Below are 57,671 nucleotides of genomic sequence, written 5' to 3' on the forward strand. Positions count from 1 at the left end.
CCCTCCAGCGCCGATGGTACTTGGACCGAAGGGTCCTGGGAGAGTAGGACGCCGCCAAGCACAGAGACCACTGTTGATTTAATCAGCAGTGGTCTTTTGTTTATGCTACGCTTCGCTAATACTAGGAATGGAAAGAACTCAAGGGGAGACTATTAATGATCATATGGATTAATGGGGCGTTTGGATCGGGAAAGACGGAAACGGCTTATGCACTAAACCGCAGAATACCACAATCTTTTGTGTTCGATCCGGAGAATGCAGGATATTACATCCGAGAGAGCATTCCGCACGAGATTTCCCAAGGTGATTTTCAGGATCATCCTCTTTGGCGCGAAATAAACTATTCTATGCTAAAATACATAGAATCTCAGTACAGTGGAACTATTATTGTGCCTATGACCGTTACGGATTCCGGCTACTTTATGGAGATTGTTGGAAGATTAAGGCAAGAAGGTGTGGAGGTTCATCATTTCACCTTATGTGCTTCCCAGGAGACGCTGCTTAGAAGATTGAATAGCCGGGGTGACTCCAATAACTCTTGGCCCGCCCAACAGATTGAGCGATGTCTCAAGGGCCTTGCACAGGAGATATTTCAATGCCACCTGAATAATGACCAGTTGACAGTTGAAGAAGTAGTAGAGGCTATAGCGTTACAACTGGGTATCACCCTGTTACCTGCATAACTTCAGCTCTAATTATTGCAGATTAGCTAGCTTAAGATCTTACTGAAAGAAATAAATTATAAAATCCTTATAAACTATTGCTATATAGGCTTATAATTGATATAATACTTTTTGTTGTCACAAAAGACAACTTTATTGTGGCCCGTTGGTCAAGGGGTTAAGACACCTCCCTTTCACGGAGGTAACATGGGTTCGAATCCCATACGGGTCATCAACTTTTTATTGAATTCCGCTGATAAAGATTGCTTTTATCAGAAGAATGTGTTAAGATCATTAAGTTGCTTCTTTCATTGGAGGCTTAGCTCAGCTGGGAGAGCATCTGCCTTACAAGCAGAGGGTCGGGGGTTCGAACCCCTCAGCCTCCACCAGAGGATTCCCTAAATAGCGGAATGTTTTGCTTCTGGAAAGATCAAAGAAATAAACACTTTTTACTGACGCGGGGTGGAGCAGCCCGGTAGCTCGTCGGGCTCATAACCCGAAGGCCGCAGGTTCAAATCCTGCCCCCGCAATTATTTGGAACCGTGGTGTAGTTGGCCTAACATGCCTGCCTGTCACGCAGGAGATCGCGGGTTCGAATCCCGTCGGTTCCGCCATTTATGGCACCGGGTTAGAATCTCAGCAATATCATACATACTGTGTGCGGACGTGGCTCAGCGGTAGAGCATCGCCTTGCCAAGGCGAGGGTCGCGGGTTCGATTCCCGTCGTCCGCTCCATAATATGCGCCCTTAGCTCAGCTGGATAGAGCGTTTGACTACGAATCAAAAGGCCGGGAGTTCGAATCTCTCAGGGCGCGCCATTTTTACTCTAATAATTAAATATACGCCGGCGTGGCGGAATGGCAGACGCGCTCGACTCAAAATCGAGTGGGAAACCGTGGAGGTTCGAGTCCTCTCGCCGGTATTAGCTAAAAAGGTTATGAAATTGTATTTATACAATTTCATAACCTTTTTTTATATTTAAATGGTCTGACTCCATGTTTTTGCAAAGGAACTTTTGACGATGTTTGCAATTGTTAAATAATCACTATGACCGAGCCATTCCTGGACATCCTTCATGCAGACCCCATTGCATTCACATTGAGATAGTCCAGGTAGTCCTTACAGTAAGAAGCCTTGCAGAAGTGTCATCTTATCCTATTATTGTTTAAGGCGCAGCAGCAGTTCGTAGAAAGCGTCCGCTGGCTTGCTTTATCCTTTGATCGATCCTTCTCAATCGTGATTAGCTTTCGATTAAGCTACCTTTCACAAATTCCACGAGATTGTTAACCAACAAAGAGATGCGCAAACGGGGTTGGGATAACAAAGAGATGCTTTCAATACAGGGAAGCAAACGGATATTTGTCTGCAGCGCGCCAATGTGGCCGCAAAATAAACCGGTAAGACCGTATGAATTGCGCGCCATGAGCACAAATGTTGAAATTCAAGTTAAAGAGCCAAGCCGCCGATGAGGTGCTTGGCTTTTTGTGCAAATATAAGAAATTATATGCTTCACGCTATAAATTATCCTTCTATTTCTCGCTGAAACGGATACCGTTCTTTTGAGGACGGCGAAGCAATTTCCACTTGGCTTGGCAGGGCAACCGGAATAATCACCGGCGCATCCGCAGTCCTGCGGGTGCACCGGTGATTGACTGGAAAGCAGGAAGATGATAATGAGCAGCGTCGGCTTTTATCCCATTTCTGTCTGTGAATAATTCAGCTTGTATTCCTTGGGACTCATCCCTGTGTACTTGGAGAACACATGGGTGAAATAAGCAGGTGTCTCAATACCGACTGCTTCCGCGACTTCAAATACTTTACTCGCCGGATTCCTGAGTAATTTCTTGGCCATTTCAATCCGGTACTTGTTAATCGCGTCGATGATGGACTCACCGGTTACTTTCTTGTAAAGGCGGCTGAGGTAGCTGCTGTTGATATGGATATGGTCCGCAATAATCTGCAGATTCAGGTTCTGGTTGTAATTCTCTCTTATAAATTTCTGGCATTCTATAACAATGTAATTGGGCTGCTTGTCATTAAATGCCACTGCCCTCGAGCAGCTTCGAATCAAGCGCTTTAAGGTGTCTGCCAACAGCTGAATGCTCTTGCTCTCCTGGATTTGCTTATAAACCATGGATTGGCTTTCATACAACTCCGGTGCGAAGGGGTGGCTGGCGCTCAGCAAACGGAAACAGTATGAACCGATAAGCAGACAAGCCACCTTTACATTCTCAATCGGCTCTTTGATACTCCTGTAGCTCTCAAGTAACTGATCCAGTTGATTAATTGCCAGATCGCTTTGTCCTTGTTGCAGATATTCAACAATTTGCTCTGCGGCATGATGGGGAGGAGCTCCGGGAGTGAGTGACTGGTTAGTATGAGGCATATAAACAGCCACATAATTATCGCTATAAAAGCTGCCTTGCAGCGCTTCTCTTGCCTCACGGTAAGCTTTTGACAGCGTCAGCACATCCCGGTGTATCAAACTGATGCCGATATTGAGATGGAATCGTCTAAAGTTCTCTGCCATGGCGAGAACTTCATTGCAAATCGTGAGCAAGGCTTGTGTGGAGACTGCTGAGTTGCCGCCGCCCATAGAGACAATAGCCAGCAAGGAGTTTTTTTTCATTGGCATTATATAAGAGGGCCGTTTCTCGAAGGCTAGCACAAGGAATTGGCGAATGGAGGCCAAGAACCGGTGATATTCATTCGTTGGGGGGGAGCTGAGCGTATCCTTAACCTCCAGATGGACCCCGAAATAGTTCTCCAATTGCAAACCAAGCTCTCTTGAGCGGCTGAATAAACTCGCTTCATCGCTGATCAAGCCTTCAACGGCCTCCTTCAGAAATTTCTCACTGATTTCGGAAAGATTGTCGTTGATCTTGCTCTCCAGCTGTCTCAATTTCTGCTTCTGCTCTTTCTCCTTTTCTAGCAGCCGCGTTGCTTTTTCAATCGCCCCGGGAATCTTCTCTGTGGGATTGGACTTGACCACAAAATCTACTACTTCATACTGAATGGCAGTTTGGGCATAGGAGAAGTCAGCGAAGGCTGTAAGGAGGATGACCTTGATCTGCGGAAAGTTCCGGTGTACATGGTCCGATAAAGCAAGACCGTCCATCCCCGGCATGCGGATATCGGTTACAATAATATCGATATCATAATGGCTGAGCATCTCCACGGCTTCCATCCCATTGGAGGCTTCACAAATTACCTCACATTGGAGAGCCCCCCAATCAATAAAACACTTCAGCCCTTTTTTGATAACAGGCTCATCATCAACGATCATTACGTTATACATGCGATAGTTCCCCCTGATCTACTGGTATGTGAAGGGTAACTTTGGCTCCCGACCCAAATTCGCTCTCGACATCAACTCCATAAGGCTCGCCGTAGACCAGCTTGACCCGTTTATGCGTGTTGATCAGGCCAATATTGTTGTGGCCTTGTTTGCGCATGGTCATGCTTTCGAAATTACTCCAATTCCGGGGGACATGCTCAAATCCATTGCCATTGTCCGTAATCTCAAAATAGATCGAATCGTTTCTGCGGTAAATGTGGATGTGGATGATTCCTTTGCCCAGCTTTTTTTCCACACCGTGAACAACGGCATTTTCCACCAAGGGTTCGACACTGAGCTTGGGAAGCAACAGATCCAGTATGGCCTCGTCCTCAATATGGATCGTATACTCAATTTTATCCTCAAACCTTTCTTTCTGCAGATAAAGATAAAATTTGATATAATCCAGTTCCTGACGAATCGGGACCTTGGCCAGACTATTGGAATAAATACCTGCCTGCAGCAGCTCCGTAAGGGATGTCACCATTTTGTAAACGGTCTCATCTTTAGACAATTTTGCTTTGTAGCCAATGGTAATCAACGTATTGAACAGGAAATGGGGATTCATCTGGGCTTGCAAAAATTTGATCTCCGACTCTTTGATCAGCAGGTGCTTCTCATAAACTTCCTTGATGAGATAATTGATTTCTTCCGTCATTCTGTTGAAGGTGGTACTCAACTGATTGAGCTCCACATCTTTGTAGGCCGGCATCCTTGTGTTGTAATCACCTTTCTTTACCTTACGGATACTCCGCAGCAGATCACGGATGACTCGGGTAAAGCGAAGAGATAACAGGACGCCTGCTGCGAGGGATATGAAAGCAATCAGAGCGATAATCCAAATGTAATTACGCATGCTCTCGGACAATTTGGAGAGTACTTGCTTCTTAGGGATGCCTGCAATGAAGGTAAGCCCGGTTGTGCCGATGCTGCGGGAAACGGCCAGGTAGCTTTCCTGGTTGATCTTGACTTCACTTACTTCGGCATTGTCTTTCAGCGCATAGACAGCGGGAGAAACGATAGAACCCAACTCTTGCTTATCGGCACTGGAATAGATGGCCCCCTGGTTATCAATAATGTAAGCCATAGCACCCGGGAAGGCGAGCAGCCCGGAATATTTTTCTGCTAAATCCGCCTCATTCGTGCCAAAAATCAGCACAAGGCGCTGCTGGGGAAGGTTGATATTGGATACAATTCGTGTGAAATAGATGGTTCGGTCCTCGAGGTTTGGAGTGATAATTTCCTTGCCCCGAACGATGCCATTAACCGAATGATAGACAGCGAGATTGTTCTTGTTAATTTGTTCAATGTTGGGTTGTGACTTTAGAACGGATATATAATTGTCCGCATCAAAAAAAACATAAGCCGTTGACAGCAGGCTGATATTCCAAGCGTTGTTGAACATAAGGCTGTATCTCAGGTCTTCTTCCATTTCACTTTTATTGATAAATATTTTGTAGTAGTCGTCTCCCGGAGACACATCCTCGATTGACCAGGTTCGTACCGTTTTATTGGCGAGGAAATGCAGAGAGGTATTATCAATAATCTGAAAAGATTTCTCGATATTGTCGTTGGTCTGGCGGATCAGAAGAGACAGATTATCATTGGCATTCCTCGTCAGAATCCCGGAGATGTTCCAATAGAAATAGCAGCCGGCGAACGTCATCGGCAAAAGAATAAGAAGAAAGATTATAATCACAATTTTATTCCTTACCGGAATGCGGGAGATAACTCCAAAAATTGGGCGAAGGCTGAGTCGTCGCATGATCTGTTCATTGGACATGCTATCTGCTCCTTGGATTGATGATACTATAGTAAAGCTATTATATAATCTTTTTTTTGTGGCGAATAGCCGAACAGAACGAAATACAGCCATTTCCGGCCATGTGGTAAAGAAAACAACAAAGAGTTAAAGAAATCTGAAAGCCCTTTCAGTTGTCCTGCTGCCTTTCCATATTTGCTCAAGATATTATAAAAGATAATACCGAAAAACCAATTCATTCGCATTTTTCTTTGTTCTACAATGAGAGCTGTAACAAACCGCAATTGGCCGCAGAGTTACTACCCTGCATCAAGCCATCATTATTAAAGGGGGATTTGATTTGAGAAAGCCATTGTACAAAGCGAGCTGTACCTTAGCAAGCACTCTAATTCTGGCCATGTCCATTTCGGCATGCGGATCACAGAATTCATCAGAGAACAGCGGGGCGCCCGCAACTGCTGCATCATCCGCCTCGGGTCAGTCAAGCACCGCTCCTACTGCCAAGGCGCCGGTGAAAATTTCTTATCTTACCTTCCGGGTGGGCACTCATGCATCAGCCAAGCTGGAGGAGGAACAGATCAAGCAGTTTAATGCCAAGTATGGTGATGAAGTGGAAGTTGTGGTTGAAGAAATCCCAAGTGATTCCGCGTATGAGGACAAACTGAAGATTCTGGCAGCCTCCGGGGATGTTCCGGATGTCGTCATGGGCAAGAACGGAATTAATGACATTTTGATCAAGGGTAATCTTGCAACCCCTTTCAATGACTATTTGGATAAGGACCCGGAATGGAAGGCAGCGATCGGCGAAGCGGCGCTTGCTGCCAATACCCGGGATGGAAAGGTCTGGTCGATCAGTGATCAGAAGCAGAACATCGGTTATTTCTACAACAAGGAAATGTTTGAGCAGGCAGGGATCAAGCCGGCGCAGACTTGGGATGAATTTATGAGCAACAACGAAAAGCTCAAGGCAGCAGGCTTTGTTCCGCTCGCGTTGATGACCGGGGAGAATGCCTGGACGACCAACCTGATTCTCGCTGCCATCGTCGGCACAAACGGGGATAATGGCAATTCGTTCATGAACACACTGCACCCCTCCAACTTTAATACGCCAGAAATGATTCAAGCACTCAACTTGATGAAGACGATACTGGAGAAGTATACAACCAAGGATGCGCTTGGTGCCGGATACGCCAATGCAGCGAACACCTTCTGCCAGAACAAGGCGGCTATGATTGCCAATGGGCCTTGGATGATCGGTGACTTTAGCGATCCGACCAAATCCAGTGAAGGGTTCGATAAAAAGGTGGGTGTCGCAGCATTTCCGAACAACAGCTTGATCTCGACATATGAGGTTGGCTATATGATCGGAGCCAAAACACCGGAAACACGCGCCGCCGCCGAGAAATTCATCCGTTTCAAGACGGGGTTGGAGGGACAGACCATCGCGCTTGAATATGGCAATGTGATGCCGGTATCCAATGAAATTCAGCCTTCGGATACGCTTAAGCAGAAATATCCGATTTTTGTTGAAGCCATAGCTGTAGCCCAAAAGACACAGGTTCATTATGGATCGTTTGACTCCATCGTCTATCCCAACATAACCGACGCCTGGAAGAACCTCTATCCGAAGCTGGTATTCGGCCGATCGACGGCAGAGGAGATTACCAAGGATCTGACGGATCTTGCAGCCAAAAGTAAATAAACAGCAAGCTGACGATTGAGAGTACGAATTGTCCGATTGGGGAGGACCATATGGATGGTTAGGAAAAATAGAGGGTACATCACACTTTTCTTGTTGCCGACTGTTGCACTGTTTATTATTGTCTATGCCGTATCGCTTGTCATTCTGTTCGGTACATCCTTTACAGAATGGTCGGCCGGACGAAAACCGGTTTTTATCGGTCTCGTCAACTATATCCAACTGTTTACTGACGATTCTGATTTTCGTCAGAGCTTTCTAAATACGGTTGTCTGGGTTTTGCTCCAGTCCACGATCCACGTCGCCATCGGTACGGTATTCGCGATTATTCTAAGTATGAAAGAATTCTATTGGAAGTTTGCGCGAACGGTTTACATGTTTCCCAACATCATCTCAGGCGCAGCCGTTGGTATGCTGTTCTTATGCATGCTCAATCCTGATTTCGGTGCAGTGAACAGCATTGTCCGCTTGTTTGGTAATGCGGATTACGCTCAGAACTGGTTCATGGATTACGCAACCGCCTTCTTCTCTGTCACAATGACCTGGTTGCCCTATGCGGCTGTCGTTACCATTCTGATTCTGGCCGAGATTGCAGCAATTCCGGAAAGCCTGTTTGAATCGGCGCGTATCGACGGGGCCAGTGAGTTGAAAATCAATCTGTATATCATCCTTCCTATGCTGCGTAATATTATTGGCACCTGCGTGATTCTAGCCGGAACAAGTATGCTGCAGAAGATGGATATTATTATGATGACGACAGGTGGCGGACCCGGCAATGAAACAATGAATCTGCCCATTTATATTTACAAGACCGCACTCATGGACAATAACTTTGGTTATTCCAATTCGGTGGGCGTCTTCCTAATCGGCTTTGGCTTGATTTTTGTCCTGCTTTGCCGAAATCTGTTCAGAATAGGCAGCTCCCATAACTGAATGGAGCGACTGGGGTGAGAATGTTGAAAAAAGGTTTGGTTGTGCTCAAGTATGGGTTTGTGCTCCTGCTTGTACTGTTGTCGCTTGGTCCGTTCCTGTGGGTGCTGATGGCTTCATTCAAGACAAATGCCGAGATTTTGACCAATTCGCTCGGCTGGCCAAGCAGCTTCCGCTTTTCCAATTACTCCATGGCCTTCAAAATTGCGCCGATTTCCCGGTTTTACATCAACAGTGTGATCGTTGGTATCTTCGGGACATTATTGAATTTGCTTCTTCTCGGAATGGCAGCCTATGTCCTGGCACGCTTTCAATTCCGCTGCAAGAAGCTGCTGATGGGAGCGTTCTCCCTTTCTCTGCTGATTCCGGGTGCTGCCATGCTGCAGCCGCTATATTTGACGGTTAACACGTTGGGGCTTTACGACAAGCTGATTGGACTTATTATCGTTTATGCCGGCTTTGGTTTGCCGGTCTCGCTCTATATTCTATCAAGCTATTTCCTGACTATTCCCAAGGAAATGGAGGAATCGGCTTATCTGGACGGTGCCAGCTTTATCAAGACGTTCTTCAAAATTATTTTGCCCATATCGAAGCCGGGCTTCGGCACGGCGGGTGTGATGCAGTTTCTGCTCTGCTGGAATGAATTTCAATTCGCTATAATTCTGACGACGGGCAATCAAAGCCGTACACTGCCGCTTGCGCTCTACTATTTTAAAAGCCAATTTGCCAGTGATTACGGAGTCATGTTTGCTGCTACGATAATCGTTATCATACCAAGTATCCTGGTTTATATCGTGTTGCAGAAGCAAGTTGTATCCGGACTTGCCGCGGGAGCGGTCAAGGGATGATGAACCGGATGATGACAAAAGAGAAAACACCAGAGAAATTGAGGGGTTGCAGATGAACGAGGAAACCCTGTGGTGCCTGAAAGAAAACGGGTATCACGCCGAACTGCACAAGCATTATGAAGGACTCTTTACCCAAGGAAATGGCTATATGCATGTCCGCGGAAGCTTTGAGGAGGGGTGCAGTGATGCGCCCCAGGATGAGGACTACCTGCGCTTTCCCGATAACGTAACGCTTGAGAAGCCGCGGCATCCCAAATCTAAGCAGGGAACCTATATCCCGGGTATTGTCGGCCGGCATCCGCTGCTGAAGGAGGAAATTGTCAATCTCCCTTATTATTTGGGGCTTGAATTTCTGTCTGACGGTGAGAGTCTGGATATGGATCGGTGCCGGATCAGCGGCTACAGGCGCTGGCTGGATTTGCGTAATGGAAGCCTTCATCGTTCATTTGTATGGGAAACGGCAGAGGGCATGCAGCTTCACTATACATTTAACCGGTATATCAGCATAGTGGATACCCATCTTTGTATCCAGCGGGTACAGATTGAGGTGTTGTCAGGTGAAGGAAGGCTGGAGGTGAAGGCCACCCTCCGGGCGGATGTGCGCACCAATGGAATGAATCATTTTGCCCGGATTGTTCCCTGGGCGGAATCAAAGGGGAGCCTGTCACTCGATACCTTAACGGAGGAGGGCAATCAAATCTTCATGCTGTCTGCGCTGGAAGTCTCTGAAGCGATGACCTGGCATACTGAAAACACCCAGACGCTGGCTGCGCTACGTGGTGATTGCAGGCTGCAGACCGGGGACCGGTTGACTGTCAGCAAGCTGACTTCGGTGACGACGGATCGGGACATGGAGGAGGGAACGGCCCGCGACAGGGCGCTTACTCATCTTGGCCACGCCCGCGATTTGGGCTGGGAACAGCTTTATAACCGGCATGCTGCCAAGTGGAAGAGCAAATGGCAGGATGCTGATATCCGCATCAAGGGTGATGATATGGCACAAGTAAGCGTCCGCGCTTCTCTCTATCATCTGATCCGCTCCAATGCGGAACAGGATGCACGGGTGGCAATCTGTGCCAAGGGTTATGCCGGGGAGGCCTATTTCGGCAGGTATTTCTGGGATACGGAGATCAACCTGCTGCCCTTCTTCCTGCACACCAACCCGCAGGCCGCCGGCAATCTGCTTCTTTTCCGCTACAATACGCTCGAGGGGGCCAGGCGCAACGCGCGGAATTATGGATACCGGGGAGCGCGATATGCCTGGGAGTCCTCGTTAAGCGGCGAAGAGCAATGTGCCAACTGGCAGTACGCTGATCATGAAATTCATATAACGGCGGATGTAGTTTATGCCCTGTACCACTACGTGAATGCTACAGGAGATGATGAATTTCTGGAGCGCTACGGAATTGATATTCTGGTTGAGACGGCCCGCTATTGGTCGGATCGGGTGGATTGGAACCGGGAGGGGTATGGCGAGCTGCTCGGCGTTATGGGGCCGGATGAATATTTGCCATTCACCCGTAACAATGCCTTTACCAATCGCATGGTCAAATTCAGTCTGGAGCAGACCGTTGCTTGTCTGGACAGCCTGCAAAGAAATAAGCCGGATAGCTATGCGTCTGCGGTAGAGCGACTGGGCATTTCTCCGGATGAACGGGAGCTCTTCCGGCACACGGCGGAGAAGCTGAGGCTGCCTTACGACAGCAGGATGGAAATTGTGCCGCAATCCGACGATTTCGCCCACTATGCAGATGTGGAATTTGAAAGTCTCTGGACAGACCGGTCCAGGCCATTTGGCCATTTCATTTCCCAAGAGCGCAATTATCGCTCCAAGGCGTTAAAGCAGGCGGATGTTCTGGAATTAATGCTGCTGTTTCCACAGGAATTCTCCCAGGAGCAGATGAAAGCGTCCTATGCGTATTATGAGCCGATCACGACCCATGATTCCTCCTTGTCAGCGGCGGTTCACGGCATTGTGGCATCCTGGCTGAATCAAAAGGAAGAAGCGGGAGATTTTCTGCGGCGGGTGATGGCTATCGATCTCTCCTTGGAGAAAAAGGGTGCTGCTGAAGGGATTCACATCGCCAATTGCGGGGGCCTGTGGCAGCTCATCGTTTACGGATTTGCCGGTTTGACGAGTGCGATGTGGAGCGAGACCCTTCACCTGCAACCCCGGCTGCCTGAGGGCTGGGAGGAGCTGAGCTTCCAGATCGTTTGGCGAGGGGAGCGCTACCGGGTAACGGTTAATCCAGGTGCTTATGAAGTGCACAAGCTGGACGGGAGGGAGAAAGCTATTGCGAGCAAAACCATTTGAGGCAGCCATCTTTGATTTGGACGGCGTCATTGTTGATACCGCAAAATTTCACTACAAAGCCTGGAAGCGTCTTGCCGGGGAGTTAGGGTTCGCTTTCAGCGAAAGAGAGAATGAGCAGCTGAAGGGCGTCAGCCGCATGGAGTCGCTTGATCTTCTGCTTCGGGCCGGAAGGATCACGGATGTGACGCCGGAACGGAGGGAGGCGTGGGCTTCCCGGAAAAATGAGTGGTACAAGGAGTTCCTTGCAACGCTTACGCCCGCTGATGTATTGCCCGGTGTCCGCAACTTTCTTGGCCTTTTGCGCTCATGCGGAATCAAAACAGGGATTGCATCGGCCAGCAAAAACGCTCCTTTAATTATGAACAAAGTGAACATCGGGCCGCTGTTTGACGTGGTGGTGGACGGGAACAGCATTGTCAGGGCGAAGCCAGACCCGGAGGTGTTCCTGCAAGCAGCGAGGCTGCTCGGTGTGGCGCCGGGCGCATGTTTTGTATTTGAAGATGCGGCAGCCGGTGTGGAGGGGGCGATCCGAGCCGGCATGCGCGTTGTCGGCATTGGAGCTGAGCAACTGCTTGCCCGCTCCCATCTTAACATCACTAGCTTTGAGCAGCTTGAGCCCGTTTTTCTGATGAGCCATATCGGCGTAGCCAATCACACCGGGTTGGGAGACGGCCTGAATGAATAATAAGCGAACTACCTTATTGACGCTGATGCAAATGCGGCCGGATATTCCGTATGCGCTGCCAGGTGGCGGTTTTGTCACTCTGACGCTTTTTACAGATCGCTTGGGCTCACAGCTGCATCTGTTGACCGCATCCAATGGCAGGCTTGTCTTTACCGTGATTCTGGAGCGGGGTATGGACATGGGGGAAGTCTGGCTGGACTCTGAGAAGATCAGCTGGAAGCGTGATGAGCGATATCTGCTGCATCCGGAACACGTGGACCTGTCTGACAATGAGCATTCAGGCTGGGATTCGGGCTTCTATGCGGCAGTGGCTGCCATCGGTCCTGAAATCTTCGGCACACCCGATGAGGTAAGAACCGTCCATGGGACGGGGTCTTATTCCCCGGCGTTACTGGAATCGATACGACTAGTCTGGGATGAACGGCAGATTTGCTTGGAGGGCAACGTTCCAGTGAGAGGGTATGGAACGTTGCCTGTTTATGAAAAAACAATCCGGATAGTAACGAATTACGGGGCAGCTGCGCTGTTCCGGGAGGATACGGTGCGGAATTTAACGGATACACCCCAACCTGTAGACGATGGTTACCATATCCAGCTGGCGGGGACTTTTATGTCGGGCGGCGGAAGTTATGTTCTGCCGGTTTCGTCAAAAAAACTGCTTCTCCGGGACTCTGCCCCTCCAGAGGAAGATCCGTTTGCCGTTTACGATTCCGAAACCAGGCTGGACCCGATCCGCTGTTATCAATACGTTCCTGAGCCAGTGGAGGGGCTGTCCGATCTGCCGCAGGTCCGCGATTACTGCGCTGCCACAGGCGATGGCCAGGAGCTGACGGCTGAGATGCTGGTGAATGCAGGAAAAGATGCCGCAACCTATGTGATTCGTTCCCTGCAATGTTATCCCCGTTCACTGGTAGCCAAACGGGCGATCGTGGACTGCATGTATGCTCTGGAGCCCTGTAAGACCAGACCCAATTCTATAAAGCAAAAAACGATAGACGGCGAAATTGTCTATATCGGACCCCGTGGACAGTGTACCGGCTGGATCATCTTGGGGGCGACACGTGATCCGCAGGAAATTACAGCCCTTACGCACTTGATCCGAAGTGCTGCGAAGTGAGACAAAACAAAAACACCTTCAAGAGGATGGAACCTATCGTAAGATAGGAGATAACCTTGGAGGTGTTTTCACGTTCGGATTTAAGCGAAAAAATAACCAGTCACCGGTGGACTTCCGGTGACTGGTTGCTTAACCCCTGCAAGGTGTTTTCTTTAATTAGCCCCAGGGCTTTCCTCAAAGATGGCCTTAACAGTCACCGCCTCATCGGGCATGGTAAAGGTGTTTCCGGCAATGTTTAACCCTATTGGACGGATAACCTTCCATTCCTTGAAGATATAGCCCGCTTCAGGTATGGCTGTTAGCGTAACTTCTGTATCCTTTGCCGCAGAAGCTACATTGGCGCTTGCTGTGCCGCGACCCTCGGTTTCGACTGTGATGCTGTGACTGACCGGTGGAGAGCTGTCAACAATGTTGACGGTGAACTTGACCGGATTCCCTGTATCAAAGGAGATTGTAAATTCCGCCTTATTACTGTTTGCAAGTCCAAGTGCAGCCAGATATCCGCTCTTGATGGTCAAGGTGTTTCCTGTGACGACGTAGCCATCCGGTATTACCGGATTTCCGTTGTATACTACTTCCGTTACAGAACTTGCTTTATTCCATGTGATAATGGTGCTTGCATCACCGGGTGCATGGAGATCGTAGTTTACACTTTCAGGATTGATTTCCGCATCGTCTGCCGTAACCTTGCTAACCTCGGTCACTGCGCTGAATTCACTGTAGCTGAGGTTACGAATTTCAATTCTCATGCGTTGATTATCTTTAGCCTGGTCATCAGCTAACCTTACAGTTGCACCGTCATTATTGGATGCTCCTTCTACAGTGATTATTTTTCTATTACTTTTGTTCATTATTTTATAGTAGTCACCGTCTTTTTCCAATTTCCACTGTTGAGTATCAGGTATTGAGTCTCCGGAAGCTTTTATATTTTGACAGATTTGCTGTATGGCTGAACCCGAAAGAATGTCGATTACATGACCGCTTTGAACAGACTGTATTTGGTAATATCCTGTGCCGAGATCCAAGAATCTCCACAATTGATTATTGCCATCACCATTTGCCCATTGGTTAATCACAGCTTTCGGATCACTTGAAACTTTGTCAACATCCAATGCCTTTCCGCTGTGCTTGGGTTGGATTTTAACCATCTTTTCAGGAATTATTTTCTTAGCACTCGAACTCATATATCCGCCGCTGAATTTATCAATTGTGAGACTGTCGATATTAAATTTTCCGGTATCACCTGCTTTACGTATGAATTTAATTACATTTTTTCCGGCTTTTAGGTTTACTGACTCTGTTGCATCCGTCCAGGTATCCCAGTTCACTGTCGGAGGTAATGAAACTTGTTTTATTCTCTCTTCGTTAACATACATGGTCATTGTTATATTTGACTTCTGCGCGCCAGAATATCTCAATGTTGAAGTATATGAAGCTGTATTTGGTACGTTTACTTCATATTTGATTGAATCTCCTTCTTGCTCAAAGCCGGCTACAAATCCGTTGCCTTCATACCATAAATGATCCTTAGCAATCTTTAAGCTCCCTTCTCTGGTTGCTTCCTCTGCCTGATATCTCCAGGGAGTACGTTTGTTAAGATGGATACTGTCCATATTTATAATGCCTGAATTATCCGTTTCAGATTTATAAGTGATGGTGTTTTTTCCCTCTTTCAGGCTTAAAGTCTCAAGCTTTTCTCTCCAGACAGTAAGTCCTCCAGTAGCCGGGAAGGTTATATTTTTAACATATTTGCCGTTCAAATACAGACCTAAGGTTTTACCTGCAGTTTCTTTTGCATATCTCAGCTTTACATCATAGGACGCTGCATTCTCAACATTAATAGAAAACTCCACCGATGAGTTAGCTTTTGATAGCCCGGTTACATAACCGATCCCCATATTGCCATCTTTTGCGTAAACTACTTTAGCATCTGTTGATCCCGTAGTTTTTGCATTTTCTGCTCCATAATGCCAGGTAGTTGCTTCGGTAACGGTTATATAATCAAGATTTACATTACCGGTGTCGCCCTGGTCATATTTATACATGATGGTATTTTCCCCTTCATTGAGGAAAACATTGTCATAACGATCAGCCCAGTTGTCCCAGTTTTTTAAACTAAAGAAATCTACCTGTTTGATTTTTTGGCCATTTACATACATACTCATGGTTCTGTCATCATTAAACCCTAAGCTGTAGCCCAGCTTAACCGAATAGTTGCCTGCATTAGCGGCATTTACCTTAAAGGTGACCGCAGAATTTGAAATCCATAGTCCGCCGGCAAAACCGGTTCCGCTATATCCCGGATGGTTTTTATCTACCTTTGCATTTCCGGACAATTCGGCACTTTCTGCTTCGTACAATGTGCTTCTTTTTATAATCATGGCATCCAGAGCCAACGTGCTCTTGCCGAAAAGACGGATCTTGTTGCTTCCGGCGTTAAGCTTAATGTTATAAGCTGATTTAAGATCGAAGTTGGCATCAAAGCCTGCATTGGATGTAAATGAAATTGTTCGGGAAGCCTCTTGGTTGACGCCCAATTTCATGTTAACAGTATCCGCCGTATTATTATTGTATCTGAAATCCAGTGAGTAGGTTCCTGTAGCGTTCGTGTTTACAGTAAACTCTACATAGTCATTGTCGCTGCTGTTATTGAATTTTTCATATACGCTGCTCGAAGCATAAGCACTTTTTCCAACTACTTTTGAAACTCCTGACAACCTTGCATCCTCAGCTTCATAAATTTCGCTTTTTTCCTCTCCTGAGGGTCTGCCCAGAATGGTGCCGGGATTTGAAGGAATTCCGGGATTTATGAAATCATTATCATTCCAATTTATACGTTGAGCTCTTATTCCTCTGTTTCCGCCGCCTTGTCCATGGGTCGGTATGCCATGGTACATGATCCAATCCTCTGTACCGTCCTCAGACTTAAGGAACAAAGGCGATCCCGGTCCATAAGAACTGTTTTCATCCGATCGTTTCATGACAGGTTCAGGATGTTTCTTCCAGGATTCGGCTTTCATAACATCAGATGTTGCATCAGCTACGGATACCCCGACAGAATAGTTATCATTCATAAAGCTGCTTGCGGAATAGGCGAAATAGATCTTGCCGTTTCGTTCAACTACTGCAGCACCCTCATTTATACTGTCGTGATGCTTTTCCCAGTCATATTGCGGCATTGCCACTGTAGCTTCTTCGCCTTCCAATGTCCACGGGTTCTTCATTTTGACAATCGTTGGACTCTCGTCAAATTTGGTTTTTGCAGGATCATTAGGGTCAGGGAAATAGTAGTATTTTGTATAGGTGAAGTAGCTTTCCCCTTTAATGGATACAACGCCGCATGCCAACCCATAGCCTTGCGTATTCAGAAGTCCCTTCTTTGTGGTAATCTGACCATCGCTGTCTGCATTAGCGGATTCTCCCTTGAGCTCCCAGGTTCCTTCAAAAGGATCGGGAGAGGAGTTCTCCAGGACGTAGGAACTTGGATGTCCGTATCCAAAGCTTTTCTCTGGACCTGAAGAGAAATAAATATACCATTTTCCTTCCAGTCTATATATATATGGACCCCACACAAACCCGAAATTACTCGGTTTCTTCCAAACGATTTTGCTTTTTGCAGTGGATACGCCGAGAATGGTTTCATGTCTTTTTAATGTGATATTATTATCGCCAGAAAAAGCTGAATAGTAATAACCGTCCGCAGCCTTGGCAATTGTAGGATCAGCACCGCCCATAAGCGGGTTTACATAATTAGAAGTTACATCTGCATTAGAGATGCCTGACAGCAATAATGAAAGTATTATCGCAAAGGATAACATAATTAAACTTTTTTTCTTCATAGTAATCTCCTTCTCTAATTAATTTTTAATAAGAACGAAGGATAGCTTTCATGCGATCACGGTGCCAGATTTTAAAACGGTATGTTCACTTTACACCCCCCTTAAAGATACGGATCACCGATTGTAACCGCTTGCACGTTTTTTCTGTAGCACTACGCATTCATTATAAAATAAAAGCGGAACTGTTTTTCGGCATCATGTTTTGCGATATTTTGAGGGATTATATTTGCAGGAGAAGAGTCGTGAATAGAAACTCGATTTTCTTGCTTTTTTTTTAGCTTTCTTATGCTATTTTTACTTTATGCCTGATACGCGAAATCTACCGGTTCAGGCTTTTACATCGTCCCACAGTGAGGAGAATGGGCATACCCCACTCCTTTCTTTTTGGGCAGGATTATAATCAATCTATAAATAACTCAAAATAAGGGGGGATGAGAACGTTTACCTTTTGCTTGGGGATTACCCTGACAGTTGGCATGACCGCCTGCAGCAGTGGAAAGGCGAAGAATGTGGCTGCCAATGGAACATCGTTCGACTCGGTGTGGAAGAAGTTAGTTATCAAATATTGGACCGATGGCCGTCATGAGCAGGAATATATCAAAGAGCTGACCAAGGGAAAATAGGATTTAGGACAACATCTGTGGATGTACATTTTGATGATGTTTTAGAGCTTGTCTTCAAACTGGAAGAGCTCTGGGGAAGCAGGGATTTAGTATTGAAAGTAGGGTACCTAAAAGCCTGCGCGGGTTCGTGTACTCGGACTCAGGAGGCGCTATGGAGAGTAAAACCCCTGTTTATTCTCTTTTGCGGACCCAGACGACCTTATCTGCTCTGCATTCTATCTAAAAGCGGCCATCAGGGAGAAATAACTGCGCTGGAGTCCGTTTTCCTACTGTAACAGGCTAAAAGTTCCAAATAAGTGCAACTCGGTCCGTTCATGCTTAGAGCCAGGAATACACTTTCCGGACGCACACACGCCTTCGGAAGAAGAGCGAAGTCTCTGAAACACCGAAACGTAAGCCTCCACCGAAAAAACTACCTAGTGGCGAAATGCCTTTCTCCGCGTGTGATCAGAAAATGCTACTGTACCCATGATTCCTTAGGGCATACAGCAGCAGGTTTTGGCGGGTGAAGCGGTTTGAAGACACGCCCTAGTAAAAGGTAATAAATAAAGCGCCTACGGACATTTCGCGATCGAGTGGGAAACCGGGGAGGTTCGAGTCCTCTCGCCGGTATATCTAATTACAGGCTTATAGAATTGCTATCGGGCGATTTTATAAGCCTGTTTTTATATTTTCATAAGCATGGATTTATCTTACGCCTAGTCAATTCCTTCACACTATGCCTGATTATTATTTTACAATAAGCTGCTTTACTTGCTCTGGAAGCTCTTCTGGCGATATTTCTTCCCAATGTGTTACACCGCGCAGAAAGGTTGCAAACAGCTTCAAACTCGCATTCTTCTGAAGCTGTTTACTGGCAGTGAAGCTTAATTTCTTGGTATTCCCCTGAGCTGTGTATCCGGTAAGTTCATAATTGTATCTGCCATCCTCTCTTTGGCCCACAGCGGCATGGTCTACAATGCTGTAATAGACTTTTTTTCCGGCAGGATGATCCGGTGTCAGTTTTTGAGGATCGATCAGGAAGAAACAGAAGCAGGCTAACACAACAATCACTAAGGCAAGCAATATATACTTTCTTTTCATTACTCAGGATCCCCCCCTTTTCTGTTGCATCAGGATAAAGCCATATCTTTATGCTTCAGCCGATGAATTGACCACGCCGCAAACAACGCAATAAACGTAACATTCATGAAGAAAAAGGAAAGGTTCTCTGCAGGTGTCAAATCCCGCTGGCTCAGCACACTCATACCGATGGTCAACAGGGAGTAGGGGAACAACATACCGATTTTCGCTACATACATGACCAGACCAAGGAAGACTGCACAGAGACTGATTCCGATCGGGGCAGCGAAGCTGCGTATGCGTATGGAAAAACCTAATTGCAAGGCGGCAATAGCCACCGAGGAAAGCCATCCGCGAAAGCCCCAGACGATTGTTTCAGTTGGAAAGGCTCCGGAAATGGAAAACAGCTGACCAGCTGACCAGTACATCACCATGAATAACGTCTGCACTATGAAGATAAGTAAGCTTACGATAATAAGCTTGGCCATAAATACGCTAGAAACAGATACAGGGGAGGCTAGAATCAGATTCCAGTTCCGGTTGTTATGTTCTAGCCTGCATACGAATGCACAACAGATCGCAATGAGTATCGGCAGGAAAAATTCTCCGTAAAATAAACTGACCTGTGTCCACAAGCTGTACCATCCATTTTGCAAGGCTGCTTGATTAAAATAAAAGTTAAAACATCCGATCACCAGACTTATGACGGGCAGGATGGCCAGCACAAGGCTGATGCGGGAATGACGGAGCTTGAACCATTCAGTTGAAACGCTTCTGAGCATCTTGTTACCTCCTTAGATGTCTTGCCTTGAAATGTGAAAATTGCCGCATAAATAAAAGACAAGCGCTATGAATAAAGCTGCAAGCAGCAAGCCAAGGTGCATCGTTCCGCTCAAATACGTTCCGGAAGAGGCGTTATAAACATACATGACCGGGCTCAAATCCATATAGTAGGACCAAATAAAGAAATGGCGAATGGAAGGAGGAAACAGGGTTAGGGTTGTACCGAGAAAACCGCCCAACATACCCAGACTCAAGGCAAAGGCTTGATTCTTTACGGCCAGTGACAACCATTGCTGTATGGAGGTGATTGCCAAATTGGTGAGCAGCGTTCCGGCAATGAATTGCAAAAGCAGAGACACCGGCAGCGGTCCCGCGAAGTTGTTGAGGGATCCGAAGCCGATGATGAATCCCGCCTGGATAACGATGCCGTACAAAGCCAAGCTGCTGGCACACATGTACTTGGCTGCATAGACATGATTGCGGCCTATAGAGGTTGTCATAAGCATTTTCCAGGTGCTTCCCTTATGTTCCATATCACAAATCCTGGAAACAATAATTGCTGATATAATGGGCAGAAAAAGTCCATTCATAGAAGAAAGGGTGAAAATCAGCGCTTCCCATGAGGCGTTGTTCGGACTGCGGGAGATCGAGATGCTCATAGATAGCGAAGCCCACACCAATTCCGCAACCAGAAACAAGGTCAGCATCACCCAAACTTTTTTACGGCGGATTTTAAAATACTCCAAAGCTAAGGCCTTTATCACAGACTCCGCTCCTTTCCGGTAAGATCAAGAAATATATCCTCCAGACTTTTTTGATGTTCCTGAATTCTTGAAACAGAAAGGTTGCTTTCGACCAGAATTCGATTGATCCGGGACACCTCACCGTCATCCAAGTATTCGAACATGAGATGCTTTTCCTGAAATCTAGGCATATATTCATGCGCAAGCAGTATTTTTTCGGCTTTGGCGTTATCATTTGTCTGGATGTGTATCGTTGCCTGGTTATTCTTTCGAAGATCTTCCATCGTGCCCTGGAACAAAAGCTTGCCTTCACTGATAATTCCAACGGAACTCGCAATCTGCTCGATCTCCGACAGCAGGTGGCTTGAGAGTAGAAGGGTTATTCCATATTGCCCGGGCAGGGATTTAATCAGTTCCCGGATTTCACCGATCCCCGCAGGATCCAGTCCATTTGTAGGTTCATCGAGGATCAGCAGACTCGGAAAGGCAAGCAGAGCCATGGCAATCCCAAGACGCTGCTTCATACCCAGCGAATATTGGCTGGCTTGTTTGTGTTTTTGATTTTCAAGACGCACGATCTTCAGAGCTTCATCTATATTTTTGTTGGGCACGTTCCTCAGACGCTGCATCACCCGCATGTTTTCTAACCCGGTGAGATGTCCATAGTAGGACGGGGATTCAATCAGTGAACCCGTTTGGTTAAGGATAGATGCCCGGCTGTTCTCCAAGTCATTGCCAAAAATCTTGATCGTTCCTTCCGTAGGTTTAATAAGACCCAGCAGCATTTTTAAAGTAGTGGTTTTCCCCGCTCCGTTAGGACCTAGAAACCCATAAATCTCACCTTTCTCAACAATCAGACTAATTTGATGTACCCGGTGTATACCGTCATAAGATTTGGAAAGATTATGCGTCTGCACGATAGGGGACGAATTTATCAAGCCTCTCAACTCCATTTCTATAATTGTTCTTCAGTAATTAATATAGAGAGGTCTTCTTGCTTCCCGCTGAAGATAACCTTACAGTTACCTTAAATAAGAATAGACAATATCGAGTCACCGGCTATATCAGGTATACTAAACAGGGTGATGCGAATTGGATATCATAAAAAATAAAAAAGTACTGATCGTGGATGACGAACCAAAAATCCTTGAAATGATAGAGATGTTTTTACGCAAAGAAGGTTTTTTTCGTATTTTCATAGCCGGTAATTATGCTGATGCATTGAGGATCTGCAGGATGGAAAAGCCGGATGCGGCCATTCTGGATGTTATGCTGCCTGACGGAGATGGATTTTCTCTCCTTTCCGCAATCAGAACATTTTCGGACATGCCGGTGCTGTTTCTCTCTGCGCGTGGAGAGGATGAAGACAGGTTGCTTGGCCTTGGGCTGGGCGCGGATGATTATATCGTCAAGCCTTTTTTGCCGAGAGAATTGATTTTACGGCTGATGGCCATTTTAAAGCGGGCATATGCCTTCAATGCTCCCGAGAGGCTCCCTGTCTTCCGGCTGGGCGGACAGATGATAGATTTGGAAAGTGCTGTTGTGCGTAGAGAGGGCACCGAGCTTCCACTGACAGCCAAAGAACACGCAATACTGATTAAACTGTATGAGAACCAAGGAAGAATCGTAACAAGCGACGCCCTATGTCAGGCGGTATGGGGAGATGACAGCTTCGGTTATGAGAATACGTTAATGGTACATGTGCGGCGAATCCGGGAAAAAATAGAAGAGGAACCATCCAAGCCCGTGCATTTGCTTACGGTAAGAGGACTCGGTTATAAGCTGCTAGTACAGGGGGACCGGTAATGGATGGGGTTATCCGGATTTTACGGAAATTTGTTGTAGCGACGATTCTGGTTTCCGTCATGCTGCTTCTGTTCAACTTCATTATGCTGGGCTCCCTGGTATTCAAGGAAGTGCATAAAAGGCCTTCTCCGGAGACCGTTGTACAGCAGATCGCTGAAGGACTTACGGGGGGGAACGGAAAATATACTTTAGATGCGCAATCGGCGAATCTCCTGAAACAGGATCAAGCATGGGCTATGCTGCTGGATGAGAAAGGTGAGGTAAGGTGGAGTGAGAAGTTGCCTGGAGAAATTCCGCGTTCCTATACTCTTATTGATGTGGCTAAATTTTCACGCTTTTATCTCAAGGAGTATCCTGTGTATGTCTGGGAACATAAAGAGGGGCTGCTTGTCTTAGGGTATCCGAAGAATACGTATGTAAAATACCCGCTTGAATTTTTGGTGGATTGGCTCAAGTCACTGCCTATAAGAATTGTACTGGTCTTCGCAGCCAATATTGCGCTGGCTTTACTGTTATCCTTATTCACGGGGAACCGCTTAATCCGCAGCATTCGGCCACTGATTGAGGGGATTCATGCCCTGGCGAAGGAGAGGCCGGTCCATGTGGACAATGGCGGAATTTTCCGTGACCTATCAGAAAGCATAAATTCAACATCGGATATGCTCCAGAATAAAAATGACGCGCTTAAGGCCAGAGATGGAGCACGCTCCAATTGGATTGCAGGTATTTCCCATGATATCCGTACGCCGCTTTCCATGATTCTGGGCTATGCAAGTGAACTGGAAGAGCAACCCGGACTGACAACTGAACAAAAACAGCATGCAGCCATTATCCGGCGGCAGGGAGAGATTCTGCGATCTTTAGTGAATGACCTGAATCTGGTATCCATGCTAGAATACGAAATGCAGCCGCTGCATCTAAAACAGATCCGCCTCTCAGTTCTGGCAAGACAGGTAGCTTCCGAGTTTTTGAATAACGGTCTGGATGAGCGCTATCCCATTACAATCAAGATCAGTGATGAGAGCTTGAGAATTATGGGGGATGAGAGATTGCTGTATCGTGCGGTAAGCAATCTGGTTCATAACAGCGTACGGCATAACCCGGAAGGCTGCCGGATTATACTAGAGACGTCAAGTTCTTCTGAAGGTGCCTTCTATCAATTTGTTGTTGCGGATAACGGAACGGGCATTCCTAAAGAGCATTTATCAGAAGTTGTTGTTTTGCCCTATACGGCTGGGCGGATCCGCCCTGTTCGTCTAGGTCATGGATTGGGACTTCCGATGGTTGCACGAATCGCACAGGCCCACCAAGGCATGCTTATTCTGGAAAGTGACAAAGGCCAGGGGTTAAAAGCAACATTGAGATTGCGGGCGCATATTGTCCTTGAAAAGGCGGGGAACCCGCTGCCGGAGCCGGCGCTTTGAGCTGTTTAATATTAACATTGATGAACCCCATAAGGAGTGCCATGAATATGTTCAAAATTATGATTGTGGAGGATGATCCCAAAATTGCGGATCTTCTGCTGTCTGCTATTTTAAAGTACGGTTATGATGTGGTGCGGGTGAAGGACTTTCAACAGGTGTTTGAGGAATTCCAGCAGGTTAAGCCGGAGCTGGTGCTGCTTGACGTGAATCTCCCAAGTTACGATGGTTATTACTGGTGCCGGCAAATCCGCCGAATTTCCACCTGCCCGGTACTGTTTATTTCTGCCCGTGAAGGTGAAATGGATCAGATTATGGCACTTGAGAATGGCGGGGATGACTATATCACCAAGCCATTTCATTCGGGGGTTGTTCTAGCCAAGATTCACAGTCATCTCCGCCGTGCCTACGGGGAGTATGCGGCGAGACGCGAGGAGCCGGTGATAGAGCTGGAGGGGCTTACTCTCTATCCCGAAAGGCTTGAGCTGCAGCTGGGACAATCCATGGTGACCTTGACCAAAAAAGAATCGGATATAATAGAGAGCCTCATGGAGCGCTACCCAAGGGTGGCCAGCAGGGAGGCTTTACTGGAGAAGCTATGGGATCCGCAAGCTTTTGTGGATGAAAATACGCTCAACGTAAATATTACACGGGTCCGGAAGAAGTTCCAGGAGCTTGACATCGAGGAAGCTGTGCTTACGGTCAGGGGATCAGGCTATAAGTTGAACATCACCTGGACAGAGGGCAGCCAATGAAGCTGTTTATCCGGGAGCATACTTTATTGATTGCCGTTCAAATTGTTCAATTTGCTGCAATACTATCCATCTACTGGCTCGACGGCTATAACCATCTTTCGACTGCTCTTTATGCGGCCTTCATAGGTTTTTTCTTCCTTGGCTGTTATCTGGTTCGGCATTATCTCACCCGGCGCCGCTACTATCTTCGCCTGAGCCGGCCACTGGAAACGCTGGACGAATCTTATCAAAAGATTGATAACACACCGGTATCCAAAGCGCTTGAAGAATTGCTGCATGCTCAGTACCGCCATTCTATGCAGCAGCTCATAGCGGTGAAAAAGCAGCAGGAGCAGCACTTAACCTTTATTGATCAATGGGTTCATCAAATGAAAACGCCGCTGTCAGTCATTGAGCTCACGGTTCAGAATATGGATGAGCCTGAGTTTGCCAGCATCCGTGAGGAGCTGGAGCGGATGCGCAGCGGCCTGCATACGGTGCTATACATGGCCAGGCTTCGTGCCTTTGAAAAGGATTTTCACATCAAACCTGTCGTTCTGCCGGAACTCGTGAACGAGGTTGTGCATGACCACAAACGCCAGTTCATCCGCAACCGGATATTTCCCGAGGTTCTGGCTGGGGATCCTGGGATTACTGCCCAGAGCGATGAGAAATGGCTGTTCTTTATGCTGTCCCAAATCATTAACAATGCCATCAAATATTCAGCGGCCAAAGATACAGAGGATAAAAGGATTGTCGTTTCCTGCTACTTACGGAACGCTGAACCCATCATTGAGGTCAGAGATCAGGGGATAGGGATCCAGGCGTCTGATCTCAAACGGGTCTTTGACCCTTTTTTTACAGGCGACAACGGGCGGGGGCTGCGTGAATCTACGGGTATGGGACTGTACTTGACGAAGGAGTCTGCCGACCGTCTCGGGCACCGGCTTGAGCTGGAGTCGGAGGTTGGCGTAGGGACAGTGGTGCGCATTGTATTTGCAGCCAATCATTAGCTTACATCCGTGTAATAAAAGTGAAACCTAAATCGATAGTTGATGTTCTGTGTCTCCGGTATAGTGGTTTATAGAAGGATTTAACGCAGGAGAGGAGATAGAAGCATTATGCTGGAGGTAAGACAGGTTAGTAAAATATATGAAGGAAATGTGGCCTACCGGGCTTTGACCGACATTGATTTAACTATCGACGCTGGAGAATTCGTTGGGATTATGGGTCCTTCCGGAAGCGGGAAAACAACACTTCTTAATATGATTGCCACAGTCGACGGCCCAACCACAGGGGAAATTATCATCGACAACAAAGATATAGGAAAGCTGAGCAAAAACGATTTGGCGTTATTTCGCCGCCGGCAGCTAGGCTTTGTTTTTCAGGACTTCAATCTGCTGAATACCCTGACCGTGGAGGAGAATATTGTGCTGCCGCTGACACTGGATGGAACCCAGATCAGCGAAATGAAGCAAAAGGCACAAACGATTGCCGATAAGCTGGGAATTACCGCCATCATGAAAAAACGTACCTTTGAAATCTCCGGGGGGCAGGCCCAGCGGACGGCAATCGCCAGAGCTATGATTCATTCACCCAAGCTGCTGCTGGCGGATGAACCCACCGGTAATCTGGATTCCAAAGCGGCAAAGGATGTCATGGATATGCTGGAAACCATCAACCGGGAACAGAAAACGACCATGATGCTTGTTACCCATGACGCTGTGGCCGCGAGCTATTGCCATCGGGTAGTGTTCATTAAAGATGGCAGATTTTATACGGAGATCCACCGTGGGGACAACCGCCAAAGCTTTTTCCAGAAAATCATTGATACACTTTCGCTACTGGGGGGATATGGAAATGACGTTCCGTCAATTCGCATTCCGTAACGTCAGCCGGAATAAACGGCTCTACACCGCCTATTTCTTGAGCAGTATGTTTACCGTAATGGTGTTTTTCACCTTTTCCATCTTTGCGTTTCATCCGATGCTCAGCGAAGATCGTATGCAGTCGAGTGCGGTGGTTGCCCTTTCGGTGTCAAAATGGATTATCTATGTGTTTTCCTTTTTTTTCGTGCTTTACTCGATGAGCGCATTTCTGCAATCGCGGAAAAGGGAATTCGGATTAATGATGATGCAGGGTATGACTACCCGCCAGCTGCGGACGATGATTTTTCTGGAGAATATGATTATCGGGTTCGGTGCAACTATTAGTGGTATCGGTCTCGGAATTGTGTTCGCGAAGGGGATTTTGCTTGCCGGGGAGCAGGCGCTTGCGCTCAATGAGCAGCTGCAATTCTATTTTCCATTCAAGGCAATCTTCCTTACACTGACTTCATTCCTGCTGCTGTTCGTCCTGATCTCGCTGTTTATTTCGGTGGTGCTGCGGAGCGGCAAACTGATTACACTCATCAAGGCGGATCGTCAGCCCAAGCGGGAGCCGAAGGCTTCACTGCTGCTGTCACTGCTTGTGGTGGTATTGCTAGGGACCAGCTATTTCCTTTCTTTACGAGCCAGCGGTTTGAATGTCGTGTTGTTGCTTCCGCCTGTAGTAATCATGGTGACTATCGGTACATATTTGCTGTTCACACAGCTCAGTGTATATCTGATCCGGAAGTTGAAGCGAAAAGAGCGTTTTTTCTGGTTTAAGACCAATATGCTGCTGTTCTCCGATCTCTCCTACCGGATGAAAGATAATGCACGCTCCTTTTTTCTGGTCGCCATCATCTCTACAGTTTCATTTAGTGCCATAGGCGCATTGTACGGATTCCAATCCATGCTTAATGGGGCGCTGACGAAGGAAAATCCTTATCTGTTCACATACTTGGCCGCTGATAGCGACAGTAAGGAACAAGCCCATGTACAACTGATTGATCAGAGCTTAAGCGAATCCAAGGTTACCGCTGAAAAGACTTTACTTGAGCTTAATTATTATAATACTGCTGAAGGCAATCAAACGCTTACCCTAGTGAAGCAAGCCGAGTATAACCATCTTGCGGAGCTGCTTGGAATCAAACCTATTAAGCTTTCTGATGGGAAGGCGGCCATCGTTGATTTTGGGCTGTCGCGGAAAGGCGAAAAGATGCTTCACCAGCCTATAAAGCTGCAATCGGGGATAGTTATCGAAGCAACTCAGGCGGTTGTATCTCCGGCGATACGGGGCATTAGCGGTTATTACATTGTCCCTGATGAGTTGTTTGCAAAGCTCGCCCCGCCAGGTCAAGAGAGTCACTATTATGCCTGGCACGGACCGATTAAACAGCAGGGAGCGGTGGCTGCGGGCGGAAAGCTGACCAACAAGCTTCCGTATGACGAAAATTACGAATTTTATGCACTTGAATTTCAGACAAACCGGATTAATGAAAGCTTTGGGCCACTGATGTTCATCGGCTTCTTTATCGGAATTGTGTTTTTTGTCTCTGCTGGCAGCTTTCTTTATTTCCGGCTATACAGTGACCTGGATGAAGATAAACAAAAGTTCAAAGCCATTTCCAAGCTGGGACTGAGCGAAAGAGAGCTAGGAAAGATATTGAACCGCCAAATCAGTCTGCTGTTCTTCGCTCCTATCGTTGTCGCACTGGTGCATGGAGCAGTGGCGCTTACCACTCTGTCTCACATGTTCAATTATTCAATGTTTAAAGAATCCGTTCTTGTGCTCAGCCTATTCTTTATCATTCAGCTCGTTTACTTTTGTGTTGTCCGTCTGTTCTACACCAGACAGATTAAATCGGCACTGGCCGGATAATGCTTATGCCTGTAAATGCAGCAAAATGCAAGGGGATGTCCCAAGCCATGAAATGGCTGCTTGAGCACCCCTAGTTTTTGAGCAGGATAGATGTGAGCACTTTGATGTGGACGCTCCGCGAACGGACCGTTGTTCCAATCGCTGTTGTCCCTAAATTTTCAGCAGTTCCGATTCAGGTATATGTCTGGTTAGTTTGTCTAACTCCAAAGAAGGAAACCAGTCGGTCTGAATAACATCATCACTTCCATATTTAACTACATGGGTTACCGTATAAGGAGACATGTATAAGTTGTGATGGATGAACGGGTGTACCATAATGGAATCCCCTCGTTTCATACTTCTCAAAGAAAGTTTGCCTTCAACAGACAATTCGGCATACACCAGCCATCCGCTTTGAACCACGTAAAATTCAGTAAGTCCCTTATGGAAGTGACTATTCTGCCAGCCACCCTCATTCGATGCTTCCGTTCTTATGTAAGATGTTCCGTCGGAGCCTATTAACCGGAACCGTTTTTCACCATTGTCCATCAATTGATGCAATGTCTCAATGCCTAGTTCACGGGCTTCTTCATCAGACAACCTTCTTGGCACGCGGAATCCCCCTTCTATACAGACTAACCTATTCATATTATTCGACGTTGTGTTTTTGTACTCCTTGCTATCCGGGCAGCAAACATACCGGGAAAGGCACCCGATATTATGTTGCACCCATGTTGCACCCCCTCTAAGCGGTCAATCCATCTCTTCAAACTATTATGACAGTTATTCGCACTGGCCGGATAAGACTTATGCCGATAAACGCACGCAAAATGCAAGCAAAGAAGCCGCCCCTACTGGGAACGGCTTCTTTGCTATTTATAAACGCTGATTACTCTTACACCAAGTTGGGAATATCCACTGCAGGTTCACTGTCAGCTTCGTAATCCACACCTTCTGTGCGGAAGCCGAACAGATTGAAAAAGTCATCCTGATATCCGGCAAGGTCGGCAAGTTCAGGGACATTATCTGTTTCCAGCTCGGTCCAGCGGCGCATCACTTCAGTTTGAATATCCTCACGCATTTCCCAATTGTCGATCCGGATTAGGTGGCTGCCATCAGCAGCAGCCTCGCCGCCGTTGTACAAATGCTCGGCGAACAAACGGTACATCTGCTGGATGCAGTTCTCATGCAGCTCTTTTTCCTTCATCACTTTGTACAATGCTGAAATATAGAGCGGTACTACAGGAATAGCCGAGCTTGACTGGGTAACCAGAGCTTTATTGACGGAGACAAAGGCACGACCGCCTTGTGGCTTCAACTGGTCGTTTAAAGCGATTGCTGTTTTTTCGAGATCATTTTTGGCTTGGCCGATCGTTCCATCCTTATAGATCGGGTGGGTAATTTCCGGCCCGATATACGAATAAGCAACGGTAGTAGCTCCATCTGTAAGAACGCCTGCTTCCTGAAGCTGGTCGATCCACATGCCCCAGTCTTCACCGCCCATTACGGCAATGGTCTGGCGGACCTCATCGTCTGTCGCTGGCTCAATGGTGACGGTAGAGACTTCACCGGAGTGGAAGTTCATCGTTTTGTTCGTATACGCGCTGCCGACAGGTTTGATCACAGAAGAGAAAGTTTCTCCCGTTACCGGATGAGTGCGGCGGGGGGAAGCTACACTGTAGATCACGAGATCCACTGTGCCGTATTCGGCTTTAATGAGCTCGATCGTTTTTGCTTTGATCGCATCAGAGAAAGCATCGCCGACAATGCTGTGTGATTTGAGGCCAAGCTTCGCCGCCTGCTGCTCAAGTGCTGCGGAGTTGTACCAGCCGGCAGAGGCGGTGCGGGCACCCTCAGCAGGCTTGTCAAAAAATACGCCAATCGTATTCGCGCCTGCACCAAAAGCGGCGGTAATCCGCGAAGCCAGACCGTACCCGGTTGAAGCGCCGATCACTAGAACATTAGCGGGTCCATTCAGTTTCTTCTGTGCTTTTACATAGTCAATTTGCTGCTCCACTTGCTTGGCGCATCCCTCAGGATGGGCAGTGGTGCAAATAAAGCCGCGGGTTTTGGGCTGAATAATCATCAAGGAAATCCCCTTTGGTTTAGTTTTTAACTTAATTTTCGCTAATATAGAGTATAGCAAATGATAGCTTAGAAAGATAAGTTTTGAAATTAAATTATTTTGCTGCAGGACAGCGGGAAGCGTTGAAGATCAATTTTTCCTCTTAAGCGCATAATTGCTTCTTCCACAGGTCACAATAGGGAAAAAGCAGAATGAAGGGATTAACATGAATGCTTTTCGTTTGAAAGAACAACTGTGGCGGCGGTGGAGACGTTGGAAAAAGGCTCCCTGGGTGGGAGCGGCTTGTATCGCTTTGACGGTAGTGGCCTGGCGCGGCATGCAGGTTCCGGAGGAGATCAGCGGATTGTTAAGCAATTCAGACTGGGCGATACCGGTGGAGTTGTTAGGTGAAACATACAGCCCGGAGCAGACCGGAGGGCAGGATGACAGCGTGGCTGCGGTGGCAGCCGTTTCTAATAATATCGGAAACAGCGAGGAAGACGGCAGTGCCGCTGTAGCGAGCAAACAACTGCTGGAAGCGGTTAGCCAAGACGCTGTCAGCAGAACGGTACATTTGAAGACGGTCTATGTTACGGGCGTAGAAGTACAGACCCTTTCAGGAGAGCGGAATCCGGGCCAGCTTAAAGTGCTGATAGAGAAACATCCGGGCTGGAACGGCTGGATTAGCCAGGAAGGCGATTTGTGGCTGGAGCATCGAGTCAATGATCTTTCGCCGCTGACCAAAAAGGATGCTTATATCGGTGTAGACGCACACGGGAATTTAAGCCTGTTCAAAGGTCCGCCGGCAGCGGAAAAAGTGCTGAAGACCTTTTTTCAGATGGACATGGGCTCCATGAAGTCTTCGCTCCCGGAAGGAATCATGAAACAGCTGCATGAAGGAATACGGGTGCAGGACATTGAGGAATACAACAGCGTGCTGTCGACATTCAGCGATTATGCACGTGATACGGCGGAGCAGGCAATGCAGTCGGAATAAGCAGCAGAGAATAGTACTGGAAGGCCCCTGATCTTATGATCGGGGGCTTTTTGGCATGAGGGTTACAAATGAGGCGACAATTATATGTTGTGATATTTCCGGAGAGCAGGCAAATTTTTTTCTCTGCTAGAGGGATTTTTGCTATAATGGGTAGAAGGAATACATATGTTCGCTTTAAGAGCGGGCAATGGATGATTACGGTGGAATATCCTGCCTGTTAGAAGGAGAGATTGGGCTTGCGCATCTTAGGAATAGACCCGGGGCTGGCGATCGTCGGCTTTGGCTTCGTAGATAAGGAAGGAAATAAATTGACGCCGGTTCAATATGGCAGTATTCAGACCGAGGCGCATACGCCTGAGGAAGAACGGCTGCTGCATGTCTATGAGGGCATGGTGCAGCTGATAGATAAATATAAGCCGGACGCAGTGGCAGTGGAAAAGCTGTTCTTCGCCCGCAATGTGACAACTGCGCTTCCGGTGGCGCAGGCACGGGGTGTGCTGATTCTGGCTGCCGTGCAGCGCGGGCTTCCCGTCGCCGAATATACACCGATGATGGTGAAGCAGGCTGTGGTCGGTTATGGCAAGGCTGAGAAGAAGCAGGTACAGGAAATGGTGAAGCTGCTGCTGAAGCTGTCCGCTGTTCCTAAGCCCGACGATGTGGCCGATGCGCTGGCGGTGGCTGTTTGCCACGCCCATTCGGTGAGTCTTAATTCCAAATTAAATGAGGTATTGCGAAAATGATAGATTACTTAAGAGGACCGGTAGTACATTTGGAGTCGGAGTATGTGGTGCTGGATGTCCAGGGTGTAGGATACCGGGTGTTCTGCCCGAATCCTTATGCGTTCGCCAAGTCGGAAGGACCCGTGACCATCTACATCCATTATCAGACACGGGAGGATGCCACACTGTTGTTCGGATTCCCGACAAGGGAAGAACAGAAGCTGTTCCGCAAGCTGATTGAGGTGTCCGGTATCGGACCTCGCGTGGCGCTGGGGATTCTGACCGGCGGCACGCCGGACCAACTAATCTCGGCGATTTATCAGGAGAATATCACCTTCCTGACCAAGCTGCCGGGTATTGGCAAGAAGACGGCACAGCGGATGATTCTGGATCTGCGGGATAAGCTGGACGGTTTGAGCGCCGCCTCCATGCAGACCGGGTTATTTGCGGTGCCGATGGAAGAGCAGAATGCCGCCCTGCCGTGGCAGGAAGCCAGAGACGGTCTGAAAGCGCTCGGATATACCGAAGCAGAGCTGGACCGGGTATGGCTGACGATGAAGAAAGAAGGCACAGATACAGGGACTGTCGATGTGCTGATGAAGAAGGCGCTGGGGCTGCTGTATATCGCCAAATAAGCCATAACGCAGCTGCCTAAAGGGACAGCCTTGAAGAACGGAGTGAGGAAATAGATGGATGACCGGATTATATCGGCGAATCTGATGATGGACGAGCAGGCGGTGGAATTAAGTCTGCGTCCCCGTTATCTGGGCGAATATATCGGACAGACACAGGTGAAAGAGAACCTGAAAATATATATTGAAGCAGCCAAAATGCGCAGTGAGGCACTGGATCATGTGCTGTTGTACGGGCCTCCGGGTCTTGGCAAAACCACGCTCGCGAACATTATCGCCAACGAGCTTGGTGTGAATCTGCGGACGACGTCCGGGCCGGCCATTGAGCGGCCTGGGGATCTGGCAGCTTTATTGACCAACCTGCAGGAAGGCGACGTGCTGTTTATCGACGAAATTCATCGCCTGCACCGGACTGTGGAAGAAGTCATGTATCCGGCGATGGAGGATTTCGCGCTCGATATCATGATCGGCAAAGGGCCTAGCGCCCGTTCGGTGCGGCTGGATCTGCCGCCCTTTACACTAATCGGAGCCACCACGCGGGCCGGGTTGCTGTCGGCGCCGCTGCGTGACCGCTTCGGGGTGGTCAGCCGTTTGGAATACTATACGATTGATGAGCTGAGCTTCATCGTCTCCCGCAATGCCGAGCTGCTTGGCATTGAGATCCTGGGCGATGCCGCTGAAGAGATTGCCCTGCGTGCCCGGGGAACACCGCGGATTGCCAACCGCTTACTGAAGCGGGTCCGCGATTTCGCCCAGGTGCGCGGTGACGGAATTATCACCCCCGATATTGCGGGTGAATCGCTGAAGATGCTGCAGGTCGATCCGCGCGGGCTGGACAGCATAGACCATAAGATGCTGCACTCGATGATCACCGCCTTTCGCGGCGGTCCTGTCGGGCTGGATACGATTGCCGCCACGATAGGCGAAGAGAGCCAGACTATTGAAGATGTGTATGAACCTTATCTGCTGCAGATTGGTTTCCTGCAGCGCACTCCCCGGGGACGAATGGTAACCCCGGCGGCTTATCATCACCTGGGTCTTCCGCTTCCTCCGGAGCAGCATTAAAGTTGAAATGCTAGACCCACAACAAACTTTTAGGAGGCTTCACGATGAATCATGCGAGGCACAAACTGACAGGAATGGGACTGCTGGGCCGGGGATTGCTGGCGGCAACACTGATTGCAGGCAGCTTCCTGGTTCCTGCAGGTGATATCCATGCTGAATCCAGTGCAAACATCCGGGTTGCGATATATGCTGATATCGGCAGCAAATATAAATTAACCGTACCATACGTGACGCTGCAGTCTGCTAAGGAATTCAATTTTCTCTCCGGCCAGAGTGGGGCAGCCTCATTGCTGCCGGTTCCGGCCAACAGCAAAATACGCGTAAGTCTGGATAGCTACAAGGTTAAGGTTATGGAAGCTGCCACCTGGCAGGCAGCTGCCGATGCCGCCAAGAAGCTGCAGTCTACGTCCGATAAGCCACAGTTGCTGGTAACCTCGCGGAATGGGGTTAATGCATACCAGCTGTACACAGGTCCGTACGCCAGTGAAAATGCTGCCAAAGAAGGCCTTGCCCGCGTAGGGAAAGCGGGACTGTCCATCCCGGCGGGCCAAACGTCAGCCGTGAAGGGCAATAAACACTTGTCTGCCGGAGAGTTCGCTTCCACTGAGGAAGCAGATGCTGCTCTCCAAGCACTGACGGCAGCCAATTTCGATGCCTGGAAGGTAATCGCGGCTGGAGCGGACGGCAGTGCCAAGACGCAGGTATGGGTCGGCGAAGCTGCTGGCGAAAGTGAGCTTTCCGCCCTGCAGACCGAAGTTGCGGCTGCACTTCCCCAGCTTGTCTTGTCTCCTGCTTCGGCACCCGGGTTAATGATCCGCAGTGACGCAGGATTGGACCTCAGCAAGGAGGGACAAGCGTTTCATTACAGTGTGTCCGGAGCGAGTGCCAAGTTTATTGCTGCAGGCAATGAATCGGGGATTCAACTGGAGGAGAGATCCAAACGTACGTATCGCGGCAGCTTGGAGCTAAGTGGTTTAAACGGCTCACTGGCTGTCATTAATGAAGTCCCGCTTGAGCAATATCTGTATGCAGTAGTCGGCGGAGAAGTCTCCTCGAGCTGGAATGAAGAAGCGCTTAAAGCCCAGGCAGTCGCCGCGCGCAGCTATGCGTTGTTTCAGGGCAAACGTTTTGATGTGGCCGATGTGGTCGATACGACGCTAAGCCAGGTATATAACGGTATTGGGGCCGAAGCACCTACAATTATCAAGGCGGTGGATGCCACAGCCGGTGAAGTGTTGAAGAGCGGCGGGAAGATTGTCGAAACTGTCTTCTCCTCCAACAGCGGCGGCCGCACAGCGGATCCGTCAGAGGTCTGGGGCAATGGCGGAGCTGCTTTTGTCAGTGTGCTCAGTGCTGAGGATGCTTCGGCCGCTGCTTCATTTAAGAAGTGGTATTATGTGCTGCTGTCCAACGGCGCCTCCGGCTATGCCCGTGAAGACAATATGAAACTGACCGGCAGTAAGACGGCGGCGGGCCTTCCCCTTGCGACAGCTTCGACCAGTAATGTGAACATTCGGCCGCTGCCTGTTATCGACAGCAGTGCAAGTCCGGTAGGCAAACTGAATCCCGGTGAAAATGCCGTCGTATTGGATCAAGTCTATGAATCCGGGAGCTATAGCTGGATTAAAGGACCATACACCTCGGCGGAGCTGCTCAAAAGCTTAGCCGGCAAGACAAGCAGTACACTGCCGTCATCCATTACTAGTCTGCAAATTACCCAGCGCGGGCCTTCAGGAAGAGTCACTCAGGTCAAAGCCAACGGTAATATTCTGCAAGTTAAGTACCCGGATCTTTTCCGCTCCGCCTTTAATGGACTGCCCAGTACTTTGTTTGATATTGTACCTTCCGGCAGTTATACTGTATTAGGCGCTGACGGCTCTACCGCAACCATTGGCGGCACACAGTCTGCGGGTGTGCTTTCTGCATCCGGCCAGGTTACTGTCCAGAGCAGCGGAACGGTTGTAATGGGAGCTGATTCGTCGGCAAGAGTGGTTACAACTAACCCGGGATTTTACTTTATCGGCTGGGGCAATGGCCATGGGCTCGGCATGTCGCAGTGGGGCGTGAAGGGTATGGCCGATAACGGGTATGATTATAAGCAAATATTGCAACACTATTTTAATAACGTTACTATAGTTAAGGAATGAAGACTGACCATGAATGTAGACGATTATGATTTTCATTTGCCGGAGGAGCTGATTGCCCAGACTCCACTTTCTGACCGTAGCGCCTCAAGGCTGCTGCTGGTAAACAAGGAGAACGGAGAGCTTGCTCATCGGCATTTTACCGATATACTGGAGCAGTTTCAGCCGGGGGATACGCTGGTTCTGAATGATACACGCGTTATTCCTGCCAGGCTGTTTGGGATCAAGGAAGACACCGGAGCCAAGGCGGAAGTGCTGCTCCTGAAGAATCTGGGAGAGGACCGGTGGGAAGCGCTGGTGAAGCCGGGCAAGAAGCTGAAGACCGGCGCGGTCATTATTTTCAGCGATGAACTCCGTGCGGTGATCGAAGACGAGGCCGATATGGGCGGCCGGACATTGCGCTTCATGTATGAAGGAATCTTTCAGGAGATTCTGGACAGACTGGGGACGATGCCCCTTCCACCCTATATTAAGGAAACGCTCGATGACCGGGAACGGTATCAGACGGTGTATGCCCGGTATGAAGGCTCAGCAGCGGCACCGACGGCAGGACTGCATTTTACAAAGGAACTGCTGGAGCGTATTGCCGCCAAAGGTGTGAATATTGCTTATATTACACTTCATGTTGGACTTGGCACCTTCCGCCCGATGTCAGTAGAGAAGGTTGAAGAGCATGTCATGCATGCCGAGTATTTCGAGCTGTCCCGGCAAACTGCAGAGCTTCTGAATGATGCGAGAGCAAGAGGCGGCCGTATTATCGCTGTTGGCACAACCTCCTGCCGGACTCTGGAGACCGTGGGCAATAAGTTCCAGGGCGGACAGATTGAAGAATGCAGCGGGTGGACGGATATCTTCCTTTATCCCGGTTACACATTCACAGTTGTTAATGCATTGATTACGAACTTTCACCTGCCAAAGTCCACTTTGGTTATGCTGGTGAGCGCTTTAGCAGGACGTGAACAGATTCTCGCCGCCTATGAGGAAGCGATAGCGCAGCAGTACCGCTTTTTCAGCTTTGGGGATGCGATGTTTATTTATTAAGCAAGAGGAAGGGTTAAACAAATGGCAGCAATAACTTATGAACACATTAAGACCTGCAAGCAGTCCGGAGCCCGGCTCGGCAGAGTCCATACCCCGCATGGTGTCATCGAGACACCTGCCTTTATGCCTGTTGGCACACAAGCTACAGTCAAGACCATGAGTCCAGAAGAACTGAAAGAAATGGACGCTCATATTATTCTGAGCAACACATACCATTTATTTCTGCGGCCTGGCCATGACATTATCCGTGAGGCCGGCGGTCTGCACAAGTTTATGAACTGGGACCGGCCGATTCTGACGGACAGCGGTGGATTCCAGGTATTCTCACTGAGCGATATGCGCAAAATTACCGAGGAAGGCGTACATTTCCGCTCCCATCTTAATGGAGACAAGAAATTCCTTTCGCCGGAAGTGGCGATGGAGGTTCAGAACGCACTTGGCTCCGATATCATGATGGCATTTGATGAATGCCCGCCTTTCCCGGCAGAATATGATTACGTCAAAAAGTCATTGGAACGTACCTCCCGCTGGGCAGAAAGATGTCTCAAAAGCCATGCCCGGCCCGAGGATCAGGGGCTGTTCGCTATTGTACAGGGAGGCATGCATGAGGATTTGCGCCGCCAGAGCGCGGCTGATTTGACTTCCATGGATTTCCCGGGGTATGCTATTGGGGGGCTCAGCGTCGGAGAGTCCAAGCAGCTAATGTATGAAGTGCTGGATTATACTGTTCCGCTGCTGCCGCAAGGGAAACCGCGCTATTTAATGGGTGTCGGTTCACCGGATGCGCTGCTTGAAGGGTCAATCCGCGGAGTGGACATGTTCGACTGTGTTCTGCCTACCCGCATTGCCCGTAACGGAACGACAATGACCAGTCAGGGAAGACTCGTTGTACGCAACGCACAGTATGCACGTGATTTCGGGCCGCTTGATCCGGAATGCAGTTGCTATACCTGCCGGAATTATTCCCGGGCGTATTTGCGCCATTTGATCAAAGCCGACGAAACTTTCGGCTTGCGGTTAACGACATACCATAACTTACACTTCCTGCTGGATTTGATGCGTAAAGTGCGTGAAGCCATCAGAGAGGATCGGCTGCTTGATTTTCGCGATGAGTTTTTTGCACAATACGGATTGTATGATAATCTCAAAGGCTTCTAGTACGCCTGTAACAGAAGAACTGGATTGTGCTTTAATGCATATCGAAAGGGGGGAAAGGATATGTTACATTTTCAATTTGCAGCAAATCAAGGGGGTACCGGCAGCATTCTAGGTCTCGTAGGCCCGTTTGTACTTATGTTTGTGGTGTTCTATTTCTTGCTCATTCGTCCGCAGCAGAAGAAAACTAAAGCACGTAACGGAATGTTGAAAGCTCTGAAGAAGGGCGATAAGGTAGTCACTATTGGTGGCCTTCACGGGACGATCATGGAGATTTCCGACGACATCGTCGTTTTGCGCGTTAATGATGTGACCCGTTTAACCTTTGACCGGGGCTCTATCAGCCATGCTGTGGCACTGGAGACGGAAGGTAAGGAGTAGTATTTCTTTACAACTTACATAAAAAGCGGCGTATCTCCTCCGGGAGAACGCCGCTTTTTGGCATGCTATCACATAAATCTCGTATTCATCACCCTGAGGCAATTGGGAAAATTAACTGGCATCTGTGGCACGGCTTCGGACTGGAAGCGATGCTTCATCGTTACGAAGTGTCAGCTTGGCCAACTGTACTGCAACAGAGGTGGACACAACGGCCAGCAAAGTGCCGCCCAGCATATCAATCAGCCAATGAATGCCGAGATAGAAGATTCCGAACACAATAGCTACTGCTGAAATCGTCGAGATGATCTTCCAGCGGTTGTTCCCTGACCGAAAGGCGAGCAGCGCCGTAGCTACAGCGATGGCCGTGTGCAGACTAGGGAAACAGTTGTTTAGACCAGAGAGCGGCCGGTATTCCTGTTCAAAGTTTGGAAAGACATCCAACATGATGAATCTTACACCTGCCGGAGCATAGGACCAAACTTCGTTGATTGGAAAATATAAAAAGAACGGAATGGCGACTGTGTAAATCAGCATGACCGTGTAGCAGGTGGCATACAGCATCAGGCGGTTCTTCTCCAGCAAATAGACTCCGAGTGAAGCAGCCAGCACGGCTTGGAGCATAAAGATATAGAAGAAAACGACAATAGGTGTAAGCCAGGGAGCGTAGAATATTTGCTGCAGCGTCTGGACAAAATGTCCTTCAAGTCCAAAGAATACAGAAGTATAATCAGATGCCAGATGCATGTTCTGCTCGATCTGCAGCTCATATTTATTCAGAAGGAGAACACTGATCATTCCAACAATAACCAACAGAAATTTATAGGAGTGCAGCAGTTCCTTTCCGAGTTCTACAAAGGCTATTAAAGGGTTGCGCCGGGTACTGATCCAGATCAGCAGAATTACTATTACAACAGTGTACAAAACAACATGGTTCATGGATTGGTAAAGCAAAGCTATCGAAGCCTCCTCAAGCTCTTACGAATTCAGATGAAACCAGTGTAACATATTTTTAAGAGAATGGTTTCAAATTTTATGGAATCTTATAATTTAGTTTTTTTGTAAATTAACTCCAAACATTCCACCGAGCGCTCCGATTGCTGCAGCAGCCATAACCCATAAAGCATCAATGCCTGCAGGGGCACTGTCAAGCGCCAAAAATCCGACCAGCAGCACAATGATTCCGTAAAATCCCCCCGTAAGTGATCCTTGATACCAGCCCTTACTGGTCGCCCTGCGTCCTGCCGTCAGTCCGCCGAATGCGGCGGCGATGCCGTGTACGATGTAGGTATACGTTGTAAGATCCTGTTCCTTCAGACCGCTGCCCCACAGCAAAAGAGAGAGGACAAACGCGCCCAGCAGCATCCACAGGAAGGATCGGCATAAACCGGATAATACAGGACTCGTTATTCTCCATGAGAACAGGCGCCGAATGAAGTACATGGTAAAACCTCCTAAATGTTTTTTGACGATCACCTTAAGTTAACTATTATTCATTGTATGGGGAGGCTTGCCCCAATAGTACAAGAATGGGAAAGCCTGCTCATTTACCATTAATTAATAAGACCATTTCCGAATGTTCCCTTGGCAGGGAGGCCAGAATAGGGGTACATTCATCCGCCCTTAAGGCAAACTGCCCGGGCGAGAAGCGGAAGGGGGAGCGAAGAGAATATGTTCCAGCATATTACTACCCATATCTTTCTGACCGTGCTGATGTATATCTTCATTTTCCTGAGCATGCGGATTATGGGGAAACGGGAAATTGGCAAGTTGTCTGTATTCGATTTAACAATTTCGATCATGATTGCTGAAATTGCCGTGTTTGTCATTGATGACATCGAACGGCCGGTCTATGACGGAATCGTGCCTATGGCAACCTTGGTACTCATTCAGGTGCTTGTGGCCCAGCTCAGCCTTAAGAGCAGAAAGCTGCGGCTGCTGATTGATGGCAAGCCCAGCGTGCTGATCTCAGATGGCAAAATACACCGGGGGGAAATGCGCAGGCAAAGATACAACCTGGATGATTTGCTGCTGCAGCTGCGTGGACAGAACATCGACAGCCCTGCTGATGTGGAGTTTGCCATTCTGGAAACCAGCGGCCAGCTTACCGTCATTGAGAAGAACAAAGGTGTGTCTTCATCCAACCAATCGGGAAACAGCAGTTCTAGTGCTGAACAGAATGAACAGGGCAACAGTGGTGGTGACAGTTCCGGCGGCGTCAAGCTGCCGAAGCATAAGATCAGGTACGAAGGTCTGCCGATTCCACTCATTATGGACGGGAAGGTGCAGGATAGTAATCTGGAGCTGATCGGGAAAACAAGATTCTGGCTGAGAACCCAAATTCGCCAAAAGGGCGTATCTGATTTCCGCGATGTTTTTCTGTGCTCGATTGATCACAAGGGTAAAATTTATGTAGACCGTCATCGCTCCAGATAGAGTAAGATTAACGCCGGCGTTTGAAGAACGGCACACGGTCCAGGTCGCGGGCAGAGATCAGGCCTGTCAGCAGGCATATACCCAGATAGAGGGCCATCCCGCTGGCGGCTGCAAGCAAAGATTGCAGCCATTTGGCATCCGAGATGGGAACAGAGGTATAGATGTAAGACATGCCAGCGGCCATGATAATCACCGCGGTCAAGGTTTTGAGTGGATCGGATATTCTAATCGACAATTTAATCAGCTTAACCACACTGAAGCCGTGCAGCAAAGTTACAAAAATGCTGTTAACGATAATTGCGATAATTGCGCCATAAATCCCGTATTCGGGCTGTGAGGCCAAAATGAGAATGAGCAGGATTTTGATCACCGCACCAATCAGCGTATTAATAAGCGCCCTCCCGGGGCGGTCCATAGCTTGAAGAGCAGCCTGCAACGGTGCTTGGACATAGAGGAAGAGTGCAAAAGGCGCCATCATCCGCAGCATCGGAGCGGTGTCCGCATTGCCGTACATCAGCGTACATAGCGGTACGGCAAGGATATACATAATTGCAGCAAAGGGGGCTCCGGTTACCATAGCGAGCCTCAGGGCCTGATGCATTCTTTTATGAATGGTTGCCAAATCATGGCGCGCTGCCGCCTCTGACAAGGAAGGAACGAGCGAAACAGCAAGGGAAGAGCTGAGCACTCCCGGCAGCAGAAGCAGTGGAATAACCATCCCTTGTAAGGAGCCGTACTGCGCGGTCGCAGCTGCGGTGGCAATTCCGGCAAGTGCCAGACTGCGAGCGGTAATAATCGATTCCAGAAGATAGGAAAAAGAGCCGACGAGCCTTCCGGCCGTGACGGGAACAGCAATGCCTAGCAGGCGTTTCAGTACAGAAGTTTGTTTGTCTGCTGAAGGTTCAGGGATAACCGGATCTGGAATGACATTTTCCGCGGTTACAGGGTCAGGAAGATCCTTTTTGTCCTTTTTTAAGATGTAATAATATTGCCATAGCAGCACCAGCATGCCGACGATTTCGCCAACGGTCACCCCCAGCATTGCTCCTGCCGCAGCAAAGGCAATACCCTTCGGAAGCAGCAGCCAAGAGAACCACAACATAAAGATAATACGGATTACTGACTCCAGAACGGAGGAGAGTGCGGAAGGAATCATGTTCTGCCTGCCCTGAAAGTAGCCCCGGTATATGGAAGATACGGCAACGATAGAGATCATCGGCGTCATGCTGACAAATGTATAATACACACGACTGTCCGTAAGAAGCACATTGGATACCCATGAGGCGCTGAACAGGGCGACCAGGGTAAACAAGATGCCGAGCGCCAGACTGAGGGTAAGTCCGGTATGCAGAATACGGCGTGACTCTTCAGGACGGTTCTCTCCCTCTGCCTCAGCTACCATTTTGGCGATGGCCAGCGGAATCCCTCCAGTGATTACAGTGATCAGCACGATGAAAAAGGGATAACCCAGCTGATACAGCCCAACGCCTTCAGCACCGACAATACGGGGTAATGCAATGCGCGGAATAAATCCAAGCATCCGGTTAATAATGCCTGCGGCAAGCAGTATAAGCGTTCCTTGGATAAAACTTTGTTTCCTTAGATTACTCAAAGGGCACTCCTTCTTCCCGAAATGAAATAAAACGCTGGCGTTCCTGTCTGTCCAAAAGGTAAGCTTGTGGATGTAGGCTTGTATATTGATATGCGGTACCCTGTCTACTACATGACAAGCTTTGGAAATGACAAGTTTTAACCCGGAAGAAGGAAAGCGGGGGAGTCTGGTCGAATACTAAAAAGTAACATGCGAAAGCGAGCGAACTTTGGAGGTGTCAACACGTGGAATCGATAGAGTGGAGTGATGATGAGCTTGGTGAAGATATCGAAGCCATGTGCCGCAGCAAAGCGGAGGAATTCCGACTCCTCGGCTATGAGTATGTAACAGGCAGGGATATCTGGGATTGCATCAGCCGCAACTATGCCAAGGAGGGCAACCCTCCCCTGCACAAGCTTGTGAACGATATCTATTCCTTGAAGGCCACTAGTTATATGAATTATTTAACGATTGCCGCTTATCGGGGATTAAACTGATACAAGGAACGATTTTCTTTTGCAAATGGCTATAGGAAGCAGTAAAGTAAGAGAAGACCAATTTTGCTTTTCCTATCAAACGGATGGCTTGCCTTGGGCAGAGCCGGCCGTTTCTTTGTGTGAGTATAACACCGTCGTTCCTCCACGAATTGACGGTGATTTCGCACGTAGCTATAATAGGAATATTGAGTAATGAAAGGGGAACTAGCAAGAGCATGAAGAGACTTTTGAGCTTTATCATTACCGTGCTCGTTTTAACAGGCGTCATGGCATTTAGTACTCCCGGACTATTGGACAAGGTTCGACTGGGGCTTGATCTGAAGGGCGGCTTCGAGATTCTGTATCACGCGGAGCCCATGGAAACAGGAGGAGAACTAACCCGTGCCTCGCTGCAGAAAACAGCGGAAAGTCTGGAGAAACGTGCCAATGCGCTTGGAACAAGCGAACCTGAAGTAACCACTGAGGGAACTGACCGCATCCGTCTGAAAATTGCGGGCGTTACCGACGAGGCCGAGGTGCGCAAGAAGATGAAGGAACCAGCGGTTCTGACCTTCCGAAGTGCTGCAGAAGGCGATGCTCCAGGGGTTTACAGCAAGATAGAACTCGTGGGCAGTGACTTTGTTGAGAATGCTGCCGAGGTTCAACGCAACAACTTGAATCAGCCTGAGATCGGCATTACGGTAAAGGATAAGGATAAATTTGCGGAAATTACCAAGCGCCTGCTAGGTAAAGAACTGGCTATTTATCTTGACGAAAATTTGTTATCCGCTCCGCCAACGGTAAGAGCAGTACTTACGGATGGGAAAGCTTCGATTTCCGGAGGTTACACTATAGAACAGGCCCGTGAACTGGCCGATACGATTAACCTCGGTGCCCTGCCGCTGAAGCTGACAGAGAAATATTCGCAAAGCGTAGGCGCTACCTTGGGTAAACAATCCCTTGATCAAACGATCAGAGCGGGACTTGTGGGTTCCCTGATTATCTTGATCTTTATGATCGGCATGTACCGCTTGCCGGGTGTGCTGGCCAGTTTTGCACTCATCCTGCACACATGGCTGCTGATTCTGGTATTTGTCGTTGCCGACTTTACTTTGACACTTCCCGGTATTGCCGCGTTCATTCTCGGTATAGGGATGGCAGTTGACGCCAATATCATTACCAACGAACGGATAAGAGAAGAAATGCGCAGCGGGAAGAGCATATTGTCTTCCGTCAAAGCGGGGAATAAAACCTCTTTCCGGACCGTTATGGACGCCAATGTGACAACTATTATCGTAGCGGCCGTTATGTTCGCATTTGGTACGGGTGCGGTTAAAGGCTTTGCTCTGATACTGATTGTGGAAATTGTGCTCAGTATCGTAACGAACCTCTATTTTGCCCACTGGCTGCTCAGTACACTGGTCAAAGCCGGCGTTCTGAAAAAGCCGAAGCAATTTGGGGTAAAGGAGAGTGACATCCGTGCGCTTTAAGAAAGAACTTGATTTTGTACATTTGAGTAAGTTTTTCTATATCTTTTCCATTGTCCTTACGATACTAGGCTTAGTGTTCCTGGGCTTTCTTGGACTGAACTACAGCGTTGATTTCAAGGCCGGCTCCAATGTCGACGTGGCGCTGTCCAAGACGATTACACAGGAAGAACTTAATCCTGCGCTCAGCGGTCTGGGCCTCTCCCATGAACCAAGCCTCACCATTGGTGAGAAACGGGTGAATATCCGTTATGATGAGGTTCTTAAAGAGGAACAGAGCGAGCAACTGCAGGCTGCAATTAGCAAGATTGATGATAAAGCTTCCTTCGAGATCAACACGGTGGATACGGAAATGGCCAAAGAGCTGGCACGTAATGCGATCTATTCTGTGCTGATTTCCTGTCTGGGGATTATCATTTATGTAAGTATCCGCTTTGAATGGCGTTTTGCCCTGGCTGCGATTGTAGCGTTGGTACATGATGCGTTTATGGTTGTTGCGATCTTTTCGATTTTCCGCCTGGAGGTGGATTTGACCTTCATTGTCGCGGTGCTGACCATTATCGGTTATTCCATCAATGATACCATCGTTATCTTTGACCGGATTCGCGAGAATTTGCGCTTCGGTAAGCAGAAGTCTTATGAGGACCTTAAGGGACTGGTGAACAAAAGTGTGAGCCAAACCCTGATGCGTTCCCTCTACACAGCGTTTACGGTATTTATTGCTGCATTCTTCCTGCTTATCCTTGGCGGAGAGTCCATCAAAATGTTCTCACTTGCGATGGTTATCGGTTTGCTATTCGGAGCCTATTCCTCGATCTTTATCGCGAGTCCACTCTGGCTGCTGCTGAAGAAGCGCCAGAAGACTCCAGTGAAGAACAATCCGGCCAAAGCTTAAAATTTCCTGTCCCGAAAAGCCGCGTCAAAGGCGACGCGGCTTTTCGAATCTTTGGAGTGGAATGGGCAAACTTCAATCATCATGAGATTACTCGCTACCCGGCAAGGAGGCCTCGTTATGAATGACAAACAATCACCGCAAAGTGAGACGGTTGCCTGGACCGGAATCGTCAGCGATGTTGCATTAGCTTTGGCTAAAGGAAGTGTTGGCTATTTCTCCGGCAGCAAAGCCTTGCTGGGTGATGCTTTATATTCTGGAGCAGACGCTGCAGCCAAGCTGGCGGATACTCTTCCGTGGCGCTCAGAACAGGTTAAGAGGAATAAAGAAACAGAGCGTACCCAGAAAGGGCAACGTAATAAGGAACCGATTGTCGCGATCCTTTTTTCAGTTCTTATTCTAATGGGCGGGCTGCAAATTGCCTTCTCGGCAATTCGCGATTTAACCCGAGGACATTTATCACCCACTGGAGAGGCGGCGATTGTCACCGTCCTGATCTCCATCGCGTTTAAAGAGGCTATCTTTCAATATCAATATCGTTATTTTAAGAAAATTGGCGATGGCAGCCATGCCGCATACGCGGATAACCACCGTTTCAGTTTATATACTTCGATTACCGTATTCGTCGGGATTGCCGGGTCGTTTGCCGGAGGATATCTGAACTGGAATCCGCTGCTGTATATGGACCCGATTGCCGCTCTTCTAACCAGCGCACTAATTATCCGCAAAGGGTATTCGCTGATTACGACTTCTGTATTGGCCCAGAGGGATCAGGAACTTCCTTCCGCGGAGACGGCCAGCTTTATTGAAACCGTGGAACGGGTGCATGGTGTTATTCGTGTAGAGTATTTAAAAGCACTTGAGCAGGGGCGTTACGTGAACCTCCAAGTTAAAATCAGCGTTAACCCGCGGATTACCGTGACGGAAGCCCAGGATATTTCGGAATGCGCCAGGAAGCTACTGCAGCACCGTTTTGTCCATGTGGGCGAGGTTCATATGGATGTTGTGCCTTATGATCCGGGTTATCCTTACAAAAGCAACTATGAGCTCGTGGACAACGATAGCCCCACGCTGCTTCAGTAGTTCGCAGGGTGAGAGAAAGGTGAACTTAATTGCTTCATTCAAAAACAAGATGGCATTCTCCGGCAGCCGATCCCATTGCAGTAGAGGAATTGGCCCGGAGCCTTTCTATTTCCCCGCTCCTTTCATCACTGCTGGTAACCAGAGGTTTGGGGACGGCTGCTGATGCTTTGCAATTCATGGATGGAGGCGCGGAGGATAGACATGATCCGTTCCTGCTGAAGGGAATGGCCGAAGCGGTTCCACGGATCAAAAAAGCATTGCAAGAAGAAGAACATATTCTCGTGTACGGTGATTATGATGCGGATGGAGTGTCCAGCACCGCGCTGATGATCTATCTGCTGCGTTATCTGGGGGCATCCTTTGACATTTATATTCCCCATCGTTCAAATGAAGGCTATGGGCTGCACAATCATGCGCTGGACTGGGCGGTACAGCAGGGAGTGTCGCTGGTCATTACCGTAGACACCGGAATTAGCGCCTATCATCAGATCGCTTATGCGACAGAGCTTGGAATCGATGTGATCGTAACGGATCATCACGAGCCGCCTGAACTGTTGCCGGAGGCCTTTGCACTGATTAATCCCAAGCTTCCTGACTGTCCTTATCCTTTCAAGGGCTTGGCGGGTGTAGGGGTTGCCTACAAGTTGGCCGAAGCCATGCTTGGAGACGAGGTGCCGGAGGAATGGAGCGAAATCGCGGCCATCGGTACAGTTGCCGATCTCATGCCGCTGCTTGGTGAGAACCGCAGTCTAGTGCGCAGAGGGCTCTCCAGTATGCGGCACTCACCTTTTCCGGGTATCCGGGCCTTGCTTGATGTAAGTGGTGTAACGATGAGTACAGTAAGCGCTGTAAATATTGCCTTTGGCATGGCGCCGCGCATTAATGCCAGCGGCCGGCTGGATCACGCAGGCCGTGCTGTGGCTTTGCTCACGACCACAAATTCCGGGGAAGCTGAACAGCTTGCCGGAGAATTAGATCTGCTTAACAAAGAACGTCAGCTGGTCGTGGAAAGAATCGTCACGGAAGCCACAGCTAAATTTGAGCAGCAGACCGCAGAGGGAACACTGCCGGACATTATTGTTCTTGCTGATCAAGGCTGGAATGTCGGCGTAGTGGGTATTGTGGCCTCTAAGCTGCTGGACAGGTATTACCGTCCGGTGATTATACTGGATGTTCACCCCGAAACCGGGGTGTGCAAAGGTTCTGCCCGCTCGATTCCCGGTTTGGATATTTATGCGGCGCTTTCTTCCTGCGCCGGACTGATGGATCATTTCGGCGGCCATCCAGCTGCAGCAGGGATGAGCCTGCATCGTGATAAGCTGGAAGACTTCGCGGCAGCGCTTAATGAGTTTGCAGCCTCCGTTCTGCAGCCGGAACATTTCATGCCTGTGACAGCTGCGGACGGTGAAACGGCGATCTCTGATTTAACGCTGCAGGCCGCACTGGATTTGGACAGACTGGCTCCCTTCGGGATGGCCAATCCGCTGCCCAAGTTTATTGTTCGCGGAGCTGCGGTGAAGGAGACCCGCAAGATGGGGCAGGATGGCAAACATCTCAAGCTGGTCTTGCAGCAAGGCAAGCATACGATTGAGGCGGTAGCCTTCGGCAAAGGTGCATTAGCCCAATTGCTACCAGGAGGCACTATGGTTGATGTCCTGGCGGAGCTTTCGGTGAATGAATGGAACGGCTCGCGCAAACCTCAGCTGATGCTGCAGGATTTGGCAGTCCCGAATGCGCAGCTGCTGGATTTGCGCGGAACTGCTGATGCAGTGAAGCAGGCGGCTACCCTCAAAGAACTGCTGCTGCAATACAGCAGCGGAACTTCCTTCAGCGCTGCAGCTGTATTTCACAACAGCCGCATGACGCCGCTGAATCAATTGAAAGGCATGTCGCTTTGGGTATATGATGAGAATGCTGGGATCTCCGTGCTGAATCAAGGACAAGCCGAAACTGGTGAAGGCAAGGTTTCCCTGCTTTGCCTGCTGGACATGCCGGATACACCGGAGCAGCTGGATGCGGTGCTTGCTGCTTTTCCACAAGCTGAGAATATCGCATTGCTGCACTCCATTCGGGACGGCCGTGACCGGCTGCAAATACCGACACGTGATCATTTCAAGTCGTTATATAAATTGCTGGCTTCGATTGCTGCTGCGGCGACACCGGAGCATGAGGTGCTGCTGCGGCTTAGCCGCCAGTCTTCACTCAGTGTACGCATGCTGGGCAAGATGCTTGAGGTGTTTGAGGAACTTGATTTTATCAAGCGCAGCAACGGGACCGTTACCTTTGTTACCCAGCCTGCGGCGAAAAGTCTTACGGCCTCCCGGCATTTTGTCAGACTGGGTGAGACTGCGGAAATGGAGCAATATTTCATGGAAGGCAGCCTCAGCGAGCTGCAGGAATGGATGCTGTCCCGCCGTTTAGGAGCATCCTAGGGCGGAATGGATTGGAGGCTTTGCTTCCGAAGCAAGTTTGTTTGAAGAGAATTCAGTGAGGGAATCGCTCACAACTTTTAGGAGATGATCATGTTGGATTTAAAAGACAGTATTCGTGTGATTCCGGATTTTCCGCAAGTGGGAATCAGCTTTAAAGATATTACTACATTGCTTAAAGACGGCGACAAATACCGCCAGGCGATTGATGAGCTTAAAGCGCTTGTTTCACATCTGCAGATTGACGTAATTGCCGGTCCTGAGGCGCGCGGTTTTGTAGTCGGCGCACCGCTGGCTTACGCGCTGGGGGTCGGATTTGTACCGATTCGCAAGAGTGGCAAACTTCCTTACGAAACCATTGAAGTGGGTTATGATCTGGAATACGGCAAGGATAAACTGGCCGTTCATACCGATGCCATCAAGCCGGGACAAAAGGTGCTGATCGCTGATGACTTGCTGGCTACCGGCGGTACCATTGCCACATCAGTTAGTCTGGTGGAACAGCTCGGCGGCAAAGTTGTCGGCGCTGCTTTCCTCATCGAACTGGTAGAGCTTGCTGGCCGCAACAAACTTTCGGATATTGAAGTGATATCCCTGATGACTTACGAAGACTAATTTCAAACGGGATAACTTTTCCCGGGAAATAAAAAGCGGATCGCTGTCGAATGAAGACAGTGGTCCGCTTTTATTAATATAATTGATTCGTTTTCCACCGCATATAGCGGGTACAATCAAGAAATCTGGGGACAACAGCGGCCGGAAGTCCAAATATTCACCGTAGCTACGTCCTCGCCCAAATGGGGGACAGCTTAAATTAATCTGTATAAATACTATAAACGGATGCCATCCTGAAGCAGATGAGCATCCGTTTTCTTCATATATAAGTATTCGGGGTCTAATGGGCGGATTTCTCATCTTCCTGCTCGTTTGACCAGCCAAGAACCTCGAACAGCTTGAAGAACAGAGACAGAACCATACCGACAATCGTAGCCAGTGCCATTCCTTTAAGCTGCATATTGCCCAGGTTCAGGGAGATGCCGCTGATACCGACAACAAGCACCAAGGTAGCCAGAATCATATTGGTTGCTTTGGAGAAGTCGACCTTCTGCTCTACAAAGATCCGCAAACCGGAAGCCGCGATAACCCCGAACAGCAAGAGAGAGACTCCGCCCATTACCGGTGCGGGGATATTTGCAATGATAGAAGAGAAGGTGCCGGAGAACGAGAGCAGAATGGCAATGACAGCTGCTCCGCCGATCACATACACCGAATACACTTTGGTTAAGGCCATAACACCGATGTTCTCGCCGTAAGTAGTATTAGGAGTAGAACCCATGAATCCGGAGAGGACGGTGGAAATCCCGTTCCCCATTAGCGAGCGGTCAAGACCAGGATCTTTCGCCAGATCTTTGCCGACAATGTTGCTGGTTACGAGCAAGTGGCCGATGTGTTCAACGATAACGACAAGGGATACAGGAATAATGGTGAAGATTACTTCCCAGTCAAAGGATGGGGTGACGATCGTCGGGTGGGAGAGGAACTGAGCTTCGGAAATGGCACCCGTGTTAACCTTGTGCATAATATAGGCCAGCACATAACCGGTAACAATCCCGATCAGAATATGAATGATTTTGGGGAAGCCCCGGAAGAGTACTGCGCCAATAACCGTTACACCCAGCGTTACCATAGACAGCGTAATTGCGCTTCCGTCCGGTGTCCAGTCGGCAGCACTCACACCTTCAGGAGCGATCAGTCCGGCCATACGTGCAGCAACCGGTACCAGTTCCAGTCCGATAGTTGCTACGATTGCGCCCATAACCGCCGGAGGGAACACCACATCAATCCAGCCTGTACCGGCATAACGGACGACTAAAGCGACGAGAATAAAGATAATACCGGTAACAATAAACGCTCCTAGTACAAGCGAATATCCATGCATATGATCGCTCTCGTTTTTGGTAAGCACGCTGAGTACCGGTGAGATAAAGGCAAAGCTTGATCCAAGATAAGCCGGGATTTTGCCGCGGGTAATCAGGATGTAGAGCAATGTGCCGATACCGTTCATCAACAGGATCATGCCAGGGTCTACCCCAAACAGGTTGGGGACAAGCACCGTGCTGCCGAACATGGCGAATAAATGCTGAAGACTTAGCAGAAATCCCGGGCCCCAAGGGAGTTTCTCATTAACTTGAAATTCGCGTTGCAATGGAGTTCACTTCTCTTTCTTTATGTAGTTTTAGGTTAGGTCGCGGAAAACCGCTTTTACTAGATTAAATAGTACGGCGACTTTTTACAACAACAATTTTACAGATGCCACGAAATTGCCCATACTTTGAGGCTAAGCCTGCAGGAATGCCACACTATGGCAAGTGTTGACGTAATCCATCGTAAGCGTCATAATTATAAACAACTTTAAACTGCGTGTAGTGCAGCCTGGAATAGCTGATAACCCTGCAAACCGGACACACCTTGCGGGTTCATTCATTAAATAGATAAACTCCATTACGGAATTTTTCTTTATAGAAAGGAAACGGATACGACGAGAATGGGCATAGAGCAATTAATTGAAAAGGCTAGCGCCTATATAAAAGAAAAAGATCTTCTCCGCATCCGGGAAGCTTATGAATTTGCCGATCAGGCTCATCACGGGCAGGTTCGGAAATCGGGGGAGCCATACATTCTGCATCCGCTCGCGGTCGCAGATATTGTCGTGAATATGCAGATGGATGTCATATCCATTATTGCAGCGTTGCTGCATGATGTCGTAGAAGATACAACGGTGTCACTGGAGCAGATCCGCGAGAATTTTGGCGATACCTGTGCCATGCTGGTGGATGGTCTGACGAAGCTGGAACGCATCCGTTTCCGTTCCAAGGAAGAGCAGCAGAACGAGAATTACCGCAAAATGTTCATTGCTATGGCTCAGGATATCCGCGTCATTGTGATCAAGCTGGCGGATCGACTGCATAATATGCGGACACTGAAGTACCAGTCAGAAGAAAGCCAGCGCCGCATTTCTTATGAAACGCTGGAGATTTTCTGTCCCATTGCAGACCGTTTGGGGATATCGGCGATTAAATGGGAAATGGAGGATATCGCTCTCCGTTACCTGAATCCGCAGCAATACTACCGTATTGCCAATTTGGTGCATAAAAAACGGGCGGAACGCGAAATGTTCATTGAGAGCGTAATCGGCCGCATTCGTGCCAAACTCGATGAAATGGGCATTGAAGGCGATCTCTCGGGACGTCCCAAGCATATTTACAGTGTCTATAACAAAATGAGCACCAAAAACAAGCAGTTTAATGAAATCTATGATCTGCTCGCTATCCGCATTATCGTCGACAACATTAAGGATTGTTATGCCACATTAGGGATTATTCATACTCTTTGGAAGCCGATGCCCGGACGTTTCAAGGATTATATAGCCATGCCCAAAGCGAACATGTACCAATCGCTGCATACGACGGTAGTGGGTCCAGGCGGAGAGCCAACGGAAGTGCAGATCCGTACCTGGGAGATGCACCGCACCGCCGAGTTCGGGATTGCCGCCCACTGGGCTTACAAAGAAGGAAACAGCAATAACGTCAATCCGGAGAACCGGATGCCGTTCTTCCGCGAAATCCTGGAACTGCAGCATGAAGCCAAGGATGCGGAAGAGTTTGTGGAATCGCTCAAAATGGATTTTTTCTCCGACCTTGTCTTCGTATTTACCCCGAAGGGCGAGGTTGTGGAGCTGCCGGCAGGTTCCGTTCCGCTTGATTTTGCCTTCCGTATCCATACGGAGGTAGGTAACCGGACTATCGGCTCCAAGGTGAACGGGCGGATCGTGCCGCTGGATCACAAGCTGAAGACCGGGGATATCGTGGAGATCCTGACCTCGAAGAATTCGTATGGTCCCAGCCGGGACTGGTTGAAGATAGCACAATCCTCGCATGCACGGAGCAAGATCAAGCAATGGTTTAAGAAGGAGAAACGCGAGGAGAACGTTGAAAAAGGCCGTGAAGCGATCGAACGCGAGCTGAAACGTCTCAATGTTGAAGTATCGGATTGGCTTACGGAAGATAAGCTGACTGAAGTATCGAAGAAATTCGCTTTTGGCGATTTGGAAGATATGCTCTCGGCAGTCGGTTTCGGGGGGATTACTGCGGCGCAGATCGCCTCCAAGCTCACGGAGAAGCTGCGCAAGGATCAGGAAGAGGCCGCGGGGCATCTGGAGCTTACTTCTGAGATGAAGGAGATTAAGTCCAGCGGAGAGAAACGGAATCAGCCAACCAACGGAGTGCGTGTAAAAGGAATTGATAATCTTCTGGTCCGTTTTGCACGATGTTGCAATCCGGTCCCCGGCGATGACATTATCGGTTATGTGACGCGCGGACGCGGCGTTTCCGTCCACCGCGAGGACTGTCCGAACATTCCGGGCGATGGTGACGGGGAAGAGTCGGCACGTGTGATTGAAGTGGAATGGGAAGGCAGTATGGAAGCCAACTACAGTGTTGATATTGAGATTACCGGCCATGACCGCAACGGCCTGCTCAATGAAGTGCTGCAGGCGGTGTCAGAGAGTAAGACTAACATTTCTGCGGTCACCGGACGCTCCGACAAGAACAAGATGGCGATGATTCATATGACGATCCTTATCCGCAATACAGACCATTTGCAGTCAGTGGTCGATCGGGTGAAACGGGTCAAGGATGTATATACGGTTAACCGCATTATGCAATAAGGCAAGGAGTGGAACGCACCAATGAGAGTGGTCGTGCAGCGCTGCAAGGAAGCAAAAGTTACCGTGGATGGGACAGTCACTGGAGCTGTAGGCCAAGGCCTGATGCTGCTTGTCGGCGTTACTCATGAGGATACGGAGAAGGATGCTAAATATTTGGCCGACAAGATCGCCGGATTGCGCATTTTTGAAGATGAATCCGGCAAAATGAACTTCAGCGTCACCGAGACCGGCGGAGCAATCTTGTCCGTGTCGCAGTTTACGCTGTATGGAGATTGCCGTAAAGGCCGGCGCCCCAACTTTATGGCTGCCGCAGCACCCGCTGAGGCAGAGCGGCTTTACGACTATTTCAACCATGAGCTGAGAAATGGCGGACTTACGGTGGAAACAGGCGTGTTCGGCGCAATGATGGATGTATCACTAACCAATTGGGGCCCGGTCACCCTGATTCTGGACAGCCGGAGTTAGCTGCGAAATTTAATTGCCGCTTTGGCTAAATTTAAGATGTTTACGTGCATCAAGGATGCCGCGTGGGGTTCCGTTCCAAGGACCCTATGCGGCATCCTTTGCTTTTTCCCTGCGGATAGGCGGGTTCTGGGCTGGATAAACTAAGGGAGAGTCATAATTCACCGAGGAACAGGGAGTCCAGCATGAGACAATCACAGAAAGCATGGGTATGGAGCGTCTTGCCGGCATATGCGGCCGGAAGTTCTGCAGAAGCCGCTGCGGCGGCCAAAGGGACCGTGGAGCAACAAGAGACTGACGTGTTGAAAGGAAGAAGCCGCAGCCTCCTGCCGCGCACTTGAAATGCTTGGGAGGCTGCGGTTTTTGGTATATTGGGCGTAACTCTTTTTATAGCGTAAACGGATGAAAAGAAAGGTAAGCAGCTGCACTTCGTTAGAAAGCGCTGCAATAAGGGTAATAAGAAGACGAGAACAGAAAAGTGGAGAGGAGAATTAATCTCATGAGTAAAGTTGCATTTCTGCTCGCCAACGGTTTTGAAGATTCCGAAATGAAGGTACCTTACGATGAAGTCATAAAAGCAGGGCATCAGGCGGAGATCATCGGTCTGAAGAAAAACGAAACCTTGCTCGGCAAAAAAGGCAGTGTGTCCTATGCAGCCGATAAAGCCATCAGCGAGGTGAAAGCAGCAGACTATGACGCTGTGGTTATTCCCGGAGGCTCGTCCCCGGAAAATTTACGGCTCGATCCTGATATCCTGAGCTTTGTGAAGGAAGTAAGTGGAACAGGCAAGCCGATTGCCTCCATCTGCCACGGACCGCAAATCCTGATCAGTGCAGACTTGCTGCAAGGCCGCACGGTGACATCCTACCCGCCCCTTAAGGATGATGTGGTTAACGCAGGAGCGGAATTTAAGGATGAAGAGGTCGTCGTGGACGGCAATTACATTACTTCACGCACACCAAAAGATGAGCCCGCATTTGTGCGTGAGCTGTTGAAGGTGTTGTAATAAAAGCTTGGCCCCCAAAATCTAAACAACAATCCAAGGAGGGAACGACAATGAGTAGAAGAATCCAGGCTTATTTCAGAACAGAAGATGAAGCAGAAGGCGCTAAGACGGCATTGATTCCTTACGGAGTGGATAATCTGGAAGTATCCCCGTTGACGGATCCTTTAAAAACAGACGGGAATTACAGAAATAATATCCTGATTCCCTTGGTTCCATATAACAACTCCGCGATGACCGGAGGCGCATTTGGCGCTACGGGTGCGGTTGCAGGCTCCGGCCCGATTGTCGGTGCACCTATTGTACCGGCAATCGATGTGAATGACGGTCCTGATGATTTGGATAACCGCAGTGCGGGGGATGTCCGGAATCATGCTGAATTTGACGACAGGGATTTGGATGATCTTCGTTATGTCATGGAAGTTAAGGTGGCTGACGGCAAACAGGATGAGGTTATCGAGGCGCTGCGCCGGAAGCGTGCCTACGTGGAAATCTTTGATTAAAAAGAGAGCATGCTCTCTCGCAGATGAATAGTTGCGAAACTACAGCTCCGCCGATCCGTTACAGGGATTGGCGGAGTTTTTTAAAATCCAAGAATAGTAATATTTCTTTTATTTCTCTGGACAGGGAATTATGTTGTAGTGTAAAGTAGTCCTTGTGTTTCAGTAGGGGATTGTCCAAATTTATAAAACGCTTTCTTTTCTGTAATACAACCGTAATATTACATTCATGATTCCTTAATATAGCGTGTTTATAATAGAAGCATGACCCCCTTTTTTATAATATATGATGATGGACCTGCAGCAATCGGCTGCAGGTCACTTTTTTTGTAATAGCTTTTTTTATTGGATTCCTTGACTTTAGCGCAGTGGTTCAGTAGAATCTAACAATATACAGATTGTCATAAAGTTTTGATGACGGGACCAAGTAATCCGTACCCCACAACCCCAGAGAGGAATCCCCCGCAGAGATGGATATCGTCCTACCATAGGATGAGCTTACCGTTTCCGCCCGGCTGCAAGGATTCTGTTGATGAACGGATGAATGACCTCCCCGAGAACGCACGGCGAAAGCAGGCAATGAAGATTGCCGGAAGTCAGTAGCCGATTGCGCGTAGGCGGGCGTTAACCGCTTAGAGCGGATTCAGGCAGTTGCATGGATTCGGAATGTGGGTGGTACCACGGGTGTATTATTAGGTTGATAATAATCCCTCGTCCCTGTTTGTTATAAACAGGGCGAGGGATTTTTTGTTTTTTTTAGAAGTTGACAAACAGACAGGCAAGAGGGGTTATTTTCAGGAGGGATAGGCTGTGGCTAAAGAAAGATTCGAGAAACCGACAGGCACGCAGGATGTGCTTCCGGGTGCGGTTGAGAAATGGCAGTATGTTGAAGGGAAGGCCAGGGATCTTTGCCGCCGGTTCAATTACCGGGAGATCCGCACTCCTATGTTCGAGCACACTGCGCTGTTCGAACGCGGTGTAGGGGAAACAACGGACATTGTGGAAGGCGAGATGTACACCTTCAAGGATAAGGGCGACCGCGATCTGGCACTTCGTCCGGAAGGAACGGCCGGTGTGGTCCGTGCTTATGTTCAGAACAAGCTTTACGGTGAGCCGGATGTAAGCAAGCTGTATTATATCGGTCCCATGTTCCGTTATGAGCGTCCGCAGGCGGGAAGATACCGCCAGTTTCACCAATTCGGCATCGAGGCATTTGGAGCAGTGGATCCGGCGATTGATGCGGAAGTGATTTCCCTAGGGTACCAGTTCTATAAGGATCTGGGACTGAGGGATGTAAGGGTAGAGCTGAACTCCGTGGGCAACGTACCTAGCCGTGCGGCGTACCGGGAGAAGCTGCTGGATTTCCTGAGACCGATGAGGGACAACCTTTGCAGTGACTGCCAGCGGCGTATGGACCGCAACCCCTTGCGGGTGCTGGATTGCAAGGTCGACCAGGACAAATTCGGCGGTGCGCCTTCCATTCTGGACAGCCTGGATGAAGAATGCACAACTCATTTTGAGAAGGTCAAAATGCATTTGGATATCATGGGTGTGGAGTACAGCATCAATCCCCGTCTGGTACGCGGACTGGATTATTACACGCATACAGCGTTTGAATATAAAGCAGCCGGCATCGGATCTATCGACACGGTCGGCGGCGGCGGCCGTTACAATGGTCTAGTGGAGGAAATCGGCGGTCCGGATCAGCCGGGCATCGGTTTTGGCATCGGGCTGGAGCGGATCCTGCTGATTCTGGAGAATCAAGGGGTAGAGCTGGAGACGGTGAAGCCGCTGGATGTATACTTTGTGGCACTTGGCGAAGCGGCCGATCTGGAGATTACGAAACAATTGTTCATTCTGCGCAGTCTTGGCTTTTCTGCAGAACGGGATTATCTGGGCCGTAAGATGAAGGCGCAGATGAAATCGGCCGACCGCATGTCGGCTCGGTACACAGCGATTCTCGGTGAAGATGAGCTGAACAGCGGCGTCATTGCGCTGAAATCGATGGCTACTGGCGAGCAGCGGACCATCAAGCTGGAAGAGCTGGGACAGTCGCTGGACTAGACAGCTTGGCATGAAGTAATTGTATTGTTGCAAGAGGAAGAAAGTCTCACTGATTCATATAAGCGCAGTTACTTTTAACCATGAAGGGGTAGAATATATTATGACTAGAAGCCATCACTGTGGACAATTGACGCCGGAGCATATCGGCCAGACCGTAACTCTGAACGGATGGGTGCAGACCCGCCGCGACCTTGGGGGCGTACTTTTTATAGATCTCCGCGACCGCAGCGGAATCGTA

At 48.8% G+C, this 57,671-nt stretch carries 49 protein-coding genes and 7 tRNA genes (1 of these 56 running past the window's edge); 43 read left to right on the forward strand and 13 right to left on the reverse strand.

Going from position 1 to position 57,671, the window contains the following annotated elements:
• The first annotated feature begins 155 nt into the window (after positions 1-155).
• The 8 genes from ACQ76X_RS28625 to ACQ76X_RS28660 all read left to right on the forward strand — a co-directional run bounded on the left by ACQ76X_RS28625 (position 156) and on the right by ACQ76X_RS28660 (position 1,584).
• Entirely contained in the window at positions 156-683 is a 528-nt protein-coding gene (locus ACQ76X_RS28625) for an AAA family ATPase (protein ID WP_438497215.1), read from the forward strand.
• 139 nt (positions 684-822) lie between these two features.
• Positions 823-894: transfer RNA gene (locus ACQ76X_RS28630), tRNA-Glu, on the forward strand.
• A gap of 81 nt (positions 895-975) precedes the next feature.
• Positions 976-1,051 (forward strand) — tRNA-Val (locus tag ACQ76X_RS28635).
• A gap of 67 nt (positions 1,052-1,118) precedes the next feature.
• Positions 1,119-1,192 (forward strand) — tRNA-Met (locus tag ACQ76X_RS28640).
• A gap of 6 nt (positions 1,193-1,198) precedes the next feature.
• A tRNA-Asp gene (locus tag ACQ76X_RS28645) sits at positions 1,199-1,276 on the forward strand.
• Between the two features lie 46 nt (positions 1,277-1,322).
• Positions 1,323-1,397: transfer RNA gene (locus tag ACQ76X_RS28650), tRNA-Gly, on the forward strand.
• Between the two features lie 6 nt (positions 1,398-1,403).
• Positions 1,404-1,480, forward strand: a tRNA-Arg gene (locus ACQ76X_RS28655).
• A 25-nt stretch (positions 1,481-1,505) separates the two neighbouring features.
• Positions 1,506-1,584: transfer RNA gene (locus ACQ76X_RS28660), tRNA-Leu, on the forward strand.
• A gap of 768 nt (positions 1,585-2,352) precedes the next feature.
• Here the strand turns inward: ACQ76X_RS28660 and ACQ76X_RS28665 are convergent.
• Together ACQ76X_RS28665 and ACQ76X_RS28670 are read right to left on the reverse strand one after the other, a co-directional pair.
• Entirely contained in the window at positions 2,353-3,960 is a 1,608-nt protein-coding gene (locus tag ACQ76X_RS28665; protein WP_438497217.1) for a response regulator, read from the reverse strand.
• Positions 3,953-5,782 (reverse strand): sensor histidine kinase, encoded by a 1,830-nt coding sequence (locus ACQ76X_RS28670; RefSeq protein WP_438497219.1) that lies wholly within the window; start codon positions 5,780-5,782, stop codon positions 3,953-3,955. The genes ACQ76X_RS28665 and ACQ76X_RS28670 overlap by 8 nt, the downstream gene beginning before the upstream one ends.
• A gap of 319 nt (positions 5,783-6,101) precedes the next feature.
• On the opposite strand from ACQ76X_RS28670, the gene ACQ76X_RS28675 reads away from it, so the two are divergent.
• Genes ACQ76X_RS28675 through ACQ76X_RS28700 form a run of 6 tightly spaced genes read left to right on the forward strand, consistent with a single transcriptional unit; the run spans position 6,102 to position 13,354 of the window.
• On the forward strand, positions 6,102-7,463 hold the full coding sequence (locus ACQ76X_RS28675; RefSeq protein ID WP_438497220.1) for an ABC transporter substrate-binding protein: 1,362 nt from the start codon (positions 6,102-6,104) through the stop codon (positions 7,461-7,463).
• A 54-nt stretch (positions 7,464-7,517) separates the two neighbouring features.
• Complete coding sequence (locus ACQ76X_RS28680) at positions 7,518-8,393, forward strand: carbohydrate ABC transporter permease (protein ID WP_438497221.1); 876 nt, start codon at positions 7,518-7,520, stop codon at positions 8,391-8,393.
• 20 nt (positions 8,394-8,413) lie between these two features.
• Positions 8,414-9,238, forward strand: coding sequence for a carbohydrate ABC transporter permease (locus tag ACQ76X_RS28685; protein ID WP_340899745.1), 825 nt, complete (start codon positions 8,414-8,416; stop codon positions 9,236-9,238).
• A 52-nt stretch (positions 9,239-9,290) separates the two neighbouring features.
• Complete coding sequence (locus ACQ76X_RS28690; protein ID WP_438497222.1) at positions 9,291-11,552, forward strand: glycoside hydrolase family 65 protein; 2,262 nt, start codon at positions 9,291-9,293, stop codon at positions 11,550-11,552.
• Positions 11,533-12,237 (forward strand): beta-phosphoglucomutase, encoded by a 705-nt coding sequence (gene pgmB / locus ACQ76X_RS28695; protein WP_438497223.1) that lies wholly within the window; start codon positions 11,533-11,535, stop codon positions 12,235-12,237. Before ACQ76X_RS28690 ends, pgmB begins: the two co-directional genes overlap by 20 nt.
• Complete coding sequence (locus tag ACQ76X_RS28700; protein ID WP_438497224.1) at positions 12,230-13,354, forward strand: DUF4432 family protein; 1,125 nt, start codon at positions 12,230-12,232, stop codon at positions 13,352-13,354. The genes pgmB and ACQ76X_RS28700 overlap by 8 nt, the downstream gene beginning before the upstream one ends.
• Before the next feature lie 152 nt (positions 13,355-13,506).
• Here ACQ76X_RS28700 and ACQ76X_RS28705 read toward each other — a convergent pair whose 3' ends face one another.
• Positions 13,507-17,193: a CBM35 domain-containing protein gene (locus tag ACQ76X_RS28705; protein ID WP_438497225.1), complete on the reverse strand. Its 3,687-nt coding sequence runs from the start codon at positions 17,191-17,193 to the stop codon at positions 13,507-13,509.
• Between the two features lie 431 nt (positions 17,194-17,624).
• On the opposite strand from ACQ76X_RS28705, the gene ACQ76X_RS28710 reads away from it, so the two are divergent.
• A complete protein-coding gene (locus ACQ76X_RS28710; RefSeq protein WP_438497227.1) occupies positions 17,625-17,816 on the forward strand; it encodes a hypothetical protein in 192 nt (63 codons plus the stop codon).
• Positions 17,817-18,545: 729 nt separating this feature from the next.
• Here the strand turns inward: ACQ76X_RS28710 and ACQ76X_RS28715 are convergent.
• The 4 genes from ACQ76X_RS28715 to ACQ76X_RS28730 are packed head-to-tail and all read right to left on the reverse strand — an operon-like array spanning position 18,546 to position 21,357.
• Positions 18,546-18,899, reverse strand: a complete 354-nt coding sequence (locus ACQ76X_RS28715; protein ID WP_438497228.1) for a YxeA family protein — start codon at positions 18,897-18,899, stop codon at positions 18,546-18,548.
• A gap of 29 nt (positions 18,900-18,928) precedes the next feature.
• On the reverse strand, positions 18,929-19,660 hold the full coding sequence (locus ACQ76X_RS28720) for an ABC transporter permease (RefSeq protein WP_438497230.1): 732 nt from the start codon (positions 19,658-19,660) through the stop codon (positions 18,929-18,931).
• A 12-nt stretch (positions 19,661-19,672) separates the two neighbouring features.
• Entirely contained in the window at positions 19,673-20,425 is a 753-nt protein-coding gene (locus tag ACQ76X_RS28725) for an ABC transporter permease (RefSeq protein ID WP_438497231.1), read from the reverse strand.
• Positions 20,422-21,357, reverse strand: a complete 936-nt coding sequence (locus tag ACQ76X_RS28730) for an ATP-binding cassette domain-containing protein (RefSeq protein ID WP_438497233.1) — start codon at positions 21,355-21,357, stop codon at positions 20,422-20,424. Before ACQ76X_RS28730 ends, ACQ76X_RS28725 begins: the two co-directional genes overlap by 4 nt.
• Positions 21,358-21,496: 139 nt before the next feature.
• Between ACQ76X_RS28730 and ACQ76X_RS28735 the strand changes: the two genes are divergently transcribed.
• The 6 genes from ACQ76X_RS28735 to ACQ76X_RS28760 all read left to right on the forward strand — a co-directional run bounded on the left by ACQ76X_RS28735 (position 21,497) and on the right by ACQ76X_RS28760 (position 28,109).
• Positions 21,497-22,210 carry a response regulator transcription factor gene (locus tag ACQ76X_RS28735; RefSeq protein WP_438497235.1) on the forward strand — a complete coding sequence of 238 codons (714 nt, stop codon included), beginning with the start codon at positions 21,497-21,499 and terminating at the stop codon, positions 22,208-22,210.
• Positions 22,210-23,634 carry a sensor histidine kinase gene (locus ACQ76X_RS28740; protein WP_438497237.1) on the forward strand — a complete coding sequence of 475 codons (1,425 nt, stop codon included), beginning with the start codon at positions 22,210-22,212 and terminating at the stop codon, positions 23,632-23,634. The genes ACQ76X_RS28735 and ACQ76X_RS28740 overlap by 1 nt, the downstream gene beginning before the upstream one ends.
• Positions 23,635-23,681: 47 nt before the next feature.
• Positions 23,682-24,386, forward strand: coding sequence for a response regulator transcription factor (locus tag ACQ76X_RS28745; RefSeq protein WP_340896883.1), 705 nt, complete (start codon positions 23,682-23,684; stop codon positions 24,384-24,386).
• Positions 24,383-25,378: a sensor histidine kinase gene (locus tag ACQ76X_RS28750; protein WP_438497238.1), complete on the forward strand. Its 996-nt coding sequence runs from the start codon at positions 24,383-24,385 to the stop codon at positions 25,376-25,378. The genes ACQ76X_RS28745 and ACQ76X_RS28750 overlap by 4 nt, the downstream gene beginning before the upstream one ends.
• Before the next feature lie 108 nt (positions 25,379-25,486).
• Entirely contained in the window at positions 25,487-26,254 is a 768-nt protein-coding gene (locus ACQ76X_RS28755) for an ABC transporter ATP-binding protein (protein WP_438497240.1), read from the forward strand.
• Positions 26,226-28,109: an FtsX-like permease family protein gene (locus ACQ76X_RS28760; RefSeq protein ID WP_438497241.1), complete on the forward strand. Its 1,884-nt coding sequence runs from the start codon at positions 26,226-26,228 to the stop codon at positions 28,107-28,109. The genes ACQ76X_RS28755 and ACQ76X_RS28760 overlap by 29 nt, the downstream gene beginning before the upstream one ends.
• Positions 28,110-28,259: 150 nt before the next feature.
• Here the strand turns inward: ACQ76X_RS28760 and ACQ76X_RS28765 are convergent, their stop codons facing one another.
• Positions 28,260-28,700, reverse strand: coding sequence for a hypothetical protein (locus tag ACQ76X_RS28765; protein ID WP_438497243.1), 441 nt, complete (start codon positions 28,698-28,700; stop codon positions 28,260-28,262).
• Positions 28,701-28,983: 283 nt separating this feature from the next.
• Positions 28,984-30,174 carry an enoyl-ACP reductase FabV gene (gene fabV / locus ACQ76X_RS28770; protein ID WP_438497244.1) on the reverse strand — a complete coding sequence of 397 codons (1,191 nt, stop codon included), beginning with the start codon at positions 30,172-30,174 and terminating at the stop codon, positions 28,984-28,986.
• A gap of 205 nt (positions 30,175-30,379) precedes the next feature.
• Here fabV and ACQ76X_RS28775 point away from each other — a divergent pair, with 205 nt between their 5' ends.
• The 8 genes from ACQ76X_RS28775 (at position 30,380) to yajC (ending at position 38,287) form a co-directional block, all read left to right on the forward strand.
• Positions 30,380-31,150, forward strand: a complete 771-nt coding sequence (locus ACQ76X_RS28775) for a BofC C-terminal domain-containing protein (RefSeq protein ID WP_438497245.1) — start codon at positions 30,380-30,382, stop codon at positions 31,148-31,150.
• Between the two features lie 236 nt (positions 31,151-31,386).
• The gene (gene ruvC / locus ACQ76X_RS28780) at positions 31,387-31,890 is read left to right on the forward strand and encodes a crossover junction endodeoxyribonuclease RuvC (RefSeq protein WP_038595613.1); all 504 of its coding nucleotides are present in this window, start codon (positions 31,387-31,389) and stop codon (positions 31,888-31,890) included.
• The gene (ruvA, locus tag ACQ76X_RS28785; protein WP_341095693.1) at positions 31,887-32,504 is read left to right on the forward strand and encodes a Holliday junction branch migration protein RuvA; all 618 of its coding nucleotides are present in this window, start codon (positions 31,887-31,889) and stop codon (positions 32,502-32,504) included. Before ruvC ends, ruvA begins: the two co-directional genes overlap by 4 nt.
• A 54-nt stretch (positions 32,505-32,558) precedes the next feature.
• Positions 32,559-33,566, forward strand: a complete 1,008-nt coding sequence (gene ruvB, locus ACQ76X_RS28790; RefSeq protein ID WP_076109170.1) for a Holliday junction branch migration DNA helicase RuvB — start codon at positions 32,559-32,561, stop codon at positions 33,564-33,566.
• Positions 33,567-33,610: 44 nt separating this feature from the next.
• Complete coding sequence (locus tag ACQ76X_RS28795) at positions 33,611-35,713, forward strand: SpoIID/LytB domain-containing protein (RefSeq protein WP_438497248.1); 2,103 nt, start codon at positions 33,611-33,613, stop codon at positions 35,711-35,713.
• 9 nt (positions 35,714-35,722) lie between these two features.
• The gene (gene queA / locus ACQ76X_RS28800) at positions 35,723-36,751 is read left to right on the forward strand and encodes a tRNA preQ1(34) S-adenosylmethionine ribosyltransferase-isomerase QueA (protein ID WP_438497249.1); all 1,029 of its coding nucleotides are present in this window, start codon (positions 35,723-35,725) and stop codon (positions 36,749-36,751) included.
• A gap of 21 nt (positions 36,752-36,772) precedes the next feature.
• Positions 36,773-37,909, forward strand: coding sequence for a tRNA guanosine(34) transglycosylase Tgt (gene tgt / locus ACQ76X_RS28805; RefSeq protein ID WP_076109167.1), 1,137 nt, complete (start codon positions 36,773-36,775; stop codon positions 37,907-37,909).
• Positions 37,910-37,969: 60 nt separating this feature from the next.
• Entirely contained in the window at positions 37,970-38,287 is a 318-nt protein-coding gene (yajC, locus tag ACQ76X_RS28810) for a preprotein translocase subunit YajC (protein WP_076109166.1), read from the forward strand.
• Between the two features lie 111 nt (positions 38,288-38,398).
• Here yajC and ACQ76X_RS28815 read toward each other — a convergent pair whose 3' ends face one another.
• Together ACQ76X_RS28815 and ACQ76X_RS28820 are read right to left on the reverse strand one after the other, a co-directional pair.
• The gene (locus tag ACQ76X_RS28815) at positions 38,399-39,238 is read right to left on the reverse strand and encodes a phosphatase PAP2 family protein (RefSeq protein ID WP_438497251.1); all 840 of its coding nucleotides are present in this window, start codon (positions 39,236-39,238) and stop codon (positions 38,399-38,401) included.
• A gap of 96 nt (positions 39,239-39,334) precedes the next feature.
• The gene (locus tag ACQ76X_RS28820) at positions 39,335-39,727 is read right to left on the reverse strand and encodes a TIGR04086 family membrane protein (protein WP_038595602.1); all 393 of its coding nucleotides are present in this window, start codon (positions 39,725-39,727) and stop codon (positions 39,335-39,337) included.
• 228 nt (positions 39,728-39,955) lie between these two features.
• Between ACQ76X_RS28820 and ACQ76X_RS28825 the strand changes: the two genes are divergently transcribed.
• The gene (locus ACQ76X_RS28825; protein ID WP_438497252.1) at positions 39,956-40,720 is read left to right on the forward strand and encodes a YetF domain-containing protein; all 765 of its coding nucleotides are present in this window, start codon (positions 39,956-39,958) and stop codon (positions 40,718-40,720) included.
• A gap of 7 nt (positions 40,721-40,727) precedes the next feature.
• On the opposite strand, the gene spoVB is transcribed toward ACQ76X_RS28825, so the two are convergent.
• On the reverse strand, positions 40,728-42,332 hold the full coding sequence (gene spoVB / locus ACQ76X_RS28830; protein ID WP_438497254.1) for a stage V sporulation protein B: 1,605 nt from the start codon (positions 42,330-42,332) through the stop codon (positions 40,728-40,730).
• Positions 42,333-42,556: 224 nt separating this feature from the next.
• Between spoVB and ACQ76X_RS28835 the strand changes: the two genes are divergently transcribed.
• The 6 genes from ACQ76X_RS28835 to ACQ76X_RS28860 all read left to right on the forward strand — a co-directional run bounded on the left by ACQ76X_RS28835 (position 42,557) and on the right by ACQ76X_RS28860 (position 49,293).
• Positions 42,557-42,808 carry a post-transcriptional regulator gene (locus ACQ76X_RS28835; RefSeq protein ID WP_438497256.1) on the forward strand — a complete coding sequence of 84 codons (252 nt, stop codon included), beginning with the start codon at positions 42,557-42,559 and terminating at the stop codon, positions 42,806-42,808.
• 215 nt (positions 42,809-43,023) lie between these two features.
• Positions 43,024-44,277, forward strand: coding sequence for a protein translocase subunit SecD (secD, locus tag ACQ76X_RS28840; RefSeq protein ID WP_379143294.1), 1,254 nt, complete (start codon positions 43,024-43,026; stop codon positions 44,275-44,277).
• Positions 44,267-45,169, forward strand: coding sequence for a protein translocase subunit SecF (gene secF, locus ACQ76X_RS28845; RefSeq protein WP_438497257.1), 903 nt, complete (start codon positions 44,267-44,269; stop codon positions 45,167-45,169). Before secD ends, secF begins: the two co-directional genes overlap by 11 nt.
• A 117-nt stretch (positions 45,170-45,286) precedes the next feature.
• Entirely contained in the window at positions 45,287-46,249 is a 963-nt protein-coding gene (locus ACQ76X_RS28850; RefSeq protein WP_438497258.1) for a cation diffusion facilitator family transporter, read from the forward strand.
• A 29-nt stretch (positions 46,250-46,278) separates the two neighbouring features.
• Positions 46,279-48,681 carry a single-stranded-DNA-specific exonuclease RecJ gene (gene recJ / locus ACQ76X_RS28855; protein ID WP_438497260.1) on the forward strand — a complete coding sequence of 801 codons (2,403 nt, stop codon included), beginning with the start codon at positions 46,279-46,281 and terminating at the stop codon, positions 48,679-48,681.
• A gap of 93 nt (positions 48,682-48,774) precedes the next feature.
• Entirely contained in the window at positions 48,775-49,293 is a 519-nt protein-coding gene (locus ACQ76X_RS28860) for an adenine phosphoribosyltransferase (RefSeq protein ID WP_038600521.1), read from the forward strand.
• Between the two features lie 280 nt (positions 49,294-49,573).
• Here ACQ76X_RS28860 and uraA read toward each other — a convergent pair whose 3' ends face one another.
• Positions 49,574-50,884 (reverse strand): uracil permease, encoded by a 1,311-nt coding sequence (gene uraA, locus ACQ76X_RS28865; RefSeq protein ID WP_438497261.1) that lies wholly within the window; start codon positions 50,882-50,884, stop codon positions 49,574-49,576.
• A gap of 339 nt (positions 50,885-51,223) precedes the next feature.
• Between uraA and ACQ76X_RS28870 the strand changes: the two genes are divergently transcribed.
• The 7 genes from ACQ76X_RS28870 to aspS form a co-directional block, all read left to right on the forward strand.
• Positions 51,224-53,404 carry a RelA/SpoT family protein gene (locus ACQ76X_RS28870; protein WP_038595588.1) on the forward strand — a complete coding sequence of 727 codons (2,181 nt, stop codon included), beginning with the start codon at positions 51,224-51,226 and terminating at the stop codon, positions 53,402-53,404.
• 21 nt (positions 53,405-53,425) lie between these two features.
• Positions 53,426-53,869 carry a D-aminoacyl-tRNA deacylase gene (gene dtd, locus ACQ76X_RS28875; protein WP_438497262.1) on the forward strand — a complete coding sequence of 148 codons (444 nt, stop codon included), beginning with the start codon at positions 53,426-53,428 and terminating at the stop codon, positions 53,867-53,869.
• A gap of 182 nt (positions 53,870-54,051) precedes the next feature.
• The gene (locus ACQ76X_RS28880; RefSeq protein ID WP_156130950.1) at positions 54,052-54,207 is read left to right on the forward strand and encodes a hypothetical protein; all 156 of its coding nucleotides are present in this window, start codon (positions 54,052-54,054) and stop codon (positions 54,205-54,207) included.
• 158 nt (positions 54,208-54,365) lie between these two features.
• Complete coding sequence (locus ACQ76X_RS28885) at positions 54,366-54,872, forward strand: type 1 glutamine amidotransferase domain-containing protein (RefSeq protein WP_076109157.1); 507 nt, start codon at positions 54,366-54,368, stop codon at positions 54,870-54,872.
• Positions 54,873-54,922: 50 nt separating this feature from the next.
• On the forward strand, positions 54,923-55,372 hold the full coding sequence (locus ACQ76X_RS28890) for a hypothetical protein (protein WP_438497264.1): 450 nt from the start codon (positions 54,923-54,925) through the stop codon (positions 55,370-55,372).
• Between the two features lie 807 nt (positions 55,373-56,179).
• Positions 56,180-57,433: a histidine--tRNA ligase gene (hisS, locus tag ACQ76X_RS28895; protein WP_038595581.1), complete on the forward strand. Its 1,254-nt coding sequence runs from the start codon at positions 56,180-56,182 to the stop codon at positions 57,431-57,433.
• 100 nt (positions 57,434-57,533) lie between these two features.
• Positions 57,534-57,671, forward strand: the 5' end (the start) of a protein-coding gene (aspS, locus tag ACQ76X_RS28900) for an aspartate--tRNA ligase (RefSeq protein ID WP_438497265.1). The gene runs 1,641 nt beyond the window's last position; 138 of the gene's 1,779 nt are visible here — the first part of the coding sequence; it begins with the start codon at positions 57,534-57,536; its stop codon lies beyond the right edge, outside the window.

This window comes from Paenibacillus sp. IHBB 3054, assembly GCF_051594305.1.
Classification (GTDB): domain Bacteria; phylum Bacillota; class Bacilli; order Paenibacillales; family Paenibacillaceae; genus Paenibacillus_AQ.

Excerpts from the sequence above, each read along its gene's own strand:
- fabV (WP_438497244.1), bottom strand. The coding sequence starts at position 30,174 with ATGATTATTCAGCCCAAAACCCGCGGCTTTATTTGCACCACTGCCCAT.
- ACQ76X_RS28700 (WP_438497224.1), top strand. The coding sequence starts at position 12,230 with ATGAATAATAAGCGAACTACCTTATTGACGCTGATGCAAATGCGGCCG.
- ACQ76X_RS28750 (WP_438497238.1), top strand. The coding sequence starts at position 24,383 with ATGAAGCTGTTTATCCGGGAGCATACTTTATTGATTGCCGTTCAAATT.
- ACQ76X_RS28820 (WP_038595602.1), bottom strand. The coding sequence starts at position 39,727 with ATGTACTTCATTCGGCGCCTGTTCTCATGGAGAATAACGAGTCCTGTA.
- ACQ76X_RS28760 (WP_438497241.1), top strand. The coding sequence starts at position 26,226 with ATGACGTTCCGTCAATTCGCATTCCGTAACGTCAGCCGGAATAAACGG.
- ACQ76X_RS28850 (WP_438497258.1), top strand. The coding sequence starts at position 45,287 with ATGAATGACAAACAATCACCGCAAAGTGAGACGGTTGCCTGGACCGGA.
- ACQ76X_RS28745 (WP_340896883.1), top strand. The coding sequence starts at position 23,682 with ATGTTCAAAATTATGATTGTGGAGGATGATCCCAAAATTGCGGATCTT.
- ACQ76X_RS28870 (WP_038595588.1), top strand. The coding sequence starts at position 51,224 with ATGGGCATAGAGCAATTAATTGAAAAGGCTAGCGCCTATATAAAAGAA.
- ACQ76X_RS28795 (WP_438497248.1), top strand. The coding sequence starts at position 33,611 with ATGAATCATGCGAGGCACAAACTGACAGGAATGGGACTGCTGGGCCGG.
- yajC (WP_076109166.1), top strand. The coding sequence starts at position 37,970 with ATGTTACATTTTCAATTTGCAGCAAATCAAGGGGGTACCGGCAGCATT.
- ACQ76X_RS28670 (WP_438497219.1), bottom strand. The coding sequence starts at position 5,782 with ATGTCCAATGAACAGATCATGCGACGACTCAGCCTTCGCCCAATTTTT.
- ACQ76X_RS28885 (WP_076109157.1), top strand. The coding sequence starts at position 54,366 with ATGAGTAAAGTTGCATTTCTGCTCGCCAACGGTTTTGAAGATTCCGAA.
- ACQ76X_RS28715 (WP_438497228.1), bottom strand. The coding sequence starts at position 18,899 with ATGAAAAGAAAGTATATATTGCTTGCCTTAGTGATTGTTGTGTTAGCC.
- ACQ76X_RS28685 (WP_340899745.1), top strand. The coding sequence starts at position 8,414 with ATGTTGAAAAAAGGTTTGGTTGTGCTCAAGTATGGGTTTGTGCTCCTG.
- ruvB (WP_076109170.1), top strand. The coding sequence starts at position 32,559 with ATGGATGACCGGATTATATCGGCGAATCTGATGATGGACGAGCAGGCG.
- ACQ76X_RS28890 (WP_438497264.1), top strand. The coding sequence starts at position 54,923 with ATGAGTAGAAGAATCCAGGCTTATTTCAGAACAGAAGATGAAGCAGAA.
- ACQ76X_RS28730 (WP_438497233.1), bottom strand. The coding sequence starts at position 21,357 with ATGGAGTTGAGAGGCTTGATAAATTCGTCCCCTATCGTGCAGACGCAT.
- ACQ76X_RS28710 (WP_438497227.1), top strand. The coding sequence starts at position 17,625 with ATGAGAACGTTTACCTTTTGCTTGGGGATTACCCTGACAGTTGGCATG.
- ACQ76X_RS28625 (WP_438497215.1), top strand. The coding sequence starts at position 156 with ATGATCATATGGATTAATGGGGCGTTTGGATCGGGAAAGACGGAAACG.
- ACQ76X_RS28825 (WP_438497252.1), top strand. The coding sequence starts at position 39,956 with ATGTTCCAGCATATTACTACCCATATCTTTCTGACCGTGCTGATGTAT.
- queA (WP_438497249.1), top strand. The coding sequence starts at position 35,723 with ATGAATGTAGACGATTATGATTTTCATTTGCCGGAGGAGCTGATTGCC.
- ACQ76X_RS28690 (WP_438497222.1), top strand. The coding sequence starts at position 9,291 with ATGAACGAGGAAACCCTGTGGTGCCTGAAAGAAAACGGGTATCACGCC.
- ACQ76X_RS28880 (WP_156130950.1), top strand. The coding sequence starts at position 54,052 with ATGAGACAATCACAGAAAGCATGGGTATGGAGCGTCTTGCCGGCATAT.
- ACQ76X_RS28775 (WP_438497245.1), top strand. The coding sequence starts at position 30,380 with ATGAATGCTTTTCGTTTGAAAGAACAACTGTGGCGGCGGTGGAGACGT.
- ACQ76X_RS28665 (WP_438497217.1), bottom strand. The coding sequence starts at position 3,960 with ATGTATAACGTAATGATCGTTGATGATGAGCCTGTTATCAAAAAAGGG.
- ACQ76X_RS28705 (WP_438497225.1), bottom strand. The coding sequence starts at position 17,193 with ATGAAGAAAAAAAGTTTAATTATGTTATCCTTTGCGATAATACTTTCA.
- secD (WP_379143294.1), top strand. The coding sequence starts at position 43,024 with ATGAAGAGACTTTTGAGCTTTATCATTACCGTGCTCGTTTTAACAGGC.
- ACQ76X_RS28740 (WP_438497237.1), top strand. The coding sequence starts at position 22,210 with ATGGATGGGGTTATCCGGATTTTACGGAAATTTGTTGTAGCGACGATT.
- tgt (WP_076109167.1), top strand. The coding sequence starts at position 36,773 with ATGGCAGCAATAACTTATGAACACATTAAGACCTGCAAGCAGTCCGGA.
- ACQ76X_RS28720 (WP_438497230.1), bottom strand. The coding sequence starts at position 19,660 with ATGCTCAGAAGCGTTTCAACTGAATGGTTCAAGCTCCGTCATTCCCGC.
- ruvA (WP_341095693.1), top strand. The coding sequence starts at position 31,887 with ATGATAGATTACTTAAGAGGACCGGTAGTACATTTGGAGTCGGAGTAT.
- dtd (WP_438497262.1), top strand. The coding sequence starts at position 53,426 with ATGAGAGTGGTCGTGCAGCGCTGCAAGGAAGCAAAAGTTACCGTGGAT.
- ACQ76X_RS28755 (WP_438497240.1), top strand. The coding sequence starts at position 25,487 with ATGCTGGAGGTAAGACAGGTTAGTAAAATATATGAAGGAAATGTGGCC.
- ACQ76X_RS28680 (WP_438497221.1), top strand. The coding sequence starts at position 7,518 with ATGGTTAGGAAAAATAGAGGGTACATCACACTTTTCTTGTTGCCGACT.